A 57,671-nucleotide genomic window follows, 5' to 3' on the forward strand; every position below is an offset into this window, starting at 1 on the left:
GAGATCGGCACCGGTTGCAGCATCACGGTTGTGGCTTTGGGAGAGATGCCCAACCAGCTTACGCCCTGAAAGGCACCGCCTGGTTGCCAAGGCACCGCGCGTTGCACCGGAACCTGACCAAAAGCCGAACCGGGACCTTCCGGCGGCAGGTATGAACCCGGAAGAAGCTGCTGACGGCCGAGCCGGAGCGGCCACGAACGCTCAAACATGACAAACGTTCCACCCCGTCCAACCCATTCTGCCAGCGCCCGGAGTTGCCTGGTTCTGGGCTTGGTACGGGGTTCGACAAAGATGACGACCCGCACATCCTGCCGGTCGGCCAGGGCCCGGTAGTCCTGTTCCCAGCGGCTGACCCGCACACCCGATTCCTGCAAGAACAGGTAAGCGCCCAGTGTGCCGTAGGGCCGGCTGGAATGGGTCGAGCGGTCGGCATATTCATCTGTTTCCGCATCGGGTTCCGGTTTGACGTAAAACAGCAGATTGATACCCAGCAGCAGAACGACCACGAGAACAACGAGCAGGCTGTTGGTCAGGGTTTGGCGGTTCATGCGGCAGGAGTTTCAGGTCGGGCCGGAATGAGGGGGACATCCCACCAGCAATGGCTGGGCAAAACAGGTCAGGCAAAACTAGGCGGCTGGCAGGGCAGCGCGCACTTCCTGGTAACGTGACAGGCAACGTTCGTAATCTTCCCGGCTGCCCTGGTGCTGTCCATACCAGAGCCGGTCGAAGCGGTCAGTCAACTCATGCACTGCCGGGTAAAGACGCACCTGGGCGCGGACGGCGGAGAGATACTCGCGGTTGGTCCAGGCCGGGTTCAGCGAGAGAACTTCCCGCCGGTCAAGTTCGTGGAGCAGGGCAATATAGACCTTGCGTACGGCCTGTCTCCAGTCGCCGGCTTCAGCCGCAGCCTGCGCCTGTGCCAACAGATCGTCGGCATCCAGATCAAGCGCGACGGGTTCGCCCAGAATGATGCGGACTCCGTCTTCCGCATCGGTTGGCGGTCGGCGCAGGCGGCGTACGAGCCAGACGGCCCCACCGGCAAGCAGGAGCGTCAGGCTGACCCACAGGCCCCTTTGCACCCACTGGTTTGACCAAAGCCCACCACTTTCGGCATCAGATTGTTTGCCCTGGGGCAGTTTGCCAAAAATCTTTTCCAGCCACGCCACCAGCCACTCCCGCAGGTACTCAAGGGGGGGCTTGGTCTTCCTGATGGGTTGGAAGTCCTCGCGGGCAAGAATTTCCTGGACGTTAGCCATGGACCCATCTGGTACATCGTTGGTGTGGTGCTCCAGGATGGCGAGATGGGCTTTCAGGGAGTGTAGCCGTTCGTGGATGTCCGTCGCATCCGTAGCCTGACAGAGTTCGTCAAGGGCCGCGCGAAGGCTTCGGTTGTCCACGGTCAGCCGGCCGGTCGGGGTCGTAATGCTTGGGCGCTCCGGCAAAAGCCGATACAGTGCTTCCCGGTCATGTGGGGGAAGGCAGCGGTCTAGGGGCGCTACAGCGCCTTCAGCTTCATCGTCCAACGTGGGTGCTTGGGTGACGTGGACTTGGAGAGCGTTTTCAATGATTTCCCGTGCCTGTGCCAGACGCGCGCGATACGCTTCCAGCGACATTTCCTCCGGCACGGCGGCCCGGACGGGAAGTGTGCCGAGCAGCAGGCACAGCCACCACCCTGTCAGGCAGAGCAGACGCCATTGGGTATCGCCCCTGGTGCCATTCATGGTCAGTATTCGTAAAAGCCGCGTCCTGTCTTCCGTCCAAGCCAGCCGGCGGCGACATACTGCCGCAGCAGCGGGCACGCCCGGTACTTCGGATCGCCAAAGCCTTCGTAGAGCACGTCCAGAATGGCCAGGCACACGTCGAGTCCGATGAAATCGGCCAGTGTCAACGGCCCCATCGGGTGGTTCATGCCGAGCTTCATGATGCCATCAATGGCCTCGCGGGTGGCGACGCCTTCATAGAGGGCAAACATGGCTTCGTTGAGCATAGGCATGAGAATCCGGTTGGAGACAAAGCCGGGGAAGTCGTTGGCCATCAGGCAGGTCTTGCCCAACTTGGCACCCAGTTCGAGGACGTAGTTGGCAGTGGACTCGCTTGTCGCGCAGCCACGGATGACCTCGACGAGCGGCATGACCGGCACGGGATTCATGAAGTGCATGCCGATGACCTGCGCCGGGCGTTTGGTCGTCGCGGCGATCCTGGTAATCGAAATCGAGGAAGTGTTGGTGGCCAGAACCGTTTCCGGGGGCGTCAGGGCGTCGAGTTCACGGAACAGGGCCGCTTTGGCCTCGAAGTTCTCGATGATGGCCTCGACGACGATTTCTGCACCAGCCACCTCCGCCAGTTCCGTTGTCGGGCGGATACGGGCCAGAATTTCCTCCAGTTGGGCAACGGTCAGGCGTTCCTTTTTGACATCGCGTTCAAGGCTTGAACGGATGGTTGCCAGTCCACGGTCAAGGTATTCCGGGGCAACATCCCGGAGCACGACCTGGAATCCGGCGCGCGCGGCCACCTGGGCAATTCCACTGCCCATCGTGCCCGCGCCAATCACGGCAAATGTACCCATACAGACTGCTATCAAGAATGTGCGCAAAAGTGCGCACGGTTCTCTTCCTGCCCCGACGTGTCCTGTTGACCACCGTCGTATCTGACAGGCGTGACTTTCCCGACTACGGCGGGGACGGTCCCCGCCGCAGCGCCGCCATTGCTGGACGGACTCGCCACGGGTAGGGCAGTTTCGGTTGCCAGCCGTTTCAGGTTCAGCGCCGCATTGAGGTCACGGTCATGGTGCGCACCACATTGAGCACACACCCATTTTCGGTCTCTCAATGTCAGCGCCTCATTCTTCCAGCCACAGATGGAGCACAGTCGGCTGCCTGGATACCAGCGATCAGCGATGGTAAGCTGAGTACCGTAGCGCCGGGCCTTGTATTCCAACTGCGAGCGCAACATCCCAAAACCCACGTCAGAGATGGCGCGGGCGGGTTTCTCGTTCTCCAGCATCCCCTTGACGTTTAAATCCTCGATCACTAACGCTTGGTTTTCGCGGCAGAGTCGAGTCGTGAGCTTGTGGGTGAAATCCGCTCGGATATTGGCAATGCGGGCATAGAGCCTTGCCAATATCGCAGCGGACTTCTGCCGGTTGTTCGATACCGGCAGGCGCGTTCCTTCAGGCAGGTGGGCATGGCGTTCAAATCCTGCTGCCTTCCTGGCGGCTTCCAGCTTGCGGCTGAGACGTCGGCTACGGATTTCCAGACGGCGCAGCGCTGCTTTGAGCGGCTTTGGCGCCTCGATGACTTCACCGCTGGAGACCGTTGCGGCAGCCTTGATGCCCAGGTCGCTGCCGTTGACCTCGTGCGACGTGCGACGCCGATAAAATTGCGCATCAGGCACCTCGACCTGTATGGCCACAAACCAACGATCCGCGGTGCGGGAAACCGTTGCGCCCAAAATCCTGCCCGCGAAGCGCAGTTCCTCGGTCATGGCGACTTCACCGATCCTGGGCAGACGGATCGTCTTGCCTTCCAGGGTGAACTTGTCGTTGGCAACATAAAAGCTGTCGCGGCAACGGCCCTTTTTCTTGAGCCGTGGCTCGTGCGCTTCTTTGCCCTCCTTGAGGTCGGCGAAGAACCGTTCCCATGCTTTGGCGGGATTCCTGAACGGCTGGGCGTGGGCATCCCGGTGAATGTCTTGCAACCAAGGCCGACCGTTCTCATCGAGCCACTGCGGGTCGGTGTACTTGATGGCGTTGAACTGTTTTTTGAGCGCCATGGCGTTTGGCCTGCCGCCTGCTGCGTATTGCCTGTTCCACTCATTGAGCGCCCAGTTCCAAACACGCCGCGCCGTGCCGCAGGCGCGCTTGAAGTAGTCCACTTGCTCAGGAGTCGGACAAAGAGCGATCTTGTGGGTTAGTTGCATTGTTGGGCCTTTTTGACGTCATTCGCATCCTGTTTCAGCGCTTCATCCAACTTCTTTCGATAGTTCCTCAAACCGTACAGCCGGGACGAAAAACAGCGCACGATGGTCATTAAGTCTTGCACCATTTCCTGTTCGGGAGACAGCCGTTCCTGGTTGAGGACCAGCACTTCGCAGCCATGGGTTTGGGCGTAATGTTCGAACCACTCAAAGCCGAAACGGGTGAGGCGGTCCCGGTGAGCGAGGATCAGCATCTTGACTTCCCGTCGCCCAATCTCGTCCATAAGGGCCAGAAACCGCTTGCGCCTGAAGTTCAGCCCGCCGCCCACTTCCTCGATAAACCCGACCCCCGCCAATCCCTTCGCCACCACGAACGCTTCCAGCACTTTGCACTGATTCGCCAGGTCCGGCTTCTGCGCCGCACTCGATACCCGACAGTAGGCAACAAGCTTTGTTGGCGCGTGGTTGGCCTGCCGCAAACCGATGAACTCACGGATCTGCGTCTCAGTGTAGAGGCGGCGGTTGCTGTCCGTTCGGGCCACCGGAATCAGCCTTCCTTCGCGTTCCCAACGCTGCAACGTCTTGACCGAGACACCAGGGAGTTTTGCCGCCTTGCCTGTGCTTATAGTGCTTTCCACAAGCATTATTATACACTATCGCGTACTATACGGCAAGCTAGAGTCCGGCTCCTTCCGGTGTCAGACCGAATGCGACACCCCCAGGTCTGGTCTAAAGACCCGCCCCGTGTGGACAGCCATCAGTAGTACCGGTCACGGTCATCATCGTCATCGTCGTCGTAATCGTCATCGTAGTCCTCGTCCTCGTCGTCGTAGTCCGATTCGAGGTCGAGTTCAATCGGGTCGAGTCCGACCAGGCGGAGTATGGCCCCACATTCATCGCACTCGATGGTGTCGCCTTTGTCCGCATCCTCATCTACGTGAATCGCTGCTTTGCACTCAGGACAAGTTCCCTGTGGCATGACCATCCATCTCCTTGGTTGTGCATGGCGGGTTGCGTGGCACGAACGTAATCCAGTCAGTAACCGGCTGCAAGTCAGTCCCTGCCCCGAAACGGAAAGCGCGCAACCCGCACGCGCCGGGCCAGGTGAAACGTGGATGTCTCTTGTCGGTCTGCGCGCTGACGGTTAGAGTCAACGCCTTCGTTCCCAAACCCATCGTTTTTTGGTTGTCCACGGATGTCATCAACGGAAAAAGCGGCACAGATCAAGCTTCTGGAATCCCAGTTGGCGCAGCTTTCCGCCGCGCCCCACACTCCGGCACAGGATGCTGAAATTCTGAGACTCCAGGCGCGTGTCCGTGAACTACAGGCGGAAATTCTAGGCGAGGCGAATGAAAGGCATGAGATGACGCCCATGGATCGGGTTCGGCTGGCCCGGCACCCCGACCGTCCGTATTCGCTGGATTTCATCCACCTGCTGTTTACCGACTTTCACGAACTGCATGGCGACCGTCGCTTTGCCGATGATCCAGCCATTGTCTGCGGCTTTGCCCGGTTTGAAGGAGAGCCGGTGTTCATCGTCGGGCAGCAGAAAGCCAACTACAAGCAGCGCAAGATGGAAGACCGCAAATACCGCAACTTCGGCATGCCCAAACCGGAAGGCTACCGCAAGGCCATCCGGTTGATGCAGATGGCCGCCAAGTTCCGGCGTCCGGTCATTTCCTTCATTGACACACCGGGGGCCTATCCTGGCATCGAAGCCGAAGAGCGCGGGCAAGGGGAAGCCATTGCCCGGAACATCATTGAAATGATGCGGCTGCCGACGCCCACGATAGGCGTCATCATCGGCGAGGGGGGATCAGGTGGCGCGTTGGCCATCGGTGCCTGTGACCGCATTGACATGCTGGAAAACACAATTTATTCCGTCATCTCGCCCGAAGGCTGCGCTTCCATTCTCTGGAGGGATGCCAACAAGGCGGACTTGGCTGCCGCCGCCATGAAAATCACGCCAGAACCGCTCAAGGCAGCCGGGATCGTGGATGAGATCATTCCAGAACCGGGCGAAGGTGCCCATACCGACCATGCCGCCGCGGCCGAAAATCTGCGGCCGGTGCTGATCAGGCAACTCAAAGAACTGAGCGCGTTGTCGCCGGAAAAACTCATCGAGCAGCGGTATGCGCGCTACTGTCGGCTGGGCGCTTTCGTTATCGAGAACTGAAAACCAGTGCAACAGCCTGATTCAGTAGCTCGCCACCTGCGCCTGGTAGCCGGCCACGTTGCGCTGCATTTCCACCAGCGAGTCGCCGCCGAATTTCTCGCACCAGACCTGCGCCAGCACCAGGGCCGTCATCGCTTCGGCAATGACGCCGGCGGCCGGTACGGCCGTCGTGTCTGATCGCTCGAAAGCTGCCGCCTGGGTTTCTTTCGTCAGGACATCCACACTTTGCAGCGCCCGGCGGAGCGTCGAAATGGGTTTGAGGTGTCCCCGGAGACGCAGCGGCTGGCCGTTGGTCATGCCCCCTTCCAGTCCGCCGGCATGGTTGGTGGGGCGGGTGAAACCCGTTCCGTCGTAGGCAATTTCGTCGTGCAGTTGTGCACCGGAACGTTGCGACACCGCGACGCCAGCGCCAATCTCAACCGCCTTGACGGCCTGAATGGACATCAGTGCCTGGGCCAGGCGTCCGTCAAGCCGCAGGTCCCATTGGGTGTGTGTTCCAAGCCCGACCGGTAGCCCCCGGACGACGACTTCAAACGCGCCGCCCAGCGTGTCACCACGTTCGCGGGCCGCATCCACGGCGGCCACCATCTCGGCTTCAATGGCCGGGTCAATGCACCGGAGCACCGGGCTGTCCTGAACAGCGGCAATACGTTCCCACGGCGCATCGGCCAGAACGTCGTCAGCCGGAACGCCCCCGACGCGGATGACGTGACTGGCAATTTCAACGCCAAACACGGCCAGCAACTGCCGGGCGAGCGCCCCGGCGGCCACCCGCGCCGCGGTCTCACGCGCGCTGGCACGTTCCAGGATGTCCCGCAGGTCGTGGGTGGCGTACTTGAGTCCGCCGGCCAGGTCGGCATGGCCCGGTCGCGGGCGCGTCACGCGACGTGACTTCTTGGGGTCATCGGCAATGGCGTCCCATTCCGGCGTCGGCTGGCTGGCCATAACAGCCTGCCAGTTCTCGAAGTCGGCGTTGCGGATGAGCAGCGCCACCGGCGAGCCAAGTGTCCGCCCGTGGCGCAGCCCGGAAAGGACCTCAACCCGGTCACGTTCAATCTTCATGCGGCCGCCGCGGCCATAGCCAAGCTGCCGCCGATGAAGCTGGGCATCAATGGCGGCAACGTCAATCGGTAGCCCGGCCGGCAAACCTTCGACAATCGTGACCAGCGCCGGCCCGTGGGATTCGCCGGCCGTGATGAAACGCAGCATAACACCCGATCCTTTCAACCTTTCTTTTTTTGCCAACGGCCCCGGTTTCGTCCGGCTAGCGCGCTGCCGGCGGGGAAGGCGGCGCGCCCGGCCGGGAAGCCACGTCGAGCGCGGCCAGGTTGGCCCCCAGCAGAAGCAGCAGGGAAGACACAAACGCCCACATCACGAGCGAGACCGTCACGTAAAACGGGCCGTAGGTTTTGCGGAAGTCAATGAGCGGCAGGCAGGCCACAAAAACATAGTGCGCCGCCTCCCACAGCAGTCCTACCCAGACGGCCATCGGCAACACCCGCCGCGCCGCCGGACGTTCACTCGGCAGGATCATGTACAGCCCGAAAAGCATGCCGATGGTGATGGGCAGGGACAGCACCTTGGCCCCGACAAGCGTCATGAAGGATGCCAGGCGCGGCACTCCGGCGTTGCCGAGCAGTTGTGTGGCCAACCATTGCATACCGGCCGTGAGGGCGACGATCAGCAGGAAACAGACGCCACACACCGGTACGAGTCCCATGGCGAGCAACTGGCTTTTCCAGCCGCTCCGGGGCTGTTTGACGCGCCAGGCCCGGTTCAGCGCCAGTTCCAGCGGAGTGAAAATACCGGCGCTCGTAAAAATCAGCGCCACAATCGAGAACACCGCCACACCCCGGTTGGTGTGCTCTTCCAGCACAACCCGCAGGTTGCGCACAATGAAATCCTCGGCAACCGGCAGGTAAGTCGTCTTGAGCAGAAACAGCGTGGTTTCGACCCCCGTGTTCCAGTGCAGGACTTCGCGGCACGTCAACAGCACGAGCAGCAGAAAGGGATAGAGCGCCAGCAGGGCGTTGAAGGCAATGGCCGAGGCCAGCACATAGACTTCGTTGCTGGCCAGGTCGGCAATTGCCGGAAAAATGCGGCGGGCCGTGAGTCCAATGCGGTAGAAAAAGCCCAGTTGCCCTGGAGTTGCCAGTGGCGGAGCAACGTTGGGGGCGTGGTTGGCAGGGAGTGTGGTAGCAGGCATGTCCGAATTCCAAAAAAGCTTTTCGTGCATAGGTTGCCGAAGGCGAGGCGGCGATTTCAAGGCACAGAGACCATCCGCCTGCCAAAAGGTATCGTCAGCCGGCCGCCGCCAAACTACAATGCGTCCCGGTTGTTTCGGGAACCATCGGGCGACGGTCCCCTTGACCCGGTAACGCCACGGTTCTGACAAGCCGCGTTCTGCGGCACAACTTCCAGCAATGACTTCTTCACGAGGTACTTAGACGATGAAACGTGCATTCAAACGTGCGTCGGTGCTTTGTATGCTGGCCGCCGCGCTGTTTGTGGCGGCCTGTACGGCCGCCAATACGGCAACGGCGACGCCGCCGGCCGGAACGCCGGCCCCACCCTTCACGGCTGTGGACAGCAATGGCAAAAAGCACTCACTCAGCGATTTCAAGGGCAAATTCGTCGTGCTTGAATGGGTCAACTTCGATTGTCCCTTCGTGGTGCGGCACTACAAAAGCGGCAACATGCAGGCACTCCAGCGCAAGTACACTGCCAAGGGCGTGGTCTGGCTTTCCATCAACTCATCCGCCGTCGGCAAGCAGGGATATTTCAGCCCCGCCGAAATCAACGCCAAAATCAAGGAGCGGAATGCCGCGCCAACAGCCTATCTGATTGACACCGATGGCACTATTGGCAAGGCTTACGGGGCCAAAACGACGCCCCACATGTACGTCATTGATCCCGAAGGCAATCTGATTTACCAGGGAGCCATTGACGATTCGGTGTCCACGGACCCCAATGAAAAAGCAAAGGTCAACTACGTTGAAGCCGCTCTCGAAGCGGCGATGGCCGGTAAACCAGTTGCCGTCCCGACGACAAAACCCTATGGGTGCAGCGTCAAGTACAAGTGACTTGGCAGACCTGATGTGAAGGCCGGACGGACGGAAAGTGGATTGGCACCGGCCGGTGACACCCAGGCCCAGTGAACCTGGCGATGCAAAAGGGGCAGATACTCCCGGTGTGCGCCGCCAGGTTTTCCCATGGCGGGTTGACATGGAAGCAACCCCGACCAGACACCCTGGCGCTACTGTCTAGCGTCACTACCGGAGAGAGAAATCCCCCATGAGCGAAGAAGCGCCTGTATCATTCAAAGTCAGCGATCGGCGGCTGTTCAATCCTGATGGGACACTCCGCACAGATGTGGAACGCGAAGTGTCATCTGCCGAACCCGAACCTGTGCGGCCAACCAGTGAACCGGCAACCTCCCCCCAGAATGCCGGTACGCCTTCTGACCAGCCGACGCCGCCCAAGGAAGACCCCCTGTTCAGTGATTTTGTGTTGGAGTTGGCCACCAACGCCATGGTGATGCTCGGTCTCATTGAGCATCCCCAGTACGGGCGATTGCCGCCGGATATCGAGGGCGCGCGGCACTATATTGACATTTTGGGGATGCTGCTGGAGAAAACCAAGGGTAATCTGGCACCTGCCGAAGAGCGTCAGCTCCAGGATACGGTTTCCTCCCTGCGTATGCAGTTCGTCGCTATCACGAAGCGGGTGGCGGCGCAGGTGCGCAAGGACACCTGACCCAATCACCACTTTGTGCCATCCGTTGGGAACCGTTTTTCACCACAAACGGTTCCCAACAAATACGGCTGAAGCCTTCCAGGCCGGGGCTGGCTTCTTCAGGCCAGCGCCTGCCGGACGCGCGACACGAGATTGGCAAAACTGGTTTCGTCTGTGACCGCCAGATTGGCCAGGATTTTGCGGTCAAGCGTGATACCGGCCTTCCTGAGACCGTACATAAACTGGCTGTAGCTCATACCACTGCGCCGTGCGGCTGCGTTGATGCGTACAATCCACAGCGAACGGTAGTCGCGTTTCTTGATGCGGCGACCAATGTAGGCAAACTTCAGCGCCCGCTCGACCGATTCCTTGGCGGAGCGATACAGCTTGCTCTTGGTCATCTTGTAGCCTTTGGCCAGTTTGAGAATCTTCTTCCGGCGCTGTAATCGTTTGTTCCCACGTTTTACACGAGGCATGGTATTTTTGACTCCTCAATACGCACAAACTTCAGAAAAGCCTGTTCCTTGCAGCTATCCTTCCGCCCGGCCGATACTTCCGGCTGGATTGCACGCTGCCGCCCAATGGGCCGCAGCGGCTGTCTCCTGACACCTCTTACCGATTGCCGTAGGGCAGCATCCGGCGCACGGTTGGCTCATCGGCTGGTGAAACGTAGGTGTCCAGGTCAAGATGACGCCGGCGTTTCGGAGATTTCTTGGTCAGAAGGTGACGGCAGTGTGAGTGCCCACGCTTGAACTTTCCGTTGGCCGTTGAGCGAAAACGCTTGACGGCACCCTTGTGTGTTTTCAGCTTCGGCATTTGCTTTCTCCTTGTGTTTCTCTTCGGGAACGATGCCCTGCGTCCGTCATCTCGTGCAGGAAGTGCTGGGCCGTCACTTCTTGGGCGCAAAGATGACAAACATCGTCATCCCTTCCATCTTGGGGCGAACTTCAACCGTGGCCACATGCGCCAAGTCTTTCTCAAGTCGCGCCAGAACCCGCTCACCGAGTTCCCGGTGCGTAATCTCACGCCCGATGAAGCGAACTGACGCCTTCACTTTATCTCCATCCTCCAGCGCCCGCAGGGCGTTGTTTTTCTTGAACTCATAATCATGCTCGCCGATGCTGGGCCGAAGCTTGATTTCCTTGACCGAGATAACCGTCTGCTTCTTTTTGGCTTCGTGCTGCTTCTTCTTCTGCTCGTACTGCCATTTGCCGTAGTCAATGATGCGGCACACCGGGGGGTTGGCCTGGGAGGCCACTTCGACCAAGTCCAGCCCCCGTTCTTGGGCAATGGCCAGCGCCTGCTGGGTCGGCATAATACCGAGCTGGTTTCCGTCCTCATCAATGACCCGCACTTCACGATGGCGGATGCGCTCATTCGTGGGCACCTGCGGGCCACGGTCGCGGGTGCTTCGATTGGGTGAGATGGCGATACGATCACTCCTTTGCTGGGGCAACGTCCATACCGGACCATGCCAGTTGTCCTTTGACCGCGCACCGGGCGCGGCCGTTGCTAGGGCGTGATGACACGCTGCTGAACTTCCCGGGTGACACGGGCGATGAAGTCGTCCATGGAAAATGTCCCAATGTCGCCTTCACTGCGCGTCCGAACCGCCAGCGTTCCGGTTTCGGCCTCACGGTCACCCAGGATGACCATGTAGGGCACTTTGCGCAACTGCGCCTGACGAATCTTGGCGCCAATTTTTTCGCTGCGCGCGTCAACCTCAACCCGCAGCCCCACCTGCCGCAGGGTCTGGGCGATCCCGGCGGCGCGGTCGTTCCATCGGTCAGCGATGGGCAGCACGGCCACCTGAACCGGCGCCAGCCACACGGGAAACCGGCCGCCAAAATGCTCGATGAGAAGACCAAAAAACCGTTCGAGCGAACCCAAAATCGCCCGGTGAACCATAATGGGCGGATGTGGGCGGTTGTCCGCGCCGATATATTCCAGCCCAAAACGCTGAGGCAGGTTGAAATCCACCTGAATGGTGGCCAGTTGCCAAGTGCGTCGAATGGCGTCAATCACCTTGATGTCAATCTTCGGGCCGTAAAACGCAGCTTCGCCTTCGACACGGGTGTAGGCCAGCCCCAACCGGTCGAGCGCCTGCGTCAGCGCCGCTTCCGCCAGTGCCCAGACTTCGGGGCCGCCCAGGTACTTCGCGTGATTTTCAGGGTCACGTACCGAGAGTTCAATCCGGTACTCGAACCCGAACGTGGCATAGACCTTTTGGGCAAACTCCAGGCAGCCGATGATTTCTGCTTCCAGGGTTTCCGGCGTGCAAAACAGGTGGGCATCATCCTGTGTAAAGCCGCGCACCCGCAGCAGGCCGTGCTGCACGCCCGACCGCTCGTAGCGATATACCGTGCCCATTTCGGCGTAGCGCAGCGGCAACTCCCGGTAACTGCGTGGCTGGGACTTGTAAATCTGGATGTGAAACGGGCAGTTCATCGGCTTGAGCTGATATTCGAGCGGCTCATCCTCGAACTGCATCGGGGGGTACATGTCACCCCGGTACTTGGCCGTATGCCCGGAAGTTTCCCACAACCGGCTCGATGCCACGTGTGGCGTGCGAACGAGTTGGTAATCGCGGGCAAACAGCTCTTCGTAGAGAAATTCCTGCAACAGGTGCAGGATGAGTGCGCCCTTGGGATGAAACAGAGCCAGCCCACTGCCGACTTCATCCGTAAAGCTAAAGAGGTCAAGCTCTTTGCCCAGCCGACGGTGGTCGCGGCGGGCGGCTTCTTCGCGCTGCTGAAGCCAGGCGTCGAGTTCTTCCTGGGTGAAAAAGGACGTGCCGTAGATGCGCTGCATCTGCGGATTGCGCTCGTCGCCCAGCCAGTAAGCGCCCGCGACGGACAGCAGCTTGAACGCCTTGATCCGTCCGGCACTTGGCACATGTGGCCCCCGGCAGAAATCAATGAACTGGTCGCCCAAGGTGTAGAAGCTGGGGTTTTCGCCGCCCTTTTCGCTGATGAAATAACATTTGAGTTCGTCGGCGCTGAATTTTTGCAGCGCTTCTTCGCGTGTCATCTCGACCCGGCGAAAGGGCACGTTCTGCTTGACCATCTCACGCATCCGCTTCTCGATGCGCGCCAGATCATCCGGGGTGAACGGCTTTTCCTGAAGAAAGTCGTAGTAAAACCCGCCCTTGGGATCATCCTTGAGAGCAGGGCCGGCGCCGAGTTTTGTTCCCGGAAACAGGTCGAGAACGGCGGCCGCCAGCAGGTGCGCTGTCGAGTGCCGGTAAATCTCCAGCGCCTCCGGGTCTTCGGGGAGAACCGGCTCGACGGTATCTGTCTCGGAAACTTCACAGCTTGTATCCCGCAGTTCGCCGTTGACGCGCACGGCGAGCGCCCGTTTGGCCACACCCGGATCGCGGGCCTGGAGCACCTGAAAGGCCGTGAGGCGGGAATGAGCGGATGCCGAAGCCGGTGACACTTCCATAACCAGACAACAACGAAGCGGGCGTGCCTGGTACGCGCGGCGTCGCCCGCCCTGAGTTTGCCACACCCCAACCGGCGTCTCCAGCGCCGTGCCCAAGTGTGACGCAACCAACCGATGCACCGTAAAGCCCGGTGGACTGGGGTGAAGGAAGTGGTAGTCGCGCACGGATTTGAACCGTGGACCCCTACCGTGTCAAGGTAGTGCTCTACCCCTGAGCTACGCGACTGCAAGCACCCAGACACCGGTTGGCGGTGCAACAGCAAGTTTTGAAGGATACTGGTTCAGCCAAGGGCTGTCAAAAGAAATCTGCGTTACGTTGCAGCCCCCTCCAGCTCGATCCAGCACCGAAGTTCTGGTCAGCGCCGGGGAGGTTTGACTGCCCAAAAAGTACGGCGGGGACAGAACGTGTGACCGCAAGTTTACTCCGGGCGTTGTATTCTGGCTACAGGGAAGTGAAGCCAACGCACCAGGGAGCGGCAGACCATGGCGATTCAGAAACGAACGGTAGGCGTGATTGGCACTGGCAATGTCGGCGTTGCCGCCGCTTATGCCCTGTTTATGCAGCAGACGGCGAGCGACCTCATTCTGCTCGACAAAGACCAGCGCCGCGCGGAAGGCGAAGCGCTCGACCTGATGCACGGACAAACCTTTGCCGGCCCCACACGGGTGCGGGTTGGCGACTATGCCGACCTGGCCGAAGCGCAGGTCATCGTCATAGCCGCCGGTGTCGGCCAGCGTCCCGGCGAAACCCGGCTCGACCTGATGGAACGCAATGTTGCCGTCTTTCGCGCCATCCTGACCGAACTTGACCGCCACGCGCCGACGGCCCTGCTGGTCATCGCCACCAATCCGGTGGACGTGCTCACGTATGTTGCCCAGGAGCTTTCCACGCGCCCGCCGCAGCGCATCCTCGGAACCGGAACGATGCTGGACACGGCACGTTTCCGAAGCCTGCTCGGCGAACACTACGGCGTGGACCCGCGCTCGGTGCATGCTTACATCCTGGGCGAGCACGGCGACACGGAATTTCCGGTCTGGAGCGATGCCCGCATCGGCGGACTGCGCCTCGTGGGCAACACCATTAACGGCCGGCCCTACGACCGTCCGGCGCTGGATGCCATCTTTGAGCGGACGCGCCGCAGCGCCTACGACATCATCGAGCGGAAAGGTTACACCAACCTCGCCATCGGATTGGTCATTGCGCGCCTGGTACAGACAATTCTCGATGGACAGCACAGTGTGTTGCCAGTAAGTGTCAGACTCCAGGGCGAGTACGGTATCTCTGGCGTTTGTCTGAGCCTGCCGGGGATCGTCAGCGAAAACGGACTCGAGACGAGCATCCTGCCGGAACTGGATGACACCGAACTGGCGGCGATGCACCATTCGGCCAACGTCCTGCGTGAACGCATTGCCGAAGCCCTGCCCGGTCAGGTGGGACAGGAACTGAAAACACAAGAAGCTGGCTGACAAGCCTGGTCAACCAACGATGCCGAATCCCTACCTCAACCGGGTTGCGATTCGTGACCCCGCCCAGTTTTACGGACGGCGGCGGGAAGTGGCCCGCATTTTTTCCCGCCTTGGCGCTGACCGTCCGCAGTCGATCGCCGTCGTAGGCGAACGGCGCATCGGCAAGTCGTCGCTGTTGAACTACTTATGTGTCCCGGAAGTGCAGCGTCAGTACCTTGCCCGTCCCGACGAATATGTGTTCGTCTTCATGGACCTTCAGCAGCGCCGGCGGGTGGCACTCGATGATTTCCTTCAGACCTGGCTGGTGGAAATTCAGCGCAGGGCTGCCCTTCCCGTGACCGAAAAGCCGGGCTTCGACGGTATCTATGCCGCCCTCAACCAGTTGCGGGCCGAGCGGCGCAAGCTCATCGCCATTTTCGATGAGTTTGACGTGCTGACCTCCAACCGGTCATTTTCGGCCGACTTCTTTGCCTTTCTGCGTTCCCTGGCCAACAACTACGAAGTCGCTTACGTGACTTCTTCCGGGCGTGAACTCCAGGAACTGTGTCACGCCGACCAGATTGCTGACTCGCCCTTTTTCAACATCTTCACGAACATTTATCTGCGGGCTTTTCCCGACGCGGATGCTTATGAACTCATCACCCGTCCATCCGAACAGAGCGGCCTTCCACTGGCCCCTTATGCGGAGGACATCCGGCGTCTGAGTGGCAACTTCCCGTTTTACCTGCAAATCGCCTGCTCGATTTATTTCGAGCAGCTCCAGGATACGGGCCGCCTCGACATCCCGGCCATCGAGGAAGCCTTCGACGATGAAGTGCGGGGGCACTTTCGCTACCTCTGGGAGCATTTTTCCGCCGATGAACGCGCCGTCTGCCAAGCAGTGGCCAACGGTCAGCCGGTGCTGCGCGAGCACACCTACGTGTTTGAGGATTTCAAGCGCGCCGGCTACATCCTCACTGAGTCAGATGGCCGTCCCCGCTGGTTCTCCCGGCGTTTTCTGCCCGTGGTGTTGCATCCCGGGCGTGGTAGCAGCGGTGAGTATGTGGCCGTCCCGCCGACCCTTGAAATGCCGGCGGCCGCGCGGCGCGCCACAGCACAGGACACACCGCGTCGTCTTGGCGTGGAGGGGCCATCGCCTGTGCCTTCCCACCTGGGACGTTTCGAGATCATCGAGCGGCTTGGCGGCGGCGGTATGGGAGAGGTGTTTCTGGCCCGCGATGCCGAACTGGGGCGCAAGGTCGCCATCAAGGTGCTCAAAGCCTGCTATGCCGATCAGTCGGAAACCCGCCAGCGTTTTCTGCGGGAAGCGCGGATGGTATCGAGCCTCAACCATCCCCACATCGCCACCCTGTACGAAATCGGGGAAGCCAACGGGCTGCCCTATCTCGTGATGGAATATGTGCGGGGCAAAACCATCGCCCAGTGCCTCCGGGAACAGGGGCCGTTTCCCTGCGCTGAAGTGTGTCGGATTGGCGCCCAGGCCGCCGAAGGGCTGGCTGCCGCCCATGCCATTGGCGTCATTCACCGCGACATCAAACCTTCCAACCTGCAACTCGATGCCCAGGGCAACGTGCGCATCATTGACTTTGGCTTGGCCAAGCTCGATGCCACGGTGGGACGAACACACTTCTCCAGTTCGGACGACCACCTGCGCGCCGTGTCGGACATCACCGAAACGGGGGTTCTGGTTGGAACCGTCACCTACATGTCACCCGAACAGGCGGCCAATGACGCCCAAGTGTCGCTGGCTGGAGATGTGTTTTCGTTGGGCATCGTGCTATACGAAATGACGACCGGGCGGCTGCCGTTCGATGGGAAGTCCTACTACGACGTGATGGATGCCATTTTGCATGCCACCCCCGCGCCCATTCGGGACTGGCGGCCCGACGCGCCAGCGGCGCTGGTGCGCGCGATTGATGCCGCCCTTGCCAAAAAACCAGAGGAGCGTCCCACGGCGGCCGCCCTGGCCAGGATGCTGCGGCAGGCAGCTCAATCTCCGGCTCTTGCTTCGCTCACCTGAGTCAGCCGCAGCGTCCGCCCCTGGGTGATGTCGGCTTCAGTGGCCACGGCGGCAAAGACACCTTCCGGGGTCACGATGCGGTAGGGGGCCAGGGCAGACAGCGTGGTGAGCGGCGACTTCTGCTGGGCATACGGAACCCGCCGGGCAAAGCGCCCTTCAGCATCGGCCACGACTTCATCCAGGTAGTCGAACTCGCGTTGGAAGTACGTCCGAATGCGTGTGCTGATCTGCACCCGCGCGCCGGGGGTGGTCTGTCCGGTGATGAGCGCGCCTGGCACACGCTCGAAGACCTTGGCGGCCGCATGCGGCTGCTTGAACAGAGGATAGTCCGTTTCAAAGTCGCTTTCATACACCAGACGGAGTTGGGTCAGCGCTGCGTCACCCCGGGGAATACCTTCATCGGCCACCAGCCGGGCATAGAGCGAAGCTTTCATCTGTTCGTTCCAGTCTTCCCAAGGCGGTGACGTTCCCGTAACCGGGTCCCAGAGGGCATTGTACACGGTCGCTTTGGGCAGGAGTGGTGTGATGAGAACGTAGCGCACCCGGCGCGCTTCCATAAGCTGAAATGATGCTTCTGGCGGGAACGCCAGCATAGCCGCGCCGTCGCGGATGCCGAGGCGCAGCGGTTGGGTGTGGCCGAGTGGGGACGCCACGGTTGGCCGGCCGGCAATCCCGATGACCCAGTGGCCAGGCGTCCAGTCGCACAAAACGGCGTAATCGTGGGCCTGGTCGCCCTGTGGACTCGTCGCCGGCGTATGCGTTGCCAGCCAGCGCAGAGTGGGTTCGGCATCCACGAAGGCTCCGGTCGGTGAGACGACATAGGTTGGTGCGCGAATGGTGAAACTAAGCGTCGGGGCCAGCATTCCGGCAAACAGCACGGCCGGCAGGATGACCCAGAGGCGCGTTTGATGTTGTGACCAGCGGGCCAGCCAGTCCGGCAGCCGAACCAGTGCCAAGGCGATGACCACTGCAAAGGGGACAGCAAACAGGCCGCTGAACTTGAGCTGAAGCAGCGCCAATCCCGTCGTGAGCATGGAGATGAACCAGAGCATCCAGTGTGGAACGGCGTCCGGCCGGGACTTCTGCCACGCCTCCCATGCTACGGCTACCCACGCCAGCGGCAGCAGCCAGAGAAAGCCGGTGTAGTTGTTTGTGATGTCGGTAAAGGATAACCGGAACAATGGCTGACTCTCGAAGATCGTCGCCAGCCACGGATCGGCGGCACCGATGTGCTGCACCCCGTACTGCACGAAATACCAGACCTCACCCAGTTCCGCGCGGGGCAGGACACCGATGCCTAACCCGACCCAGGCCAGAAACCACCCGCTCTGCCAGTGCCGGCTTTGGCTCCTGCCCTTCCCTCCCGTCGTCCAGCCCAAGGCCGCCAGTGTTGCCCCAGCCGCCAGCCAACCGGTCAGCCAGGCCGTCGTGAGCGCCGGGTTGACACCGTGGGGTTCAGCTATCCGGGTCGCGGCAAAGGGGGCCAGACCGACGAGAAGGGTCAGCCACGCCCAAAGGCTGACGCGAAGATGCGCCTGCCGGGCCGCCGGCTTGGAGCGGTACAGAAGCCATCCCCCCAGCGTGACCAGGGCGTGCAGCCCGACGAGCAGGGGCAGGATGGTGGCACAGAGCAGCCCGATGGCGAGGGCGCTGCCAGCCACGACTCCGTGCCGGTTCGCCGGATGCTCCCGCACCATAGCCCACAGGTAGAGTCCCGTGCAGAGGGGTTCAAAGACGTGGTGATCCACATAACCAATGGCGCACACCACCCAGAGCGATGGCAGCCAGGCGAGGATAAGTCCGGCAGTCACTCCGGCCCAGACACCGCCCAGGCGGGTGGCGATGACATAGCCCAGGCAGGGCGTGAACGCTCCGAGGAGCGGCGTCAGCCAACAGGCGACGGCCGTTGTCCAACCCTCATCCGGCCGGCCAGCCCCATGGAAAAGGGTATAGGTCGTCTGCGCCACAAAGGCATAGAGCCAGTCGAACCCAAAGGGCCAGTTGACGCGCGCGCCGTGGGGAAAGTTGACATAGTAATCCACGTCGGGCACCTGCAAGCCGTGCGCGACAGCCAGATGAATGCGGCGCAGGTGGTAAAACGAGTCCGTCGAAATCGGAAAGATACCGAAATCTGTAAAAACGCCGTCAAAATTCGACAGCCGAACAGCAAAGCTCAGGAAATAGAGGAGCGCCATCATCACAGCCGACCGGTACAGCAGGCGGTGCATACCGGTCGGCAGCGAAGCCGGCGTTGTTGTCATGTCAAGCTGCCTCCGCCCTAAAGGATGAAACGACGCCACCCTTGCCGCCTGAAAACCGGGGCCACTGTTCCGGCTTCAAGCTCTGAAATCATCGGTGATACGCCGCCACTCTTCTACGACCGCAGCAATGTCGCTGCGCTCGCGGGAGAGTCGTTTCTGATCGTGTGGGTTGGCTTCTTCGAGCAGGCTTTCCAAAGCCCGCAGGGTGAGGTTGGCGGCGGCCAGCGCCTCTGTCCGATCACCCCGCGCCCAGCGGCAGCGCGCGATGACCCACTGGGCACGCCATTCGACATCCCGGTCTCCCAGTTCCCGCGCCGTTGCGGCGGCCGACACACTGCGGTCGAGCGCCAGGGTCAGTTCCTTGCGGATGAGATGGACTTCGCCAAGGGTCTGAAGCATCTCGGCGCGTACCTGAGCGTCATCCGTGGTGCGGTTCAGTACTTGGGCTTCTTCGAGCAGTTGCATGGCTTCCCGGAGGTTGCCGGTACGGGTGTACATCTGCGCGGCATTGACAAGCGCCATTTCCAGCACCCGCTGGTTTTTGTTTTCACGCGCACTCCGAATCGCCAGGCGGTAGTAGGCCAGGGCATCGGCGTAGCGTCCTTCCTGCCGGAAGGTATCGCCAATGTTGTTGAGCATCGCCCCCTCACTGGCGCGGTCGTTGATTTCGCGCATGATCTGAACGGCCCGCTGGTAGCAGTCACGGGCGCGGGCGACCTGTCCCTGGCTGTGGAACGCCGAAGCCATCAGCATCAGGCCCTTGCGCTCAATGTCGCGGTCGCCGGTGGCCCGTGCCGTCTGGAGCATCTCGCGCCACGTGGATTCCAGAGACACCACACTCTGCAACACGCTCTGTAGCGCGTGAGGCTGGCCGGGATGGGCTTCACGGTGTGGTGCAGCCGACGCTTGACTTTGATCTTCAGCAACGGCCCCCGCCAGGCGACCACTGTTGAAAAGCTCGCCCATGCCAAGATTTTCAGCAAAGGCGGCCACGTCGTTGAGCAGTTCTTCGAGTGAAAACTCGCTCGCTTCGCTCCCACGTCCCGTACTGCGTGCCATCGTCAGGCTGTGCAGGGCATCCAGATCGCTGGGCATTTCAGCCCCACCCGGCTCTGCGACGGCCGGCGGCCTGGCGGCCGGTGGCGGTACGGGCGGGGGTGGTGGGGTGGAAGCCAGCCATTTGGTAGGTTCCGGCTCCGGTATCGGGGGGGCGGTTTTCACTTCCCCGGCCTTGGCGCTTTCGGCCTTGGCGCTGACTGGCACTGCCGCAATGGACCCGGTTTCATCCAGCAGTGAGGTGGCTTTGCCGGCGGGTGCCTGGTCAGCTTTCAGGGCCACAGTGGCCTTCGGCTCCAGCGGGCGCGTGGCAAGGGCGCGGTCAAGCCGCACCTTGAGGTCGAACACCGGTCGTTTGTCCTCCAGGAAGGCGGACGCTACGGTGTCGTCGGGAAGATCGGACTGAAGCGTGGTAATCACCGAGAGCGCTTCTTCGATGGCGGACTGGGCGTTGGCAAAGTCCTGGCGCTGCATGAAGCATTCCGCGAGACCGTAGGCCGCAATCCACCGGACATGAGGTGACTCGACTTCCCGCGCCAGTTCGCGCGCGCGGGCATAGCAACTCTCTGCCGCCGCAAAGTCTCCCTCTGCCCGTTGGGTGTCGCCCATCTCGACCAGAATTTCGGCTTCAATGGGGGTGACTTCTGCGGTTTCAGCCAGAAGCAGGGCCGCTTGCAGCGTACTCAGGGCAGACTTGGCATCGCTGCGCCGCCGCCGAATCCGTCCGACATTGAGCAGGTAGCGCGCTTCAGCCGCACCGTTGCCGATGTCACGGGCAATATCCACCGCCTGCTGGACGTATTCCATCGCTTCCGTGTCGTTGCCGCGCCGCATGAAGACTTCGCCCAGTCCGTTGAGCGCCACCGACTCACCATAGCGGTGGCCGAGGGCGTAGGCAATGCGCAGGGAGCCGGCATAGCATTCCTGCGCTTCGTCCAGATGGGCCAGTTGCAGGTGGATAGACCCCAGCAGTGCCAGCGCCCGGCGTTCCTCAAAGATGTTGCCGAGATGGCGCACCATGGTCAGTGCCTGCCGGGCGTCGGACAGGGCTTCGGCATACTTGCCCCGCTGGACATTGACAGCCGCATTGACCAGACGGGCCGCCGCCTGGCCGCTGCGATCCCCGGCCCGTTCGGCAACATAAAGCGCTTCGTCAACAGCCTGGAGTGCCGCCGTCAGGCGGCCGCGTTCGACATGGGCCGTGGCCGTGACAAGCAGGGCCAGGCACAAACCGGCAGCATCGTCACGGGCGCGAAGCATAGGCAACGCAGCAGCGGTGAGTTGCAGGGCACCTTCGGCATCGCCCGTCAGATTGGACAGGCGTGCCAGGCTGACCTGCGTGCGCCCCAGCCAGGTCAGCTCATGGGCCTGACACAGTTCAAGCGCACGTTCCAGCGCCTGCCGTGCATCGTCGGGCTGGGCGCACTCGATGAGCAGGTTGCCGTACGTCAGACGATAGCGCGCCTCTTCATCAGGGCTGAGCGGTGGCTTCGCACCTTCACTCTGAAGATGCTGGAGCGCTTGGGCAACCCACCCGAAAAACTTCCCCGCGTCGGCGAAAGCGTAGAGATTCCAGCGGGCATAACCGGCCTCAAGGGCGTATTCAATGGCTTTGCGCCATTCTTCGGCCCGGAAGTAGTGGTAGGCCAGATCGCTGGCCGTGAAATCCTGGCGTCCGAGCGCCGCCGCCGAAGCCCGTGGTGAGGCGGCCTGCTGCTCCAGGCGCTCGGCAATCCGGGCATGCAGGCGCTTCCGCCGCCGCCGGGTGATGCGCCGGTAGAGCACGCGGTGCACCATGGTGTTGACAAAACTGTACCGGTCTTCCCGCCAGCCGGCCATTTCCCGAATCAGCCCCAGTTTGAGGGCATTTTCGATATGCCGCAGCAGGTCTTCTTCCGTGGACTCCGTCAGAAACTGCAGGAGGTCAAAGGTGAATTCCTCACCAATCACCGCCGCGTGGGCCAGCACGTCAGCCAGGTCGTCATCGAGCCGCACGAGCAGCGGTTTGACCAGCGCGACAATGGATTCCGGCAAATCGAACTCATCCACATCCTGGCAGACCCAGCCCGTTTCCTCGCCATGCGAAATCTGTCCGCTGGCAATCATGGCGTTGACGACTTCACAGACGTAGTACGGGTTGCCCTTCGTTTCCTCGGCCAGCATCAGCGCGACACTGACCGGCAGGCGCACCTGAGCGCCGAGCAGTCCCTCGACCATCAGGCGGATTTCACTGCTGGAGAGCGGCGGCAGCTTGATCTGGTCATAGCCGCCCACATCGTCCAGCGATTGCAACCAGTTCCGTAAGGCGGGTGTGCCGTCGGGCAGGCTCGTGAACGGACGACAGGCAATGATGGCCAACAGCCGGTCCTGCCGCGTCTGGCGCAGCAAATGTTCGATGAAGTCCAACAGAAGCGGGTCGGCGTGGTGTGCATCATCGAGAAAGAACACTGCTCCCCGTTCGCGGGCCAGCAGACGGCACAGATAGGTCAGGTCGGCAAAAAAACTGTTCCGGTCGGCCGCCAGACGTGCCGCCAGCTTGGAAGCGTAAGATTCGTCGCACAGGTTGGCAAAGAACGTCCCGTCCAAAAACTGCTCATCAGCCGGTGACAATGACCGTACGGCGCGCAGTTCCGGGTTGAAGTAGGCCATCGCGGCCATGCGGATGTCGGACAGGGGAAGCTGTCCGGCGGCGGCGCGGGTGGGGTCGCAGCGCATGCGCAGCAGGATCGGCTGACCTTCGCCCACGTCCTCCAGCCGAATCAGGAACTGTTCGATAAGGCGGGTTTTACCAATGCCGGCTTCACCAAAAATGACCACCGGCCGTCCCCGGCGGGTCGTCACCGACTGCCAGGCCGCAATGAGGACACCAAGTTCCGGCGTGCGACCGACAAACTCCCCGCCGCTCATGCCGGTTGGGAGATGAACTGAACTGGGCGGAAGTGTGCTGGATTTCGGCAGGGCCGGGGCCTCGGCCGGCACCACCCGGGTGAAGGGGCCTGGAGCTGCCGTGGAGGACTCCAGTGGCAGCGCTGGAATGCCCTGGGGAGTCACCATAGAGACACTGCCCGGTGCAAGCTGACGTTGCACGCTGCGAAAGGCCTCGGCGAATTCCTCGGCCGTCTGGTAGCGGTTGGCCGGTGATTTTTCCAGCGCCCGCATCACAATCGCTTCGAGCGCCGGGGGGATTTCAGGCCGCAACTCGCGCAGTGGTTTGGGTTTTTGTTTGACCTGGGCAATGACCGTGGCCAGTGGGGTCGGCTCGTCGAAGGGAAGCTTGCCGGTGAGCATCTCGTAGGCAATGATGCCAATGCTATAGACATCCGACCGTCCATCAATCCGATGGGCCTGGCATTGTTCGGGCGACATGTACTGCGGTGTCCCGATGATCCCCGTGCCGGTGAGGTTCATCAGGTTGGGGTTGTTCATCGCCAACTTGGCAATCCCGAAGTCGAGCACCTTGACGGTTTCACCCGTGCGCAGTTTTTCCAGCATGATGTTAGCTGGCTTGAGGTCGCGGTGGATGATGCCTTCAGCATGCGCAGCATGTACGGCGTCACACACCGGCGCCAGCACCGACACCACCCGCAGGGGGGAAAGCGTCTTGGCCTGCTGAAGCTCGTGGGCCAGGCTATGCCCTTCGATGAACTCCATGACGATGTAGGCTTCGCCAATGGCGCTCATCCCGTAGTCGTAAATGGTGATGGCATTGGGATGCTTGAGGCGGCCCGACAGCAGAGCTTCCCGGCGGAAACGTTCCAGCGCTGCCGGATTGGAGACCAGGTCCGCATTGAGAATCTTGAGGGCGACCCGCCGCTGCATCGTGGTGTGGATGGCTTCATAGACAGCACCCATCCCGCCACGTCCGACCATGCGCACAATCTGGTACTTCCCATCCACCACACGCGCCACGATGGAGGGTTTGTCCGAAGCCAGTGGCGCTCCGTCCTGCGGACAGATGTTGTATTCATCAGGATAAGTCGCACCACACTTCGGACAGGACTTCATGGCAGAAAATTATGGGCATGAGAAACCGGAACCCATCGTTCATGCACCGTGCTCAGGGTCAACCGGAGGGGTCGCCGGACAACATACAGCGCCACCCGGCTGTCCGCCGGATGCCACCAGGCTGATAAAAGCGCAGAAAACGTCAGAGTATCGGGAGACATTCCGGCTGGCAAGAAACACACGTGGTCGTTGTAGAAACATCGCCGGTGCTACCCCTATCCGAGTGCCGCGCCGTTTGTTGCAATGACCTGAGCATACCACGCAAAGGAATCCTTCGGGGTGCGAACCTGCGTGTCATAGTCCACATACACCAGCCCGAAACGCTGCTTGTAGCCCTCGGCCCATTCAAAGTTGTCCAGGATGGACCAGTGAAAGTACCCCTGCACCGGCACTCCTTCCCCGACGGCACGGCGTAGTTCGCGCAGGTAGCGCGTTGTGAAATCAATGCGCTGCGGGTCGTGAACTTTTCCATCAAGCGCCACCCAGTCGCGCAGCGCCAGTCCGTTTTCCGTGATGTATATCGGTCTTTTGTAACGTTCGTGGAAAAATTTCGGGCCCCACCGGAGGGCTTCCGGCGTCACGGGCCAGTCAAAGGCCGTCAGTGGGGTGGCCGGCGTCGGAATGACGACCCGCGGGCCACCACGTCCGTCGGACTGAATCTTAAACCCGAAGTAGATGTTGACGCCACAGAAGTCCACCGGCGTCGAAATGATGGCCATATCCCCGTCCGCCACCTGCGGCGCGTCGGCCTTGTACAGCGCCAGCCCTTCGGCCGGATACTCACCGAGAAAGACCGGGTCCATCCACCAGGCGTTGTTGAACGGGTTTTTGAGCGGAAGCCCGACCGAGGCGTTGAACAGAAAACCGTAGCCCTGAATCCCGAAGTTGAACGCGCGCGCAGCGGCGATGTCTTCGGGTTGCTCGGTGGCAGGGTAGGCAATGGGCGTTGCCGGCGCAAAGCCAATCCGGGCCTGTTTGACGTGGGCGCGCAACGCCTGAACACCTTTCCCATGCGCCAGCAGCGCGTGATGGCCTGCCTGAAGCACGTCCTTGAGGGGCAGCACCAACCCCGGAGCATGCCGCCCCACCTGGTAGCCCAGCGTGATGAACACCTGCGGCTCGTTGAGGGTCATCCAGTAGGTGATGCGGTCGCCCAGCCGCCGGGCGGCGACGGTCGTGTATTCGGCAAACCAGTTGGCGCTGTCGCGGTTGGTCCAGCCCCCGCGCTGGTGCAGTGCCAGCGGCAGGTCCCAGTGATACAGCGTGCAGAAGGGCGTTATCCCGGCCGCCAGCAGTTCGTCCACCAGGCGGTCGTAGAAATCCAGTCCCCTGACGTTGACCGTCCCGGTGCCTTCCGGGAGGATGCGCGCCCAGGCGAGGCTGAAGCGGTACGCCCTGAGGCCCAGCTTTTTCATCAGGGACACGTCTTCCTTGTACCGCCGGTAGTGGTCACAGGCGACATCGCCTGTATGGCCGCGCCAGATGGCATTCGGTTTGCGCACGAACATGTCCCAGATGGACTGCCCCTTGCCGTCGGCATCCATGGCGCCTTCGATCTGGTAGGCCGCCGTGGCCGCACCCCACTGAAAGCCAGCGGGGAAGGTTGTTCCGGCTGGCTTCTGGCTGGTGCGTGGCTTGCGCGAGGGGGTCTGCGGTGTTGCAGCGGACGTCACACTGCCGGCTGCCAGGGCGGCCGTGGTCGTCAGGGTTGAGGCCAGAAAGCGCCGCCGGGAAGCCCGGCGGCGGGATGGGACGTCAGTCTCTTTTGTGACCGGTGTTTCAACGGGGAGCTTGTCCATGGACATTTGGCACTTCGGTTTCCTGGTCGGATGAAGGGTGGATGGTGGTTCGATAATGATAGCTTCCATCCCGGAGTTCGAGAATGACCGCCGGTTTGACAGCATTCCGATTGGCGTCGAGCGAAATTGTGCCGGTGACGCCAGGAAAATCACGGGTGGCCGCCAGGGCGTCGCGGATTTTTTCGCCGTCGGTGCTGTTGGCCCGTTCAATGGCGGCGTAGAGCACCTGCGCGCCGTCGTAAGCCAGCGCGGCCAGGGCATCGGGGGTGTCGCCGTACCGCTGGCGGTAGGCGGCAATGAACGCCTGCACCCGTGGGTCCGGGTTGTCCACAGAGTAGTGGTTCGTGATGAAACAGCCGTCGAGGGCTTCCTTCCCGCCGCGCCACAGGTCGGGGGAATCCCAGCCGTCGCCGCCGATGAAGGGCACCCGGATGCCGAGTTCCCGCGCCTGTTTGATGATCTGTCCCACGTCGCCGTAGTAGCCCGGCGCATAAATGAAGTCCACGCCGGCTTCCCGGATGCCCGTCAGTTGCGCGTTGAAGCTGGCATCGCCGGCCTGGTAGTTCTTTTCGATGACAACCGTGCCGCCGAGCCGCGTGAAACTTTCCCGAAACGATTTGGTGAGACCTACGCTGTAATCGTTCTTGACATCCGTGATGATGGCCGCGCGCCGCAGCTTGAGGTCCTGGACGGCGAACTTCGCGGCGGCTTCACCCTGGAAGGGGTCAATGAAGCAGACCCGAAAGATGAAATCGCCCTTGCGTGTGACCTTCTCGTTGGTCGAGGAAGGCGTCAGCATGGGAACTCGCTTCTGCTGGCACACAGATGCCGCCACGATGCTGCGCGCCGAGCCAACCTCGCCCAGAACGGCGATGACCTTTTCGCGCGTCACAAGGCGCGTGACGACGGTTTTGGCTTCTTCCGGCTGGCCGCGGTCGTCTTCGAGGATGAGTTCGATGCGCGAGCCGCGAATCCCGCCGGCTGCATTGCGTTGTTCGGTGGCGAGGCGGATGCCTCCCATAGACGACGTGCCGAAGGTCGCCGTGTCGCCGGTCATCGGCATATAGACGCCAATTTTCAGCACCGGAGGAAGTCCATCGCCAACGGCGGCCCGGCCTTTGCGTTCACAGCCAGCAACGCTCACCAGGACCACCAACACCAGCCAGCACCATATCAGGCGCCACAGGCCAAACGACGGTGGGAGTACAGAAAGGCGCAAAGCAGAACCCGTGTGGGGCAGTCGCCTGCCACAACGCAGGTTATTCCAGCAACCCCAGCAGTTGGCGCTGGAGGGTGATGAGTTCACGGATGCCCTGCATGGCCAGATCGAGGAGCGCATTCATGTTCTCCCGCGAGAAGGGACGCTGTTCGGCCGTCCCCTGCACCTCGACGAGGCGGCCATCACCTGTCCCGACGACATTCATATCCACTTCAGCCTTGGAATCTTCATTGTAATCGAGGTCCAGCAGGGGCGTGCCATTGACCGTTCCGACACTGACGGCAGCCAGGTAGTCCTTCACCGGCATATCCGTCACGACGCCGGCGGCCTGCAGTTTGCGGGCTGCCAGGACGAGTGCCACAAACGCGCCGGTGATGGCTGCCGTGCGCGTGCCGCCGTCAGCCTGAATGACGTCACAATCGAGGTAAATCGTCCGTTCGCCCAGCTTGGCAAAGTCCACGACGGCGCGCAGGCTGCGCCCAATCAGGCGTTGAATCTCGTGCGTCCGCCCGGAGGGATTTCCACGGGTGACTTCCCGTGGAGTGCGCTGATCGGTCGCGCGCGGCAGCATGGCGTATTCGGCCGTCACCCAGCCGGTGCCCTTGCCCTTGAGAAACGGCGGCACTTTTTCTTCGACACTGGCCAGGCAGATGACCCGCGTATCACCAAATTCGACCTGTACCGACCCTTCCGCGTACTTGTTGACATGTGGCGTCAACTGTACTGTTCGCAGGGCATTGGGGGCGCGCCCACCACTTCGCATGGCTGATGTCTTCCGGTTGTTCTGGATGTTGTCCGCGTTGTTTCACAACTCCGGCAACGTGACAAGCCCCTTGTATCAGGAGAGGGCACGTTCGGGAGCAGGCAAAGCCACTTCAGCCGGCAACAGCGCGTTCCACGGCCGCAACGACGCGCTCCCATGTGGCGTCGGTCATTTCCGGCCAGATCGGCAGACTCAGGACTTCAGCCGCAGCCGTCTCACTCACGGGTTGGGGCGGAAAGCATCCGGCATAGACCGGAAGCCGGTGGATAGGCGTCGGGTAGTACACCATGGTTCCGATGCCCTGCACCTGGAGCGCCTGCCGGATGGCGTCCCGCCGCTCCCGTGGAAGGCGTACGGTGTACTGGTGGAAAACGTGCCCCGGAGTGACGGCCGGCGGCGTCACCCCAGGCAGTGAGGCGAGCCGGGCCGTATATCGCTCGGCCAGGCGTCGCCGGGCGGCGTTCCAGCCGGTCACATGGGGCAGTTTCACCCGCAGGATGGCCGCCTGAAGGCCATCGAGCCGCGAGTTGTAGCCGAGCATTTCGTTCTGGTAAGGCACAAGAGAGCCATGCGAGCGCAGCTTGCGGGCGCGTTCGGCAAGGCGGGCGTCGTTGGTGACAATGAGACCGCCATCGCCATACGCACCCAGATTTTTCGACGGGTAGAACGAAAACGCGCCCATCGTGCCCAGCGTCCCGACATAGCGCCCGTGCAGCCGCGTCTGGGTCGTCGGATGACAGCCCTGCCCGTTACAGCCGACACATGGCGGCAGGTACTGTGCTCCAAACGCCTGGGCAGCATCCTCAATCACGGCCAGTCCATAACGTTCGGCCAGCTCCAGCAACGCGCCCATAGCGGCCGGACGCCCAAAAAGATGCACGGGCAGCAGAGCCCGGGTGCGGCTGGTGATCCGGGATGCCACGGCGTGCGGATCAAGGTTGAAGCTTTCGGCTTCGATGTCGGCAAAAACCGGCGTGGCCCCGACCAGACTGATGGCCTCGGCCGTGGCAAAGAAGGAAAACGGCGTGGTGATGACCTCGTCGCCCGGACCGATGTCGAGCGCTCGCAGGGCGATGACAAGCGCATCTGTGCCGGAGTTGACGCCCACGGCATGCGCCACACCCAGATGGTTGGCCACTTCATCCTCGAAGGCGGCCACTTCCTCACCCAGAACGAACTGGCGCGACCGGCACACCCGCTCAAAGGCCGCCTGAAGTGCCGGACGCAGCGCCTGGTACTGGGGTTCAAGGTCGAGAATCGGCACGAAGCCGTCGGGCATGGGCGTTGTTTCAGAGCAGGTCTTCGGCAAGCGGTTTGGCCAGCTCGGCCCGGGCGGCGACTTCGTTGAACTCCAGTCCAAAAGCAGCGCAGGCCGACTGTACCTCGTGAAGGGTGATGTCCGGCCGACCATACCACTCCCGCGCCCGTCCGACGACATGTGCTGCCTTGCGTGCCACTTCCTGTTCCGGCGTGAGCGTGCCGCTGCGTTTGAGGCGTGACTTGATCGGGGCTGATACCAGATGCAGTTCCGGCGCACTGTGCTCGGCCACGACCGGTTCGGGCGGACTGTGGCGGCTCTCGGCCGGGTCGCTGGAGTGATCGTTGCGGTCGGCGGATTTGAGAATTTCAGCCAGTCGCCGCGACAGCCGCGAGGTGTCCAGTTGCGTGCCGGGGGCGTGTCCGGGCGTACGGTCAGGGGCGTCCGAAGTGGCTTTGCCGTTCCCGGCTGTGAGTGGTTCCGGTCCGGGCAGTGGCGCTTCACCGTGGCGGGCACCCGGTGGATTGGAAGTCGGGGTTTCCCGCGCCCGGGCCGCCGCTTCGACCTGCTCGAACAGTTTTGCCAGCCGGGACTTTTCGGAAACCTGGGAAGGCGTCTCACGGTAGGCCACCGGGACAGCAGCCTGACCGTTCAGTGGTGCATTCGGGGTAAAGCGGTTCAATGGCTCGGCTGCCGGTGGCGACAGCGCCGCTTCCGACGGGCCGGATGGCCTGGCGTGGAGACCCTCATAAACCGGCAACAGGGCTGCTGCCAGCAGTTCATAGCGATCATCGAGGTTGCGCGTGTCGAGAATGTCACGAATGGCGTCCAGCGCCTGACGAAAAACCGTCTGGGTTTCGGACGACATCGTGGCCGCCAGCGCCGTGCCTTCAAGCTGGAGGCGGCCGTACCAGGACAGAAGCGCCTCATGGTCAGACACCGGCGGCAGGCGGAGACAGCGCAGCAGCGCCACGGCCCGGGTGTCGAGGGGCGCTGTCGGTTCAGAGGCAGTGTCACTGCTGATGGAGCGTGTAAATGACGTGGATTTGCCCGCAGGAAGCTCCGGGGGAAGCGCCCGGTGACGATCCGCGCCGGTGCGTGCGCCAAGACGGAAAGCCAGCAGCGCACCACCCACGGCCACGACCTGTCCTGCCAGCCCCAGCACTACGAAAAACAGCAGTTGCACTTCGTGGTTCATTGTGCTGCTCACCTGGAAAATAGGGTCGGACGCAACGTGGAGACCAGCTTGTATGTATGGCCGTGCTGTTGCACGCTTTCTCTTTCACCGTACATTGCCGGATGCGGCAAGCCAAGTTTCGTTTTGTTAGGTCTCATACGTTTCATCATGGCGGCGTCCCACGTGGCAGACGGGCCGGATGCCTGCCCGTGCATACCTTGTCGTCCCGGTCATCGTCATCTACCGTCGCGGGGACACGCCTTTCCCGGCGCATTCACTTCATGTTCCCAAGGAGACCTCCTGAACTGTGGCGGCTCAAATTCTGGATGGGGCTTTGGTGGCCTCAAAACTCAATGCTGAAACGGCGGCGCGGTGTGCTGACCTGACGGCGCGGGGCATCCGGCCGGGGCTGGCGGCCGTGCTGGTGGGCAACAACCCGGCGTCGCGTACCTATGTGAACAGCAAGGTCAAAACCTGTACGCGGCTTGGGCTGTATTCGGAAGTCGTGACGTTGCCGGCGGAGACGACGACGGCCGAACTGCTGGCGCTGGTTGCCACGCTCAACGCCCGGACGGACATTCACGGCATCCTTGTCCAGATGCCGTTGCCGGCGCAGGTTGATGCGCCGGCCGTCATCCGGGCGATTGACCCGGAAAAAGACGTGGACGGTTTTCATCCGGTCAACGTCGGGCGTCTGGCACTCAAACAGGAAGGCTTCGTGCCCTGTACGCCGGCCGGCGTCGTGGCCCTGCTGGACCATTACGACCTGCCACTGCGCGGGCAGCGCGCCGTGGTGCTGGGGCGAAGCACGATTGTCGGACTGCCGCTTTCGCTGCTGCTGCTCCACCGGGACGCCACCGTGACGATATGCCACTCACGGACAACCGACCTGGCGGCCGTGGCCCGGTCGGCAGACATTCTCATCGCGGCCATCGGGCGGACGGCCTTCGTCACGGAAACCTGCATCCGTCCCGGCGCGGTGGTCATTGACGTGGGCATCAACCAGGTGACGACCCAGGCGGATGTCCAGGCGTACTTTGGCGATGATCCAGCGCGTCTGGCCGACCTGGAAAAGAAAGGCTACACGTTGATTGGAGATGTACATCCGCGCCAGGCGGCCGCGGTGGCCGGTTACGTGACGCCGGTGCCGGGCGGCGTCGGCCCGCTGACCATTGCCATGCTGATGCGCAACACCGTCCTGGCTGCCGAACGCGCTTGCCGCCGGTAGGGAATGGTTCATAATCGCCCGTAGTTCTTCCCCCACAAAGTATCAGAGCCATGTTTTCGCTTGCCTGTGGCGCATTGTCATGAAGGAGCCTTTGGACGCGCGTTTCTACATTGCGCCAATGCTGGAAAGCGACTTGCCGGCCGTCGTTGAACTGGAGCGCCTGGCAGGGCTGAGCCGGTGGGGATATGACGGCTACCGCACCGAGTTACTTCACAACCCGTTGGCCGTCATGCTGGTCGTACGGGGACAGTCGCCGTTTCTGCGCCGTTCCATCTACGGATTTCTGGCCGGACGGGTGCAGCTTTCGGCCCGGCACGACGGCCGCGAGCTGCACATTGCCAACATCGCCGTCTATCCCGAAGTCCAGCGCCGGGGTTTGGGGCGGCGGCTTCTGAAAGAAGCGCTCTACACGGGCCGCCTGTACGGTGCGACGACGGCTTTTCTCGAAGTGCGCCAGTCAAACCATGGCGCCCAGGCCCTGTATGCGTCGCTGGGGTTTGTCACCACGGCGCGCAAGCGCAACTTCTATACAGACCCGCCCGAAGATGGACTGCTGATGGAGTTGACCCTATGAGGTGTCCAGCCAGGGCCGGCAGGAGTGACGCTGCACTGGCAACAGACTCAGCCCATCCGCTTGTCCGGCGCTGACTTGGCCGGGCGGCAGGGAAGCTTTTACGATGGGCGCACAATTGCCGCGCCCTGAAACAGCCTGACACCTCCCGGAAAGCGAGTCGCCATGAACTATCGTGAAATACCGGAAGCCCTGACCTTCGATGACGTTCTGCTCGTGCCGGCCAAAAGCGACGTTCTTCCGGCCGAGACCGACACCACCACCCGTTTTTCCCGGCGCATTCGGATCAACATCCCCATCGTCAGCGCAGCGATGGATACGGTCACGGAAGCGGCCATGGCGATTGCCTTGGCCCAGCAGGGCGGGCTGGGGGTGATTCACAAAAATATGTCCATTGAGGCGCAGCGCAGCGAGGTGGACAAGGTCAAACGCTCCGAAAGCGGCATGATTGTCGATCCGGTCACGATGACGCCTGACCGCCCCATTTCAGAGGCTTTGGCCATCATGGCGAAGTTTCACATTTCGGGCGTTCCGGTGGTACGGCCGGAAGATGGGCGGCTCGTCGGCATTCTCACCAACCGCGACCTGCGTTTCGAGACACGTCTGGAGTTGCCCATCGGCGAAGTGATGACCAAGGAGAACCTCATTACCGTGCCGGTCGGGACAACGCTTCAGGAAGCGCGTGGCATTTTGCAGAAACACCGGGTCGAAAAGCTGCTCGTTGTGGATGAGGAATTTCGTCTCAGGGGGTTGATTACGGTCAAGGACATCCAGAAGGCGATTCGCTATCCGAACGCGACGAAAGATGACCTGGGGCGGCTGCGGACGGCAGCGGCCATTGGCGCGACAGGCGACTATCTGGAGCGGGCGGCCGAACTTGTGGCGGCGCGGGTAGATGCCTTGGTCATTGACACGGCGCATGGCCATTCGACCCGCGTGCTGGAAGCCGTCCGCCAGATCAAGCGGCGGTTTCCCGAGGTTGACCTTGTGGCCGGAAACGTGGCCACCGGGGAAGCCACCCGCGAACTCATCGCGGCCGGAGTGGATGGCGTCAAGGTGGGGATTGGCCCCGGCTCAATTTGTACCACACGCATCGTCGCCGGGATCGGCGTTCCACAGGTGACGGCCATTCTGGACTGTGCCGCCGCCGCCCGCGAAGCTGACCTGCCGGTGATTGGCGATGGCGGCATCAAGTTTTCCGGCGACATCACCAAGGCGCTAGCTGCTGGTGCGGATGCCGTCATGATCGGCTCGCTCTTTGCCGGAACGGATGAAAGCCCCGGCGAGCTGATTCTCTACCAGGGGCGCAGTTTCAAGGCGTACCGGGGCATGGGGTCGCTGGCAGCGATGAAAGAAGGCAGCCGCGACCGCTATGCCCAGGACATGGAGACCGTCGAATCAAAACTCGTCCCGGAAGGCATCGAAGGCAAAGTGCCTTACAAGGGGTCACTGGCAGCGCTGGTGACACAGTTGGTGGGTGGCGTGCGCGCCGGCATGGGATATGTTGGCTGCCGAACCATTGCCGAACTCCAAACCAATGCCCGGTTCGTCAAGATTACGGCGGCGGGCCTGCGCGAAAGTCACGTTCACGATGTCATCATCACCAAGGAAGCACCCAACTACCGGCTTGAAAGCCTGCCGTAGGACAGCCCTGACCATAGCGGCCAGGCTGTCCGCTCTACAGCAGTTCGCTGGTGGCAAAGAAAAAGGCCACTTCGGTTGTGGCGTTTTCGGGTGAATCCGACCCGTGGACGGCATTTTCGCCGACATCCGTTCCGAAGTCGCCCCGGATGGTGCCCTTGGGAGCATCTTTTGAGTTGGTTGGTCCCATAAGGTCGCGCCAGGCGCGAACGGCGTCTTCTTTTTCCAGGGCCATGACGACCACGGGCCCCGAACACATGAAATCAACCAGTTCCCCAAAAAACGGCCGCTCGCGGTGAACGGCGTAAAAACCTTCGGCCTGTGGCCGGGTCAGGTGCATCAGGCGCATGCCGCGCAGACGAAAACCGGCATCGGTGATGCGCTGGATGATGTGACCGGTGTTGCCGGCACGCACGGCGTCGGGTTTGATGATGGCAAGCGTCGTTTCAAGCGACATGGCGGTGGTGTCTCCATCCGACATCATGAAATGTGCCGCAGGTTAGCGATGTCCGGCGGCGGATGGCAACCGGAGTGAGCTGAAGCTGCCCCAGGTCTAAGCCGTATGGCCGATGACAGCAGCAACTTTGGCGCCGATGTCCGCTGGGCTTTCGACCACGTGCATGCCGGCGGCACGCATGGCTTCCATTTTTTCGGCGGCCGTGCCCTTGCCGCCGGCAATGATGGCACCAGCGTGTCCCATGCGGCGGCCGGGCGGAGCCGTGCGGCCGGCAACGAATCCAATGACCGGCTTGGTCATTTCCTGCCGGACGAAAGCCGCTGCGGTTTCCTCATCCGTACCGCCGATTTCGCCAATCATGACAACGGCATCGGTGTCCGGGTCGGCCTGGAACAGACGCAGGACATCCACGAAGCGCAGGCCAATGATGGGGTCGCCACCGATGCCGACACAGGTGGACTGTCCCAGTCCAAGCTGGGTGAGCTGGTGAACGGCCTCGTAGGTCAGCGTCCCACTGCGGGAGACAACGCCAATCCGGCCGGGGCGGTGGATGTGCGCCGGCATGATGCCCACCTTGCACTCACCCGGCGTTATGACGCCCGGACAGTTGGGGCCAATCAGCCGTGTGCCGCGCTTTTTGACGAAGTCGAACGCCCGCATCATGTCCACCGTCGGGATGCCTTCGGTAATGCAGACGATGAGGGCAATGCCGGCTTCGGCGGCTTCCATGATGGCATCCGCGCCAAAGGCCGGCGGCACATAAATCACACTGACGTTGGCTCCGGTGGCGGCCACGGCCTGGGCCACAGTGTCGAATACCGGCGTGCCTTCGTGAACCGTGCCACCCTTGTTGGGCGTCACCCCGGCAACGACGTTCGTGCCGTAATCCTTCATCTGGCGGGTATGAAAGGTGCCTTCACGCCCGGTAATGCCCTGTACCACAAGACGGGTCTCTTTGTTGACCAGAATACTCATAAGCAATATGACGGGCCGCTGCTGCGTGAATGTGCCATTCACGCGCAGGGCGGAAAAGGGACTCAGAACCTGAGTCGGATGTATTTGAACGGCGACTGGCGCACGTCATAAAGGGTTTTGGTGAGTTCAGCCGTGAATTCGGCAAGTTCGCGCCGCAGGCGCCCGTCGTGGAGAAACTTGCCGGCGCTGCCTTCCTGCTGTTCGAGCTGTTTTTGAATACAGGTGAAGTGGGTGCGCGTCGTCTGGAGCCGCTGACGGAAGGCATCTTCTCTGGCGAAGCGTCCCAGTGCACCCCGTTCGGCCGTCTGCTGCAGGGTGGTCAGGCGGGCCGCCAGACGGTCGTACCGGCTCTGAAGGGCCGTAACCCGTTCGCGCCAGGTCGGATCGGCAAAGAACTGACCGGCTGTGCCACGGCCGCGCTCGATGTCGGCCTGCAGCCGGTTGGCCGCGGTCTGAAGTGCCGTCACCCGTGGTTGCAATCGCCGGCGCGCGACGGAACCAAACCCGCTGCCGGTCTGAAGCGCCTGCTGAAGTCCGGCCAACTCGGCCTGAAACTGGGCCATCTGGTTGGCGAGTTCGCGTCGTTTGAAGACAGCCCCCAAAGTGCCTGCCCCACGTTCAAGTCGTTGCTGAACGGCGAGGAGCCGTTCACGCATCACCTCGAAATTGGCGTTGACCTGAGCGCCACGCAACGCAATGGTGCGCGAATCGCCTTCAATCCGTCCGGCAATGAAGTCCCCTTCAGCTACGAGTGGCGCAGCAGCGCTGCCGGGGATGATGTCCACAATCCGGTCGGCCAGGGTGCCGTCGCGTTTGAGAACGGCAACCGCGTCCCGGTGAATGAGTTGCGCCGCACTCAGCCCCGTCAGACGCCGGTCAATCCCGAGCGTAACCTGCACCTGTGGCGTGTCCCACTGCACAGCTTGTTGCACACCGGTGAACTCGATGCGCTGTACGGCCCCGACCTTGACCCCGGACAGCCGGACTTCAGCTCCCGGCCGCAGTCCGTCCACCTCGTGGAACGTCACGCAGAGCAAAAAGCGATGGCGCTCCTGGTACGTCTGCCAGGCCGCCGCCGCCGCCACGATGGAAAGTGCCACCACCACCAGCCAGAACGTGCGCCGCTTGGCTGGTTCATAGCGTTCAGCGCTGCGGGTCGGAGCAATCTCTTCGGTTGGCGAGGGAGAAGCCATAACGGCAGGCACCAGATGAGGTCAACCAAAAGCGCCCAGAGCATAGTGCGCCGAACGATGTAGAGGCAATCCCCGCCCAAATAACAAAACTTTTCTGGAACATCTTTCGCCGGAAACGGTATAGCTTGCCTGCCAATACCCTGAAGCTGTCCTGCCCGGGACGCCCCCCCTTGCGCGGCTACGCCAACACCCTGCCAGTTCTCACCCGACACACATCATGCAACGTCGCTTTTCCTGCTTTCGCCTGTGTTCGTTCCTGGCGTTGACCTTCACCTGGACTACTTTTGGTGCCGCCCAGGAAACGTCACCTCCTCTGCTGGCGCGCACGCCAACCGCCAACCGGACACACATTGTGTTTTCCTTTGCCGGTGATCTGTGGCGCGTGCCACGCACCGGCGGCGAGGCTGTCCGCCTGACGAATCACCCCGGCATCGAGTCAGACCCGATTTTTTCGCCTGATGGCAGTCTCATTGCCTTCACGGGGCAGTATGACGGCAACACGGATGTCTATGTCATGCCGGCAACCGGTGGCATTCCGCAGCGCCTGACCTATCACCCAGACACCGACCGGGCCGTGGGGTGGACGCCCGACGGCCAGCGGGTGCTCTTTGCCAGCCCGCGCCTGAGTGAATCCGGGCGGACCCAACGCCTGTTTACCGTGGACAAAAACGGCGGCCCGGCTGAACCGCTCCCCCTGCCGATGGCCACCCACGGCAGCTTTTCACCGGACGGTTCCCGGCTGGTGTATGAACCCGTACCCCGCGCCTTTGCCGCCTGGAAACGCTATCGCGGCGGACGGGCGTCGTATCTCTGGGTAGCCAATCTGGCCGATTCGAGCGTTACGAAAATCCCGCGTACCGACACCAATGACTTCAACCCGATGTGGATTGGAAAGACAATTTACTTTCTTTCCGACCGCAACGGCCCGGTGACACTCTTTGCTTATGACCCGGCTTCCGGCAAGGTGACGCCGGTGCTCAAAAACGACGGACTCGACATCAAATCCGCCTCAGTGGCGGTGGGTGGTGAAGAAGCCATTGTCTATGAACAGTTTGGCGGACTGCACCTCCTGGATGTGAAAAGCGGACGCCACACGCCGGTCAACGTCACGCTCGCAGGCGACATCAGCACGGTACGTCCGCGCTTCGAGAAAGTCGGCTCACAGATTACGAACGCGGCTGTCTCGCCGAATGGTCTGCGCGTAGCCTTTGAAGCCCGGGGCGACATTCTGACCGTCCCGGCCGAAAAGGGTTCGATCCGCAACCTCACGGCGACGCCCGGCGTCGCCGAGCGCGACCCGGCCTGGTCGCCCGATGGCAAGTGGGTGGCGTACTTTTCCGACGCCTCCGGTGAGTATGAGCTGCACCTGCGCGAACAAACCGGCCTTGGCGAACTCAAGGTCATCAGGCTGGAGCCGTCGTTTTACTACGCGCCCACCTGGTCGCCGGATAGCAGGAAGATCGCCTTCACCGACAAGCGGCTCAACTTCTGGCTTGTGGATATTGAAAACGGCGTCCCGGTGAAGTTTGACACCGCGCGCCGCACCGGCGGGGCCGGGTTCCGTCTGCGGGGCGGTCTGTCCTGGTCGCCCGACAGCCGCTGGATTGCCTACACCAAGCCAATGCCCTCGGCCTACAGCGCAGCTTTCGTCTATGGACTTGAAAGCAAGCAGGTGACGCAACTTACAGACGCCGCCAGCGATGTCACCCACGCCGTCTTTGACCGCAACGGCAAGTCTCTCTACCTGCTGTCGAGCACCAACATCGGCCCGGCCATCAACGGTTTCGACATGTCGAGCTACGCCCACCGGAACGACACCGTGCGGTCGGTGCACGCCGTCGTACTGCGCAAAACCGATCCTTCTCCCGTGGCCCCGGAAAGTGACGACGAAAAAACCGCCGAAGACCGCAAGCCCGGTGACGGCAACCCGTCCGAAGCCACATCCGCACCGGCTGGTGGCTCACCCGGCATGGGGGCAACGGGACGCCCAGGGGAAAAAGCGAAAGAGCCGCCCAGGGTCACGATTGATTTCGAGGGACTCAGCCAGCGCATCGTGGCGCTGCCCATCCCGGCCCGCGCCTTCGTCGGTTTTGATGCCGGCAAACCCAACATCCTGTACCTGTATGAGTCCGCCATGGGCATGCCGGAGATGACGGGCCTCATTGTCCACAAGTTCGATGTCGAAAAGCGCAAGCTGGAAAAGCTGCTGGAAGGCGTCACCAGTTTTCAGCCGACAGCCAACGGCGAGAAGTGCCTGTACCGGCAGAGTCAGCGGCCGGGTCAGGGGCAGGCGCCAAACCAGGCACAAAGCTGGTTCATTGCCTCGCTGACGGCGCCCATCAAACCCGGCGAGGGCCGGCTGCGCACTGACGATATGGAAGTACGGGTCGAGCCGCGCCAGGAGTGGGAGCAGATGTACCGCGAGGTGTGGCGGCTGGAACGCGATTTCTTCTACGACCCAAACCACCACGGACTGAACCTGCCGGCCACGGCGCGGAAATACGAGCCGTATCTCAAAGGCGTGATGCACCGCGCCGATCTGAACTACCTGTTTGACGAAATGCTCGGCGAGCTGAGCGTCGGACACCTCTACGTCCGGGGTGGCGACATCCCGGAAGTCAGGCGCGTGCCCGGCGGTCTGCTGGGTGCTGACTATGTGGTTGAAAACGGCCGCTACCGCATTGCCCGGATTTACGAAGGCGAAAACTGGAATCCGCAGCTTCGCGCGCCGTTGACCCAACCCGGCGTCAACGTCAACGTCGGGGACTACCTGCTGGCGGTCAACGGCGTTGACGTTGTGGCCACGGAAGACATCTACCGCTACTTCGAGGGCACCGCCGACAAACAGGTGGTGCTCAAGGTCGGCCCCAACCCGGACGGAAGCCAGTCCCGCACGGTGACGGTCGTCCCGGTGGCCAGCGAAGCGAGCCTGCGCAATCTCGCTTGGATTGAAGCCAACCGGCGGCGTGTTGCCGAACTGAGCAACGGCCGGCTGGCATACCTCTGGCTGCCGGACACCGCCGCTGGCGGCTACACGAACTTCAACCGCTACTTTTTTTCGCAACTCGACAAACAGGGCGCCGTCGTGGACGAACGCTTCAACGGCGGCGGACAGGCTGCCGACTACATCATTGACTACCTGCGCAAACCGCTGCTGAGCTACTGGGCCGTCCGGGATGGCGAAGACTTCCGTACGCCGTTCGGAACGCTGCCCGGCCCGAAGGTCATGATCATCAACGAGTATGCCGGTTCCGGGGGCGACCTGATGCCGTGGATGTTCCGGCAACTGGGCATTGGCCCGCTGGTTGGCAAGCGCACTTGGGGCGGCCTCGTCGGGATTGGCGGCTACCCGGCGCTGATGGACGGCGGCACCGTGACCGCACCGCACTTTGCCTTTTATTCGCCGGAAGGGAAGTGGGAAATCGAAAACCGGGGGGTTGCGCCTGACATCGAAGTGGAGCTTGACCCGCAGGCGTGGCGTGCCGGACGCGATACGCAACTCGAACGGGCCGTAGCCGTCGCGCTGGAGGCGCTGACCAAAAATCCGCCGCCAGCCAGGCCAAAGCGGCCGGACTATCCGAACTATCACCGCAAAAAGTAACTCACCCAAGCCGTTGGTAACGGGTGCAAAGGCGGACAGCACCTTTGGCGGCGAAGCCACCTCCGCCGCCAAAGTGTTTTCCGGCTGGATGTGAGACCGGCTAGCTGGCCGGCGGCGTGGCCCCCGGCTGCCGGAGACGCACGAGCCGCCAGCCGCCATACACGAGTAGAAGGACACCAACGCCAGCGCGAAACGTCAGACCGGTCGGGGACGCCAGCCCCCATTCGAGCAGATACCACGTTCCGACAAGCACGAAAAAGACCGGCACCAGCCACTCCAGCGGGGAACGACGTGGTTTCTTTTCAGGCATCAACGGCGTAGTCTCTTTCCACAGACGGGTTTGGGGCTAAAACCATGCCATGGTCTGACCAGCCGGCCAAAAGCCGGCACCGTTAGACGCAGATTTTTTGAGGAAGTGCCGTGGAACTGGCCGGAAGGATTGCCCTGGTGACAGGTGGGGCGCGCCGTTTGGGGGCGGCCATGGTGCGCGCCCTTGTGGCGCAGGGCGTTCACGTGGCACTCCACTGCCACAGCTCACATCCGACGGCGGAGACGCTTGCGGCCGAACTCCGCGCTGGCGGAGGCACGGTCGAAGTCTTTCCTGCCGATCTGCGTCAGCGGAAGGACGTGGATGCCCTCTTTGAAGGCATCCTGCGCCGTTTCGGGACGCTGCACATTCTGGTCAACAATGCGGCGGTTTTTGAGCGCCGTCCCTGGCCCGAACTCACCGATGCTGACTGGGAACAGACACTGGCCGTCAACCTGACAGCGCCTTTCTGGTGTGCGCGCCGGGCGGCGCGGCTGATGCTGGCGCAGGGACGGGGGAAAATCATCAACCTCGCCTGTGTCGGGGGTGTCCGCCCGTGGGCGGCGTATCTTCATTACAACGTCTCCAAAGCCGGCCTCATCATGCTGACCGAAGGGCTGGCCAAGGTGCTGGCGCCGGTTGTGCAGGTCAATGCCATTGCACCCGGCATCGTCAACCTGACCGGAACGCCGGAAGGGGTGACGCCGGAGGACATCACACAGGCGCTGCTATACCTGCTCAGCGCCGATGCCGTGACCGGTGAGACCTTGTTCGTGGATGCCGGCTATCGGTTGGGACTCAAACCGCCAGCGAATCTTCGGCAGGCGTAGCCCTACCAAGGTGAACATGCTATGGTTGCACAACTTCGCGTAAAAGTTTCGATATTTGCATGTAAGAGAGAGAAAACGATGAAGTTAGTCGCTTTGGGGACACTTCTCGCCGTGTTTTTCGCCGGTTGTTTTGCCACGGGCCAGGTTGTTTCTGCGGCGCTGGAAACGCCAGCGCCGGTGCTGACGCCAGCGCTGCTTGAGCAAACCGAGTGGAAAGTCACCGGCCCCTTTGGCGGTACGGTGCGCGCCCTGGCGCAGGACCCGACCAATCCCAAGCGGATGTTCATCGGAACGGCCGATGGACAAATCTACACAACGGTGGACGGCGCGCAGACCTGGCGCTGGCTGCCGACCTTCAACCGCCCGCAGTACATCATCGAAAGTATCGTGATTGACCCGACGGCAACCGACACACTGTATGCGGCCGTGTGGGTGCTTGAAAATGACCGCGATGGCGGGGTGTACAAGTCCACAGACGGGGGGCAGACCTGGCGGGCGGTGTTGAACGGAGAGTCCGTCCGCGCCTTTGCCATGGCTCCGGGCAACGCCAGTGTGCTGGTGGCCGGAACCCTGAATGGCGCATTTCGTTCGACGGATGGTGGGGAGACATGGGCGCGGCTGTCACCGGCCGGACACCCTGGCATTCGGAACATCGAATCCGTCGCCATTGACCCGCGCAGCGCCGATACGGTCTATGTCGGCACCTGGTATCTGCCGTGGAAGACGACCGACGGCGGCAAGAACTGGACCTTTATCCACGGCGAGACCTCAAAGCTCATCGAAGACTCTGACATTTTCAGCATCGCCATTGACACCTTTGATCCCGACCGCGTGTATTGCAGCGCCTGTAGCGGCATCTACCGCAGTCTTGACGGAGGGCGCAACTGGACGAAGTTCAAGGGAATCCCCTCCAGCGCCCGCCGGACGCACGTCATTTTTCCGCATCCCACCCGCGAAAAAGAAATCTTCGCCGGCACGACCGAGGGCCTGTGGCACACCTTGGATGGTGGCGAGACGTGGCGGCAGATTCTGCCCACGACGACGACCATCAACGAAATCCGCATTCATCCGTCTGCGCCCCAGCGGGTCATCGTCGGCACGGAGAACCGGGGCGTCCTCATCAGTGAAGACGGGGGAAACACCTTTCAGGCATACAATCAAGGATTTGTGACGCGCCGCGTGTCGGGGCTGCTGGCCGACAGCATGCAGCGTGGGCGGTTGTTTGCCTCCGTGATGTTCAACGGTGCGGAAGGCGGCGTCTATGTCTCCAATGATTTCGGTCAGACCTGGTATTCCTCCTCGCAGGGGCTTGGCGCACGGGATGTCTATGGCCTGCACGCGCCGGTGGGGGATTCGCGCCGTCTGTATGCCGCGACGAGCGATGGGGTGTTTGTGACGGAAAATGGCGGAAAGCTCTGGCAGCCGGCCAACCCGCCGGCTACCTGGCGCCCGACGCCGGTTGCACCGGGCGGCAGACAACCAGCGACCGCGCCAGCCGCGCCGAGCGCCCGGCCGTCTGCCAAGGGCCCTGCCAAAGGCCGCCGCACAGCCGCTCGCCCGCCAGCGCGCCGAACCATTCTGCGGCAACGGTTGAAGGGTCACGTCGTCGAACTGGTGTCAACCACTGACGGCTGGCTCTACGCCGCGGCCTGGGAAGGACTGTTCCGAACGGACAACCCGGCCAGGGGCTGGGAAAAAGTCAGCCTGGGCGCGTACCGTGGACGTGTCTTTTCGGTGGCCGTGTCGCCGCAGTCGTCAGAGGTCATTCTGGCCGGCATCTCGGGTGGGATGCTCATGAGCCAGGATGGGGGCGCGACGTGGCAGCGGGCCGACCTGCCAATGAAAGCCTTCAAGGATGCCACCTGCGTGCAGGAAATAGCCTTTCACCCACGCCGACCGGAAACCATATTCGTCGGGACACGGCGGACGGCCTATGTCAGCTTTGATGGCGGCAAATCCTGGGAGCGGCTGGCGCGCGGCATTGGCTTTGGTGACATTGCCGTGATCCGGTTCAACCCGCGCCAGGCGGATGAGGTCCTGATTGGCGATGCCCAGGGCGGGGGGCTGTATCTTTCGGTCAATGGCGGGCAGCTTTTCCACCGCCTCGACCAGCGGGCCGTGTTGCCGGAACATCGGATGTGGGCGGCGGCTTTCGATGTGTTCGCGCCGGGGCGCATCTATGCCGGCTCGGTCACTTCGGGGGTGATGGTTGTGACCCTTCCCGGACTCTCTCCGACCACCTCAGTGCGTTAGCCCCGCTGGACCGGTATGCCGGAGCTTCCTGAAGTCGAAGGCGTCGCGCGTGAGTTGCAGCGACGCCTTCAACAGCGGCGGGTCATTGGCGTCCGCATCCACCGTCCGCGCCTCGTTGCGCCACAGTCTGTCGCCACGGTCGTCGCAGGGATGCAGGGGGCCGTGTTTACCGAAGTCGGGCGGCGCGGCAAGCACCTGCTGCTACACTTGGACAATGCCCATACCCTGCTCGTTCACCTGCGGATGGCCGGCCGGTTTCTGTATCTGGCACCTGACGCCCCACTGCCAAAGTTCACCCACGCCGTCTTCGACCTCGACAACGACCGTCGCCTGGTGTTTCAGGACCAGCGGCACTTCGCCATCATGCGGCTGGCACCCACGGCCGCATTGTTCCAGCTTGAGGAACTGCGCCATCTCGCGCCCGAACCGCTGGGGCCGGATTTCACCCCGGACTACCTGCAGCGCACGCTGGCCGGCACGCGGCGTCCCATCAAGGAAGTCCTGCTCGACCAGACGCGCGTAGCCGGGTTGGGAAATATCTACGCAGCGGAAGTCCTCTTTGCCGTCGGTCTCCATCCCCTCACCCCGGCCAATCTGGTATCCAAATCCAAGGTCAAAGACCTGTGGAAGACCATCCGCGTCCTGCTGGAGGCCGCCATCGAAGCCGGCACGACCCTTGACGTGGACCCGGAAAACATCACCGGGCAGTATTTTGGCGCGGCTTTTGCCGAGGCTCTGCTCGTGTATGACCGGGAAGGCGAACCCTGCATCCGCTGTGAAACTCCCATTGCCCGGATTCGCCAGGGGCAACGCTCGACCTACTTCTGCCCCAGGTGTCAGCGCCCACGTGCCGGAACGGGACGACAAACTGCAAAATGATGTGCTAGGGTCACAGTTGTTTTTCAGCCCCCTTGGTTGGTTTTTGGTGCGCCGGCCGAAGCGCGTGTGCTCGGCAGGCCAGGTTTTGAGGAAAGGTAGCCTTGTGGCTGAACCGCTTTCGGGAAGGGATGACTTCTTATGGAGCAGCACGTCGGTAAGGCTTGGGGAACGCTGAAGTACCGGGACGCAGCAGGAAAAGAAGCGACGGCCATGCTGAACAAACCGGTTTTCCGCATTGGTCGTCTTGCAGACAACGACTTGCAGATTGATGACCCTTACGTATCCCGCCTGCATGTCGAGCTGCGCTTCGATGGTGTGCATGCGACGTTGGTGGACCGGAGCAGCACCGGCGCAACGTACGTCAACGACCAGCGCGTTTCGGAAGCGCAACTGCACAGCGGCGACCGGCTCGCACTGGGGCGCAAGCTCGCCGGGACGGAAATCGTCTTCGAGTATGCCAACCAGGGGGCAAAGCCGTCTGAAGCAGCCGAGCCACACCAGGTGATGTCGGTCATTGACCACTCCCAGACGCGCTACCTCAATACGTCTCTCATCCGGGCAACCCAACTGACCAATGCCGCGACCGTCAATCGCCTGAAGGCACTCTACGAGATTACGAGCGCAATTCTGGCCGTGACGACCCGTGAGGAACTGGCTGAAAAGCTTCTGACCCTGCTGTTTGACGTATTGCCAGCCGAACGGGGCGTCATTCTGCTGGCCGACCCGAAAGACAATACCCTGCGCCAGCAGGCGGCACGGCTGCGCAACGGCGATGCCGCCCAGGTTTCTCCAAGCCAGACAATTGTGCGCCGGGTCTATGAGGGTAACGTCGCGGAACTGTGCCTCGATGCCCGCAACGATGCCCGCTTTGCCAGCCAGCAAAGCATCATTTTCCAGTCCATCCGCTCGGTGATGTGCGCCCCGATCAGTTCGGCAAGCCGTACCTGGGGCGTGTGCTATCTCGACAACCTGACGACCAGGAAAACCTTTGAAGATGAGGAACTGGAGTTTCTGATGGCGGTTTCCCGGCAGGCCGGGCTGGCGCTGGAAAACATCTACCTGCTGGAGGAACAGAAAATCACCTTCCAGAGCTTCGTGACGACGTTGGCGGCATCCATTGACGCCCGTGATGACCTGACGGCCGGACACTCGGCGCGGGTGGCGCGGTACTCGCGCTCGATTGCGAAGTATATGAACCTGCCGGAAGCCGAGCGCCGCCGGATTTACTACGCTGGCTTGCTGCACGACTACGGCAAGATCGGGACGCGCGAGGCCATTCTCTGTAAGCCGGGCAAGCTGACGCCGGAAGAGTACGCCCACATGCGCGACCACGCCAAAAACACCTACGATATTCTGTCGAAGATTCACTTCACACGGGATATGCAGGACCTGCCACTGATAGCCGCCGGCCATCATGAAAACCTCGACGGCAGCGGTTATCCCTTCGGCCTCAAAGGCGACCAAATTCCGCTGGGCGCACGCATCATTGCCGTGGCAGACTTCTTTGATGCCCTGACCCACAAGCGCCACTACCGGGAACCGATGCCGATTGAGGAAGTGCTGGAGCTGATTGACGAAAGTACCGGCACGAAGTTTGACCCGCAGGTGGTGGCGGCGCTCAAGGAATTCGTCCGGCAGGAGTTCATCCCCAACCAGCGCAAGCGCGCTGAAGCCGAAGCCCGCCGGGCACAAATCTCTCAAACGCCGGAGTCCGGGCATGTTACCGGCGACACGACGCTGCCGGTCATGCCACCGGAAACGGTGATGTCACCGGAAACGGTTTCCATGGACCCGGTGCCGCTGTAAACCGCGCTACGGGCAGCGTTCTTCCAGATCGCGGGCAACGCTTGAGTTGCTGTTCAATCCGACGCAGCCCCGCACCGGGTCGTAGCGGTAGGGGACGCCGCTGGGGTCAAGTGGCGCCCGGTCATAACGCCGGAAGCGTTTTTCAAAATCTTCGTGAAACAGCGCCAGCGGCCGCCCCAGCGTGTCGTAGGCTTCGTCCCGGTGCGCCACCAGGAGCGGATACAGTTCGGCAAAACTGGCCGGGTTGCGCCGGTAGGTTTCGCGGAAACGCGCAATCATCCGTTCCATGAAATCGCGTTCATCGAGTGAGGTGAGTTGTTGCAGCCGCCATTCGGCACTCAGGCGTGCGCCTTCGTGTTCAGCTTCGTCGCGCAGCTTCTGAAACAGCAGGTAGGATGTCCGGCGGTCGCCCCCACGGGTTTTGGCCGCGCCGACCATGACGGCTGTCCAGCCCCGGTCGCTGGGGCTGATGGCCAGTGCCGAAGCCCGCTCATAGGCTTCGGCGCATTCCTCGTAGCGTTTGGCCCGCCAGCAAATAGCCCCATAGTCTGACCACATCCGAAACAGGTTTTTCCGGTCCGTATGTGCGGCAATGCCCTTGCGCAGAAGCGCCAGCGCCGCATCGTAGTCAAACTCGGCAAGGAAAATCGCCCCTGTCCGGTAGGCTGCCGTGAAATGCGGGTCAACCGTCGTGGTGATGTCGAGCAGCGGTTCCAGCAAAGGCATGTCCTCGCGGGAAAGTTTTGAAAAGTCCACGGCTCCTTCGCCGGTCAATCCGCCGCCGAGCTTGCGCCCGAAATACTGGACAGTACGAATCCAGTAGAGGTCAGAAACCACGCCCTCGAAGCCGAATGACAGCCGGCGTACCATCTCGCCCGACTGCACATAGAGCGTTTCCTCGATGGCGCGGTTTCGGCTGAAGGTGGCGTCGAGCCGCACCTGCAGGGGATAGAGGCTGGCCAGACCAATGAAGACAACGCCCCAGTAGAGATAGGCCCGCCACCGTTCAGGGGCGGTCCGGGATGCGCCTGTCGTTTCCATGGCTTCCTTGCCGAAGGGGCTTCCTTGCCGAAGGGCTTTTGCCCGGAAGAAGGTTATTTGAAGTTGCGGCGCTCAAAAATGTAGAGCGTCAGAGAGAGCAAAATGCTGAGGTACACAACACCATACAGGCAACTGAGGGCCATCTGGCTGCCCGTAATGGGAATTCCGTGGGCCGTGCGCGCGATGAAGTTGAAGTTGTGCAGGTTGGGTAGCAGGTAGTACAGCGCCCACAGCACCATCTGCATGATCCGCAGTGAGGGGTAAACCTCGACGTTCAGCACATCGGCAAAGAGCTTAAGGTCCGGGGTGAAGTTGCAAGTCAGGTAGCTGACGATGCTGAACAGGGTGGCCAGCGCCGGTGTTGTGAACGACGAAAAGAGCAGCGCCAGGGCCGTTGCCAGCAGGAGTTCGATGTAAAGCAGAAAAGCCGCCGGAATGATGCTGAACGGAGAAGGATCGGTCGGGCGGCGGACATAAAACAGCGCCACGATCAGGGCGATGAGCATGACGGTGCAGTTGACGAGCAGCGTCAGTGACAGGCCGAAAAACTTGCCCAGAATGAACTCGTAGCGGTGCAGCGGTTTGGACAGAACCGTGTAAATCGTGCGCCGCTCGATTTCCTTGTACACCAGCCCGGTGCCAATAAAGACAGCAATCATGTAGCCGAACAGCAGCAATGTGCTCAGTCCCAGGTCCACGATGGCCTTGTGTTCCTGATTGATGGACAACTCTCCTATGAACAACGACGCCGCAATGAGAATCAGGACGGCCACAACCAGGTTGTAGAGCACTTTGTCACGTACGGACTCCCGAAAGGTGTTGAGCGCCACCGTGGAAATCTGCTTCATTGCCTCAAACCCCTGGGACAAAAACAGGACTGTTCTCCCCGAATGTTGTGGATGCCGGAATTATCCCTTCACCGGCGAGGGCAAGGCAAGCCGATGACATCTCCTGATACGGCAACTGGTCTGGCGGTCGTGGCGCGGCAGCCTTACACTTGGCAGCTTCGCCGGGGCGGCCTGACGCTGGGTGCCACAACCCGCCTGATGGGCATCATCAACGTCACGCCGGATTCGTTTTCCGACGGTGGACGCTACACCACGGTCGAAGCTGCCCTGGCCCAGGCGCAACGGCTTGTCGCCGAAGGGGCTGACATCCTTGACATCGGCGGGGAATCCACCCGCCCCGGCGCGCAAACGGTGGACGAGGCTGAGGAAATGGCGCGGGTCATTCCCGTGATCGAGGCTGTGGCCCAGGCTGTGGACGTGCCGCTTTCAATCGACACCTACAAGGCTTCCGTTGCCGAAGCCGCGCTGGCGGCCGGCGCCGTGATTGTCAACGACATTTCGGGCTTTCGTTTCGATGACCGCATGCCAGAAGTCATTGCGCGGCACGGCGCTGGCGTCGTGGTGATGCACAGTCGCGGCACGCCCGGCGCTCTGCACGGTTTGCCTCCGGTGGCGGACATTCTGGCGGATGTCACGGCTGGCTTTGAGCACAGCCTGGAGGTTGCCCGCACAGCCGGCATCGGGTTGGACAGCATCGTGTTCGACCCCGGACTGGGTTTTGGCAAGACCCTCGAAGACAACCTGTTGCTGCTTGGTACGCTACCGCGTCTGGCGGCGCTGGGGCGGCCGCTGCTCGTCGGGCCTTCACGCAAGTCCTTCATCGGCAGGGTGACAGGCAAAGCTGACCCCTCCGACCGGCTTCTGGGAACTGCCGCCAGTGTGGCTTTGGCGATTGCCGGTGGCGCGCATATCGTCCGCGTCCACGACGTAGCCGCCATGCGCGAATGTGCGGCGTTGGTGGATGCCGTCCGCAACACTGTTTTTCCAAACAGCGAACCGGTGTGATGGTGCCTAACTGGCAGTATCACATCACCGGCAGCGATTCACCTTCCTGAAGAACCAGTTTCCCGGCGTCGCTCCACAGGCGCTCGAGGCCGTAAAAGTCGCGCTGCTCCGGCGTGAAGACGTGGACGATGAAATCACCGTAGTCCATCAGCACCCACTGCCCATCGGCATAGCCTTCGATGTGGCGGGGATAGGTTTTGAGCAGCCCCAGTTGGCGTTCCACCTCATCGGCCAGCGCCTGCACGTGGCGCGAAGAGGTGCCCGTGGCAATGATGAAGTAATCGGCAATTGAGGTCAGCCGACCAATGTCCAGAATCACCGGTGCGACGACCTTCTTTTCCTGCAAGGCATGAATCACCTGCCACACCCGCCGGTCTTCGACCTTGGGCGGTGTGGTTTCGGCGGGGACGGCCAGTTTACGTACGGGGAGACGTGGAGCAGTGTCGTTCGTCATCAAGCGTGGTGTCCGTTTGAGTAAAGTCCATAGACATGAATATACCGCTCCACGAGCGGCGGTACGAAGCGCGCAATGGAGCGTCCTTCACTGACGGCCTGCCGGATGTCCGTCGCTGAGACATCCAGGGCAAACAAGTCAGTCAGAAAAACGTGCATGCCGGTTTCGCCCAGGTTGCTCGTGACGGCCCGCTGGCTGGCCCGTCCGCCCCGCAGGTCAATGACCCGCCCGGCACCGTACTGCCCGGCCAGCGTGGCGAGGTCGCCGACTTCATACTTCGGGCGCGTCATGACGATGAGATGGCAACTGTCGAGCAGGGTTTGGTAACGCTCCCACTTGGGCAGATTGGCAAAGGAATCCGCGCCCATCATGAAGAACAGGTGCGTCTCGTCGCCATAGGTCCGGCGCAGGGTCGCAACCGTGTCGGCGGTGTAGGGGCGCTCCGGCGCAAAGATTTCCACCATCGAAACGCGGGCAATGTCCATCTGGAGCGTGGCCAGTACGGTCATCGCATAGCGGTGGTAGGCCGAGGTTACACGGTCGAAGTCCTTGTGGGGCGGGCTGTAGGTCGGAATGAAGAGCAGTTCGTCGAAGTTGAAGATGGCCGCCAGACTCTCTGCCAGCCGCAGGTGGCCGTAGTGGATGGGGTCGAAGGTGCCGCCCAGCAGTCCTACGCGCCGCCAGCGGTTGCCGGTGGGAAGCTGTGGCTGAGCCGCCGGTACGGTGCTTTCCGGTACGGTGCTTTCCGGTACGGTGCCGGCCGGTGCAGCGCCGGGACGACTAGGCTTTCGGGTGCGTCCGGTCATAGACCTCCATCAGGCGGTCAGTCGAAACGTGCAGGTACTGTTGCGTGGTCGTCAGCCGCGCGTGCCCCAGCAGTTCCTGAATGGCGCGCAGGTCAGCCCCGGCATCGAGCAGATGTGTGGCAAATGAATGCCGCAGGCTGTGGGGGCTGATGTGGTGCAGGTCGCTGCACTGCCGGATGTATTTGTCAATCAGACGCCCGACGGAACGGGTTGTCAGCCGCGTGCCCTGGTAGTTGAAAAACACGCAGTTGGGTTCGCGCTTGTCCTCCGGGGCATGGGCAAGCAATTGTCCCCGTACGCCCAGGTACAGCTCCAGTGCCTTGCGGGCATGCTCGCCAAACGGGACGATGCGTTCCTTGCGCCCCTTGCCGCGCACCCGGACGCACTGGTTCCTGAAGTCAATGTCTTCGAGATTCATGCCGACCAACTCCGACACGCGCACCCCGGTGGCATAGAGCATTTCCAGAATGGCCCGGTCGCGTTTGCCCAGTACGGTTTCGAGGTCAGGCATTTCCACGAACCGCATGGCTTCTTCGACGGTCAGGTGGTTGGGCAGCTTGCGCTCCAGACGGGGTGATGCGACAAGTTGCGCCGGGTTGAGTTCCAGAACCCCTTCCCGGCAGAGATGGCGGAAAAAGGCGCGCAGCGTGGCCAGTTTGCGGGCAATGGAGGTTTTTTTCTTCTTCTTTTCGTACAGCGTGGCGAGGTATTCCCGGATGGTGATGTTGTCAATGTCGTGGATGCTGACCTGACGCCGGACGCCCTGGGCATTTGGCGGACAGAGAAAGTCGTAAAACTGCTCCAAATCTCCCATGTAGCACCGCAGGGTGTGCGCAGAAGCATTGCGTTCATACATCAGAAACTTTTTGAAATCCTCGATGTAATCAGCCAGCGTCGGCGCTTCCGTCATGCCTGTTTCGACACCTCACCATCCGGTTTGGAACACAGCTTTGCTATTGTGCGTCACGCGCGATCCCATCGCAACGGGCGCTGCCCTGCCCGGCTGAAAACACTCTGGGCCAACGATTTTGGACAAAACCACGATGACTTTGAGCTGTCTCCAGACTGAACTCACGGCCGAGCTGGATGCCATCCGGGCCGCCGGCCGGTGGCGCGAACTGCGCCCGGCGCAGGCCCCGCCAGCCGTGACCTTCGTCTGCGGCGGGCAGGAGTGGGTCAACTTTTCCAGCAACGATTATCTGGGGTTGTCCACGCATCCACGCCTGATTGCAGCCGCCCAGGCAGCCACAGCCAAGTGGGGCACCGGGGCGACGGCGAGCCGCCTGATTTGCGGTACGCTTGACCTGCACTGCGCCTTGGAAGAGGCGCTCGTTGCCTTCAAGGTCGGCGGACATCCCGGCTACCGCGCCCTGCTGTTCAACAGCGGCTACCACGCCAACCTGTCCCTGCTGACGGCGCTGACCGATGTTCAGGATGTGATCTTCTCCGATGCCCTCAACCATGCCAGCCTGATTGACGGCTGCCGTCTGAGCCGGGCGACGACCGTCGTGTATCGGCACAACGACCTGGACGACCTGCGCGCCAAACTGACCCGGTACGGACAGGCGCGGCGCAGGCTCATCGTCACGGAAGCGGTGTTTTCAATGGATGGCGATGTCACGCCACTGGCCGATGTGCTGGCTCTGGCGGAAACCTTTGGGGCGTGGGTCGTACTCGATGAAGCCCATGCCACGGGCGTGCTAGGCCCACAGGGAAGAGGTCTGGCGGCGCAGCTTGACCACACCGGCCGCCCACTCATCCTGATGGGCACGCTTGGCAAAGCTCTGGGCAGCTTTGGGGCGTTTGTTGTCGCGCCGGCCGTGGTCATCGAACTGCTCATCAACCGGGCGCGGCCGTTCATCTTCACCACGGCCCTGCCGCCAGCGCCGGTTGCGGCGGCGCTGGAAGCCGTGCGCCTGCTCGTGGAAAGCGATGCCCTGGTGGAAGGGCTGCATCGCAACATCAAGCACATGGCAACGGCGCTGGGGTTTTCACCGGACTGGCCCGCGCCGATTTTTCCGGTGGTGCTGGGCGCGGAAGCGGCGACCATGCGTGCCATGCAGGACTTGCAGGCGGCCGGGTTCTATGTGGTGGGGATTCGCCCGCCCACCGTCCCGCCTGGCGCGTGCCGGCTGCGCCTGACGGTGACGGCGGCCCACACGCCGGCCCAGATTGCAGATGTGGCGACTGCCATCCGGTCAGTGATGCCGGCTTCCAGCTTGGCTCAGGCCACTCATTCGTAGCGCAGGGCCTCGACCGGGTCGAGGTAGGCCGCCTTGATGGCCGGAATGAGTCCGGCAACGAGACCGATGCTGACCGAAACCGCAAACCCAATGCCAACCCACAGCAGGGAGACACTGGAGGGCAAGTCCGGGATGGTCAGGTTGATGATTTGACTGAGACCCAACCCGGCGAGAATCCCGATGCACCCGCCAAGGCCGGTCAGCGACATGGCTTCAATCAGGAACTGCATGATGATGTCCCGCCGCCGCGCCCCGAGCGCGCGCCGGGTGCCGATTTCCTTGGTGCGCTCGGTGACGGACACCAGCATGATGTTCAGGACACCAATCCCGCCGATGAGCAGCGCCATACCGGAAATCGGGACGACAATCGCCGCCAGGACCAGCGTGATTTTCCCAAAGCCTTCTTTCTCGGCCGTCGGGGTCGAAAGATGAAAGTCGTCCGGTTTGTAAAACGGGACGTTGCGCCGCTTGCGCAGCAGCCGCGTAATGTCGTCCACCATGCGGTCGAGTTGCCCGTCCCTGGCTTTGGCGACAATCATGTAGTTTTTGTCCCGTGGGTAGAGCCGGCGGTACGTGGCGTGGGGGATGATGGCGCAGTTGTCCTCCCAGTTGGCGCCGGGAAACATGCCGCGTGCCGCGCTCTTTTCCAGCACGCCGACAACCCGGAAGATTTGCCCGTTGATGGTGAACTCGTTGCCGACGGCTTCCGTCGTGCCGAAAAGGGTTTCGGCGGTGTCGTAGCCGATGACGGCCACGGCCACTCCGTGCCGGCTCTCGACTTCGGTATAGTAGCGCCCGGTCAACATCTGCATGTTGCGCGCTTCGAGAAAGGCCGGATCGCCGCCGCGCAAGACCGGATTGTTGGCCTGGCGGTCACGGTATTTCAGGATGGGCGCATCGGGACTACCCGGCCAGCGGCCCAGACAGGCCGTGGCAGCCGCCACGCTCGGCAGCTCGGCAATGGCCAGACCGTCTTCGTAGGTCAGGTCCTTGCGTTGCCGCTCTTCAAACGTCGGTTCGCGTGGGCTGCCGAAGTTGAACTTCGAGACAAAGACGGTGTTTGTGCCGAAGCGTTCGACCATGGCGGCAAAGCTCTTTTCCAGACCCGTAATGACCGAAGACACAAGGATGACGGAGGTCGTCCCGATGATGACCCCCAAAACCGTCAGCAGGGACCGGAACTTGTGCGCGCCAATGGTGGCAACGGCCTGCCCGAAGCTTTCCCGAACACTGTACAGCAGCAAGAACGTTCACCTGCCCTTTCTGGATGGATTACTCGGCACGCAGGGCCACGATGGGGTCGAGATTGGCGGCGCGGTGAGCCGGGTAGATGCCGAAGATCAGCCCAACGCCTATTGAAACCACCAGCGCAAGGATGACGGCCCAGACCGGCATCGAGAACGGCAACCCAAACTGCGCCGCGATGATAAGTCCCGCCCACGCAGCTACCAGGCCCAGAACGCCACCGATGCCGGAAAGCAGGGAAGACTCCACCAGAAACTGCCACAGGATGTCGCGTCGGCGTGCACCCAGGCTTTTGCGGATGCCGATTTCACGGGTGCGTTCGGTGACAGCCACCATCATCGTATTCATGATGACAATGCCGCCTACAACCAGTGAAATGGAAACGACACCGAGTGCCACGGCAGCAATGAGTCCGGTCAGGCTGCGCCACAGGTCCTTGATGGCATCAGCGCCAAGGAAGGCAAAGTCGTCTTTCTGGTCGGGGCGCAGGTGGTGACGCGCCCGCATGATGCCGCGAACCTGGTCTTCCAGGGCTTCGAGCGTAACGCCGGGCCGGGGCTGGAGCACGATGGCCAGGGATTGCCGGGGCCCGAACATCCGCAGATGCACGGACGGCGGGATGACCACAAAGTTGTCGCGTTCATTGCCCAGAAACGAGCCAAGCTCTTTGGAAACGCCGATGATTCGGAAAGGCTCGCCCTGGATGCGCAGTTCGCGTCCCACGGGGTTGGCTCCGCCAAAGAGCTTCTCGCGCACCTTGTAGCCCACGAACACCACGTTGGCGCGGTTTTCGTCGTCGCTTTCGGTGATAAACCGCCCCTCCTCGACGTTGATGTTCCCGGCACCCATCGCCGGGATGCTGGGCGAATAACCAATGACCGAAACGTTTGTCAGTTCGCTGCCGCCCTGCCGCAGGTAGGGAAGGGAGGCGTCGAGCCGGATGCCCATTTCCCGGGCCAGGCTGGCGCGGGCGCGCAGGTCACGGTAATCCTCCAGAGTGATGATTTTGTTTTTCTGCACCTGGAGCCATTCGTCAAGGCTTGTGACAATGCCGTAGCGGTCGAGAATGATGGTGTTGGCCCCGAACTCCTCCTCCATCGTCTTTCCGACATAGACGTTCAGTCCCTCGATGACCGCCGCCACGGCAACCACGGTCATCACGCCGAAGATAACCCCCAGCAGGGTCAGAAAAGTGCGCAGTTTGTGGGCGCGCAGTGCGTCAACGGCCAGCCGAATGGCCTCGCGAAAGGGCATAGCGCCGGTGGACATAGGAAACCTCAGCAGGAAAGTTGCCGCCGGTGGAATCGCCCATACGAAACGTCAGGAAACCGCCACGGGTTTCAAGAATACCTGGCCGTCCTCAACGCCGGCAGCGCCTCCGCAGCAGTAAGCATTGCGCTGTGGCACAATTCGGCGTACAACGGTTGACCTGTGAACCCAACGTTTTCATTTCACCTGCCCATGATCAAACGGGTGACTCTGGCCGGTCGGCGGCTGGCATGGTGGTTGTTGGCAGTGGGACTGACCGGCATCCTGGCCGGGCCTCCCGCCGGCTGCCGTACGCTTCAATCCCCACCGACGCCGGAGTTTTTCGATCTCATCGAGCGTTTCCTGCCGCAGTTTGACGGCTCGCGGGAGCGGGCCGGCCAGCCTTCCCTGACCCGGCAGGATGCCGAGCGGTTGCTGGCCGGAGCGCACATTGAGCGGCGCTGGCAGGGACAGGGTGGGCAGGAAGTCTTCACGGTCATCCAGCCGGTACGCCTGGGCAAAGGCACAGCCCAGTGCCGGGTGACAGTCATGGCACTGCCGGGGCAGGCGACCATTCACGGGGTTATCTTTCAGTTGTCCGGGCTGACCGATCCGGCGCTGGCCGATGATGAAAACCGTATCATTGACGCCTTCGTGCAGCGGTATGGCGATCCGGCAGATGTGGATGCCCCGGATATTGATCTCGTCTGGCCCCTGCCCCAGGGCGGACTGGTGTTGCTGGCCGCCGAAGCGGATGACCCGACAACCACTTTTGCCCTGCGTCCGCTCTCCGAAGTGCCTGCCGACGAGGTGCTGGGGCACGGCGGCGAACTGCGTGACCACGACTGAAGCTTGGCTAAAAAGGCCAAACGGGCAGCCTGAATGACCGCCCGTTTGGGAAATGAGCCGTGCAGGACTCGAACCTGCGACCCACTGGTTAAAAGCCAGTTGCTCTACCGACTGAGCTAACGGCCCCCGTGTCAAAGGCACAAGACGCCAAGGATAGGGGAATCCGCGCCGGGATGTCAACGTGTGTTTGCCTGCCCGGATTGCTCCACTCTTGACCGTTCCGCATAATGGGCAACACGCAAACATTCCTGCCAACCGAATTCCCAGACCGACACGATGACCTTTGACCTCAAGAAAACCGTCAACCTGCCTTCCAAAGACCTGCCCATGAAGGGCAACCTGGCACAAGCTGAGCCACAGCGCCTCCAACGCTGGCTGGCTGCCGATATTTATGGTGCGCTGCGCAAAGCGCGTGCCTGCCGTCCGAAGTTTCGCCTGCACGACGGCCCGCCCTATGCCAACGGACGGATTCACATGGGAACGGCCTTCAACAAGATTCTCAAGGACTTCATCGTGAAGTCACGCAGCATGCTGGGTTTTGATGTGGCGTATATTCCCGGCTACGACTGCCACGGGCTGCCGATTGAAACCAAGGTCGTCAAGGAACTCGAAGGCAAGCTGGCCGCCAGGCAGGTGCCCCTGACGCCTCTCATCATCCGTCGGGAGGCGCGGGCCTTTGCGGAACGCCATATCGTGCAGATGAACCGCGACTTTCAGCGTCTGGGGGTACTCGGTGACTGGGAGCACGCCTACCGCACGATGAGCTACGACTACGAAGCGGACATTTTGCGGACGCTGGCGGCCTTTGTGCGGCAGGGCAGCGTCTATCGCGGGTTGCGTCCGGTGCACTGGTCTATCGGCGCGCAGTCGGCGCTGGCCGAAGCCGAACTGGAATACCGGGAAGTGGTTGATCCCTCGGTGTATGTTGCCTTTCCGCTGGTGACGGACCCGGCGACCCTGTCGCCGGCGCTGGCCGGCCGGCAGGTGGCTATCATCATCTGGACGACCACGCCCTGGACACTGCCGGCCAATCTGGGCATCAGCTTCGGGCCCGACTTCGACTACGTTGCCGTCGCGGCTTCGCCGGCCAATGGACACGGGGCGGTCGGCCCGGTGTACATCGTCGCAGAAAAGCTCCTGCCCGAACTGGCGCAGAAGTTCGGGTGGTCAACGTGGCAGACGCTGGCCACCTTCAAGGGAACGGCGCTGGACGGCAAAGTGGCCCGGCATCCGTGGCTCGACCGTGAATCCAGGCTCATGGTTGGCGAACACGTCACGCTCGATGCCGGTACGGGTGCCGTTCACACTGCGCCCGGACACGGGATGGAAGATTTTCTCATTGGCAAGCGGTATGGACTGGAGCCGTACTGTCCGGTGGACCAGCGTGGGGTGTACACCGACGACGTGGTCTACTTTGCCGGCCAGCAGGTCTTTGCCGCCAATCCGTCCATCATCGAGCTGTTGCGGGCGCGCGGCATGCTCGTCTTTGCCGAGGATTATCCCCACAGCTATCCGCACTGCTGGCGCACGAAGACTCCAACCATTTTTCGCGCCACGCCGCAGTGGTTCATCTCCATGGACGCCGCCGACCTGCGCCAACGCGCCATTGCCGAAATCGGGCGCGTCAGGTGGTTGCCGGCCTGGGGCGAGGAGCGCATGCGCAATATGTTCATCAACCGGGGCGACTGGTGCATTTCCCGCCAACGCGCCTGGGGCGTGCCTATTGCGGCCGTGCGCTGTACGGCCTGCGGAACGGTTCACGCCAGCGCTGACTTCATGGAACAGGTCGCAGAAGTCTTTGACCGCGAAGGGGCAGATGCCTGGTACGTCCGTCCGGTGAGCGATTTCCTCCCGCCTGACTTTGCCTGTGAAAGCTGTGGTGCAAAGGATTTCGAG

The 57,671-nt window shown here is 62.0% G+C and carries 47 protein-coding genes and 2 tRNA genes (2 of these 49 running past the window's edge); 17 read left to right on the forward strand and 32 right to left on the reverse strand.

The window, feature by feature from the left end; genetic code table 11:
• From J8C01_RS01410 to J8C01_RS01435, 6 genes are all read right to left on the reverse strand, one after another.
• A protein-coding gene (locus tag J8C01_RS01410) for a DUF4350 domain-containing protein (RefSeq protein ID WP_211432144.1) crosses the window boundary here: on the reverse strand, positions 1 to 548 show its 5' end (the start). The gene continues 721 nt to the left of window position 1, outside the view; the window shows 548 of its 1,269 coding nt (coding positions 1-548); its start codon is at positions 546 to 548; the stop codon falls past the left edge of the window.
• A 78-nt stretch (positions 549 to 626) separates the two neighbouring features.
• Positions 627 to 1,721, reverse strand: a complete 1,095-nt coding sequence (locus tag J8C01_RS01415) for a DUF4129 domain-containing protein (RefSeq protein ID WP_211432145.1) — start codon at positions 1,719 to 1,721, stop codon at positions 627 to 629.
• Between the two features lie 2 nt (positions 1,722 to 1,723).
• A complete protein-coding gene (locus J8C01_RS01420) occupies positions 1,724 to 2,566 on the reverse strand; it encodes a 3-hydroxybutyryl-CoA dehydrogenase (RefSeq protein ID WP_211432146.1) in 843 nt (280 codons plus the stop codon).
• Between the two features lie 11 nt (positions 2,567 to 2,577).
• Entirely contained in the window at positions 2,578 to 3,918 is a 1,341-nt protein-coding gene (locus J8C01_RS01425; RefSeq protein ID WP_211432147.1) for an RNA-guided endonuclease InsQ/TnpB family protein, read from the reverse strand.
• Positions 3,909 to 4,559: an IS607 family transposase gene (locus tag J8C01_RS01430; RefSeq protein ID WP_211432148.1), complete on the reverse strand. Its 651-nt coding sequence runs from the start codon at positions 4,557 to 4,559 to the stop codon at positions 3,909 to 3,911. Before J8C01_RS01430 ends, J8C01_RS01425 begins: the two co-directional genes overlap by 10 nt.
• 113 nt (positions 4,560 to 4,672) lie before the next feature.
• Entirely contained in the window at positions 4,673 to 4,894 is a 222-nt protein-coding gene (locus J8C01_RS01435; protein ID WP_211432149.1) for a hypothetical protein, read from the reverse strand.
• 216 nt (positions 4,895 to 5,110) lie between these two features.
• On the opposite strand from J8C01_RS01435, the gene J8C01_RS01440 reads away from it, so the two are divergent.
• On the forward strand, positions 5,111 to 6,091 hold the full coding sequence (locus tag J8C01_RS01440; RefSeq protein WP_211432150.1) for an acetyl-CoA carboxylase carboxyltransferase subunit alpha: 981 nt from the start codon (positions 5,111 to 5,113) through the stop codon (positions 6,089 to 6,091).
• A 21-nt stretch (positions 6,092 to 6,112) separates the two neighbouring features.
• Here the strand turns inward: J8C01_RS01440 and aroC are convergent, their stop codons facing one another.
• The gene (aroC, locus tag J8C01_RS01445; protein ID WP_014098796.1) at positions 6,113 to 7,300 is read right to left on the reverse strand and encodes a chorismate synthase; all 1,188 of its coding nucleotides are present in this window, start codon (positions 7,298 to 7,300) and stop codon (positions 6,113 to 6,115) included.
• Between the two features lie 55 nt (positions 7,301 to 7,355).
• Positions 7,356 to 8,297, reverse strand: a complete 942-nt coding sequence (locus J8C01_RS01450) for a YihY/virulence factor BrkB family protein (RefSeq protein ID WP_187288396.1) — start codon at positions 8,295 to 8,297, stop codon at positions 7,356 to 7,358.
• A 244-nt stretch (positions 8,298 to 8,541) separates the two neighbouring features.
• Here J8C01_RS01450 and J8C01_RS01455 point away from each other — a divergent pair, with 244 nt between their 5' ends.
• Complete coding sequence (locus J8C01_RS01455) at positions 8,542 to 9,174, forward strand: thioredoxin family protein (protein WP_249355466.1); 633 nt, start codon at positions 8,542 to 8,544, stop codon at positions 9,172 to 9,174.
• Between the two features lie 211 nt (positions 9,175 to 9,385).
• Positions 9,386 to 9,847 carry a DUF1844 domain-containing protein gene (locus tag J8C01_RS01460; protein WP_211432151.1) on the forward strand — a complete coding sequence of 154 codons (462 nt, stop codon included), beginning with the start codon at positions 9,386 to 9,388 and terminating at the stop codon, positions 9,845 to 9,847.
• 98 nt (positions 9,848 to 9,945) lie between these two features.
• Here the strand turns inward: J8C01_RS01460 and rplT are convergent, their stop codons facing one another.
• The 5 genes from rplT to J8C01_RS01485 all read right to left on the reverse strand — a co-directional run bounded on the left by rplT (position 9,946) and on the right by J8C01_RS01485 (position 13,496).
• Positions 9,946 to 10,302, reverse strand: coding sequence for a 50S ribosomal protein L20 (gene rplT, locus J8C01_RS01465; RefSeq protein WP_014098800.1), 357 nt, complete (start codon positions 10,300 to 10,302; stop codon positions 9,946 to 9,948).
• Between the two features lie 136 nt (positions 10,303 to 10,438).
• Positions 10,439 to 10,642: a 50S ribosomal protein L35 gene (gene rpmI, locus J8C01_RS01470; RefSeq protein WP_014098801.1), complete on the reverse strand. Its 204-nt coding sequence runs from the start codon at positions 10,640 to 10,642 to the stop codon at positions 10,439 to 10,441.
• Positions 10,643 to 10,715: 73 nt separating this feature from the next.
• Positions 10,716 to 11,282 (reverse strand): translation initiation factor IF-3, encoded by a 567-nt coding sequence (gene infC, locus J8C01_RS01475; protein WP_335334120.1) that lies wholly within the window; start codon positions 11,280 to 11,282, stop codon positions 10,716 to 10,718.
• Between the two features lie 56 nt (positions 11,283 to 11,338).
• A complete protein-coding gene (gene thrS / locus J8C01_RS01480) occupies positions 11,339 to 13,270 on the reverse strand; it encodes a threonine--tRNA ligase (RefSeq protein WP_014098803.1) in 1,932 nt (643 codons plus the stop codon).
• A 151-nt stretch (positions 13,271 to 13,421) separates the two neighbouring features.
• Positions 13,422 to 13,496, reverse strand: a tRNA-Val gene (locus J8C01_RS01485).
• A 257-nt stretch (positions 13,497 to 13,753) separates the two neighbouring features.
• On the opposite strand from J8C01_RS01485, the gene J8C01_RS01490 reads away from it, so the two are divergent.
• Positions 13,754 to 14,737 carry an L-lactate dehydrogenase gene (locus J8C01_RS01490; protein ID WP_014098808.1) on the forward strand — a complete coding sequence of 328 codons (984 nt, stop codon included), beginning with the start codon at positions 13,754 to 13,756 and terminating at the stop codon, positions 14,735 to 14,737.
• 19 nt (positions 14,738 to 14,756) lie between these two features.
• Complete coding sequence (locus tag J8C01_RS01495) at positions 14,757 to 16,757, forward strand: protein kinase domain-containing protein (RefSeq protein WP_211432152.1); 2,001 nt, start codon at positions 14,757 to 14,759, stop codon at positions 16,755 to 16,757.
• Here the strand turns inward: J8C01_RS01495 and J8C01_RS01500 are convergent.
• The 7 genes from J8C01_RS01500 to J8C01_RS01530 form a co-directional block, all read right to left on the reverse strand.
• Positions 16,727 to 19,018 carry an STT3 domain-containing protein gene (locus tag J8C01_RS01500; RefSeq protein WP_211432153.1) on the reverse strand — a complete coding sequence of 764 codons (2,292 nt, stop codon included), beginning with the start codon at positions 19,016 to 19,018 and terminating at the stop codon, positions 16,727 to 16,729. The genes J8C01_RS01495 and J8C01_RS01500 overlap by 31 nt on opposite strands.
• Positions 19,019 to 19,093: 75 nt before the next feature.
• The gene (locus tag J8C01_RS01505; RefSeq protein ID WP_211432154.1) at positions 19,094 to 24,079 is read right to left on the reverse strand and encodes a protein kinase domain-containing protein; all 4,986 of its coding nucleotides are present in this window, start codon (positions 24,077 to 24,079) and stop codon (positions 19,094 to 19,096) included.
• 215 nt (positions 24,080 to 24,294) lie between these two features.
• Positions 24,295 to 25,878, reverse strand: coding sequence for a glycoside hydrolase family 1 protein (locus J8C01_RS01510; protein WP_014098813.1), 1,584 nt, complete (start codon positions 25,876 to 25,878; stop codon positions 24,295 to 24,297).
• Positions 25,859 to 27,022: an ABC transporter substrate-binding protein gene (locus J8C01_RS01515; RefSeq protein ID WP_228374059.1), complete on the reverse strand. Its 1,164-nt coding sequence runs from the start codon at positions 27,020 to 27,022 to the stop codon at positions 25,859 to 25,861. Before J8C01_RS01515 ends, J8C01_RS01510 begins: the two co-directional genes overlap by 20 nt.
• 115 nt (positions 27,023 to 27,137) lie before the next feature.
• Complete coding sequence (gene rph / locus J8C01_RS01520; RefSeq protein WP_211432155.1) at positions 27,138 to 27,860, reverse strand: ribonuclease PH; 723 nt, start codon at positions 27,858 to 27,860, stop codon at positions 27,138 to 27,140.
• A gap of 112 nt (positions 27,861 to 27,972) precedes the next feature.
• Complete coding sequence (locus J8C01_RS01525) at positions 27,973 to 29,139, reverse strand: DegT/DnrJ/EryC1/StrS family aminotransferase (protein WP_211432156.1); 1,167 nt, start codon at positions 29,137 to 29,139, stop codon at positions 27,973 to 27,975.
• Between the two features lie 10 nt (positions 29,140 to 29,149).
• Positions 29,150 to 30,316, reverse strand: a complete 1,167-nt coding sequence (locus tag J8C01_RS01530) for a hypothetical protein (RefSeq protein WP_211432157.1) — start codon at positions 30,314 to 30,316, stop codon at positions 29,150 to 29,152.
• Positions 30,317 to 30,602: 286 nt separating this feature from the next.
• On the opposite strand from J8C01_RS01530, the gene J8C01_RS01535 reads away from it, so the two are divergent.
• From J8C01_RS01535 to guaB, 3 genes are all read left to right on the forward strand, one after another.
• On the forward strand, positions 30,603 to 31,523 hold the full coding sequence (locus tag J8C01_RS01535; RefSeq protein WP_211432158.1) for a bifunctional 5,10-methylenetetrahydrofolate dehydrogenase/5,10-methenyltetrahydrofolate cyclohydrolase: 921 nt from the start codon (positions 30,603 to 30,605) through the stop codon (positions 31,521 to 31,523).
• Positions 31,524 to 31,602: 79 nt separating this feature from the next.
• Positions 31,603 to 32,097, forward strand: coding sequence for a GNAT family N-acetyltransferase (locus J8C01_RS01540; protein ID WP_014098819.1), 495 nt, complete (start codon positions 31,603 to 31,605; stop codon positions 32,095 to 32,097).
• Between the two features lie 162 nt (positions 32,098 to 32,259).
• Positions 32,260 to 33,738 carry an IMP dehydrogenase gene (guaB, locus tag J8C01_RS01545; RefSeq protein WP_014098820.1) on the forward strand — a complete coding sequence of 493 codons (1,479 nt, stop codon included), beginning with the start codon at positions 32,260 to 32,262 and terminating at the stop codon, positions 33,736 to 33,738.
• A gap of 34 nt (positions 33,739 to 33,772) precedes the next feature.
• On the opposite strand, the gene ndk is transcribed toward guaB, so the two are convergent.
• From ndk to J8C01_RS01560, 3 genes are all read right to left on the reverse strand, one after another.
• Positions 33,773 to 34,192: a nucleoside-diphosphate kinase gene (ndk, locus tag J8C01_RS01550; protein WP_041569031.1), complete on the reverse strand. Its 420-nt coding sequence runs from the start codon at positions 34,190 to 34,192 to the stop codon at positions 33,773 to 33,775.
• A gap of 96 nt (positions 34,193 to 34,288) precedes the next feature.
• Positions 34,289 to 35,167 (reverse strand): succinate--CoA ligase subunit alpha, encoded by an 879-nt coding sequence (gene sucD / locus J8C01_RS01555; protein ID WP_211432159.1) that lies wholly within the window; start codon positions 35,165 to 35,167, stop codon positions 34,289 to 34,291.
• Positions 35,168 to 35,229: 62 nt separating this feature from the next.
• Positions 35,230 to 36,360, reverse strand: a complete 1,131-nt coding sequence (locus tag J8C01_RS01560; RefSeq protein ID WP_211432160.1) for an MlaD family protein — start codon at positions 36,358 to 36,360, stop codon at positions 35,230 to 35,232.
• A gap of 217 nt (positions 36,361 to 36,577) precedes the next feature.
• On the opposite strand from J8C01_RS01560, the gene J8C01_RS01565 reads away from it, so the two are divergent.
• Complete coding sequence (locus J8C01_RS01565; protein WP_211432161.1) at positions 36,578 to 39,961, forward strand: S41 family peptidase; 3,384 nt, start codon at positions 36,578 to 36,580, stop codon at positions 39,959 to 39,961.
• A gap of 100 nt (positions 39,962 to 40,061) precedes the next feature.
• Here J8C01_RS01565 and J8C01_RS01570 read toward each other — a convergent pair whose 3' ends face one another.
• A complete protein-coding gene (locus J8C01_RS01570; RefSeq protein WP_014098825.1) occupies positions 40,062 to 40,271 on the reverse strand; it encodes a hypothetical protein in 210 nt (69 codons plus the stop codon).
• 110 nt (positions 40,272 to 40,381) lie between these two features.
• Between J8C01_RS01570 and J8C01_RS01575 the strand changes: the two genes are divergently transcribed.
• The 4 genes from J8C01_RS01575 (at position 40,382) to J8C01_RS01590 (ending at position 46,036) form a co-directional block, all read left to right on the forward strand.
• The gene (locus J8C01_RS01575) at positions 40,382 to 41,098 is read left to right on the forward strand and encodes an SDR family NAD(P)-dependent oxidoreductase (RefSeq protein ID WP_014098826.1); all 717 of its coding nucleotides are present in this window, start codon (positions 40,382 to 40,384) and stop codon (positions 41,096 to 41,098) included.
• Between the two features lie 78 nt (positions 41,099 to 41,176).
• Complete coding sequence (locus J8C01_RS01580; RefSeq protein ID WP_211432162.1) at positions 41,177 to 43,351, forward strand: WD40/YVTN/BNR-like repeat-containing protein; 2,175 nt, start codon at positions 41,177 to 41,179, stop codon at positions 43,349 to 43,351.
• A gap of 15 nt (positions 43,352 to 43,366) precedes the next feature.
• On the forward strand, positions 43,367 to 44,230 hold the full coding sequence (mutM, locus tag J8C01_RS01585; RefSeq protein ID WP_211432163.1) for a bifunctional DNA-formamidopyrimidine glycosylase/DNA-(apurinic or apyrimidinic site) lyase: 864 nt from the start codon (positions 43,367 to 43,369) through the stop codon (positions 44,228 to 44,230).
• Positions 44,231 to 44,368: 138 nt separating this feature from the next.
• Positions 44,369 to 46,036: an HD domain-containing phosphohydrolase gene (locus J8C01_RS01590; RefSeq protein ID WP_211432164.1), complete on the forward strand. Its 1,668-nt coding sequence runs from the start codon at positions 44,369 to 44,371 to the stop codon at positions 46,034 to 46,036.
• Between the two features lie 6 nt (positions 46,037 to 46,042).
• Here J8C01_RS01590 and J8C01_RS01595 read toward each other — a convergent pair whose 3' ends face one another.
• A complete protein-coding gene (locus tag J8C01_RS01595; protein WP_211432165.1) occupies positions 46,043 to 47,077 on the reverse strand; it encodes a tetratricopeptide repeat protein in 1,035 nt (344 codons plus the stop codon).
• Positions 47,078 to 47,130: 53 nt separating this feature from the next.
• Positions 47,131 to 47,925, reverse strand: coding sequence for an ABC transporter permease (locus tag J8C01_RS01600; RefSeq protein WP_014098831.1), 795 nt, complete (start codon positions 47,923 to 47,925; stop codon positions 47,131 to 47,133).
• Positions 47,926 to 48,018: 93 nt separating this feature from the next.
• Here J8C01_RS01600 and folP point away from each other — a divergent pair, with 93 nt between their 5' ends.
• On the forward strand, positions 48,019 to 48,930 hold the full coding sequence (gene folP, locus J8C01_RS01605) for a dihydropteroate synthase (protein WP_014098832.1): 912 nt from the start codon (positions 48,019 to 48,021) through the stop codon (positions 48,928 to 48,930).
• A gap of 19 nt (positions 48,931 to 48,949) precedes the next feature.
• Here the strand turns inward: folP and rsfS are convergent, their stop codons facing one another.
• From rsfS to xerC, 3 genes are read right to left on the reverse strand one after another with little or no spacing between them, the layout of a single operon-like run.
• A complete protein-coding gene (gene rsfS, locus J8C01_RS01610; protein ID WP_014098833.1) occupies positions 48,950 to 49,384 on the reverse strand; it encodes a ribosome silencing factor in 435 nt (144 codons plus the stop codon).
• Complete coding sequence (gene nadD / locus J8C01_RS01615) at positions 49,384 to 50,190, reverse strand: nicotinate-nucleotide adenylyltransferase (protein WP_014098834.1); 807 nt, start codon at positions 50,188 to 50,190, stop codon at positions 49,384 to 49,386. The genes rsfS and nadD overlap by 1 nt, the downstream gene beginning before the upstream one ends.
• Positions 50,165 to 51,100, reverse strand: a complete 936-nt coding sequence (gene xerC / locus J8C01_RS01620) for a tyrosine recombinase XerC (RefSeq protein WP_014098835.1) — start codon at positions 51,098 to 51,100, stop codon at positions 50,165 to 50,167. The genes nadD and xerC overlap by 26 nt, the downstream gene beginning before the upstream one ends.
• Before the next feature lie 133 nt (positions 51,101 to 51,233).
• Between xerC and bioF the strand changes: the two genes are divergently transcribed.
• Entirely contained in the window at positions 51,234 to 52,433 is a 1,200-nt protein-coding gene (gene bioF / locus J8C01_RS01625; protein WP_014098836.1) for an 8-amino-7-oxononanoate synthase, read from the forward strand.
• Here the strand turns inward: bioF and J8C01_RS01630 are convergent.
• Together J8C01_RS01630 and J8C01_RS01635 are read right to left on the reverse strand one after the other, a co-directional pair.
• On the reverse strand, positions 52,424 to 53,677 hold the full coding sequence (locus J8C01_RS01630) for an ABC transporter permease (RefSeq protein WP_014098837.1): 1,254 nt from the start codon (positions 53,675 to 53,677) through the stop codon (positions 52,424 to 52,426). The two genes, bioF and J8C01_RS01630, sit on opposite strands and share 10 nt — an antisense overlap.
• A gap of 28 nt (positions 53,678 to 53,705) precedes the next feature.
• A complete protein-coding gene (locus tag J8C01_RS01635) occupies positions 53,706 to 54,947 on the reverse strand; it encodes an ABC transporter permease (RefSeq protein ID WP_211432166.1) in 1,242 nt (413 codons plus the stop codon).
• A gap of 192 nt (positions 54,948 to 55,139) precedes the next feature.
• Here J8C01_RS01635 and J8C01_RS01640 point away from each other — a divergent pair, with 192 nt between their 5' ends.
• Positions 55,140 to 55,775, forward strand: coding sequence for a hypothetical protein (locus J8C01_RS01640; RefSeq protein ID WP_211432167.1), 636 nt, complete (start codon positions 55,140 to 55,142; stop codon positions 55,773 to 55,775).
• Positions 55,776 to 55,828: 53 nt separating this feature from the next.
• Here the strand turns inward: J8C01_RS01640 and J8C01_RS01645 are convergent.
• A tRNA-Lys gene (locus J8C01_RS01645) sits at positions 55,829 to 55,901 on the reverse strand.
• Between the two features lie 150 nt (positions 55,902 to 56,051).
• Here J8C01_RS01645 and ileS point away from each other — a divergent pair.
• Positions 56,052 to 57,671, forward strand: the 5' portion of a protein-coding gene (ileS, locus tag J8C01_RS01650) for an isoleucine--tRNA ligase (protein WP_014098840.1). It continues 1,203 nt past the right edge of the window; 1,620 of the gene's 2,823 nt are visible here — the first part of the coding sequence; its start codon is at positions 56,052 to 56,054; its stop codon lies off the right edge, out of view.

It is taken from the genome of Chloracidobacterium sp. D, assembly GCF_018304685.1.
In the GTDB taxonomy this organism is placed as follows: Bacteria; Acidobacteriota; Blastocatellia; order Chloracidobacteriales; family Chloracidobacteriaceae; genus Chloracidobacterium; species Chloracidobacterium thermophilum.

Bases quoted from the DNA above. Each gene is read 5' to 3' on its own strand.
- J8C01_RS01415 (WP_211432145.1), bottom strand. From the start codon at position 1,721: ATGAATGGCACCAGGGGCGATACCCAATGGCGTCTGCTCTGCCTGACA.
- J8C01_RS01420 (WP_211432146.1), bottom strand. From the start codon at position 2,566: ATGGGTACATTTGCCGTGATTGGCGCGGGCACGATGGGCAGTGGAATT.
- J8C01_RS01425 (WP_211432147.1), bottom strand. From the start codon at position 3,918: ATGCAACTAACCCACAAGATCGCTCTTTGTCCGACTCCTGAGCAAGTG.
- J8C01_RS01430 (WP_211432148.1), bottom strand. From the start codon at position 4,559: ATGCTTGTGGAAAGCACTATAAGCACAGGCAAGGCGGCAAAACTCCCT.
- J8C01_RS01435 (WP_211432149.1), bottom strand. From the start codon at position 4,894: ATGCCACAGGGAACTTGTCCTGAGTGCAAAGCAGCGATTCACGTAGAT.
- J8C01_RS01440 (WP_211432150.1), top strand. From the start codon at position 5,111: ATGTCATCAACGGAAAAAGCGGCACAGATCAAGCTTCTGGAATCCCAG.
- aroC (WP_014098796.1), bottom strand. From the start codon at position 7,300: ATGCTGCGTTTCATCACGGCCGGCGAATCCCACGGGCCGGCGCTGGTC.
- J8C01_RS01450 (WP_187288396.1), bottom strand. From the start codon at position 8,297: ATGCCTGCTACCACACTCCCTGCCAACCACGCCCCCAACGTTGCTCCG.
- J8C01_RS01455 (WP_249355466.1), top strand. From the start codon at position 8,542: ATGAAACGTGCATTCAAACGTGCGTCGGTGCTTTGTATGCTGGCCGCC.
- J8C01_RS01460 (WP_211432151.1), top strand. From the start codon at position 9,386: ATGAGCGAAGAAGCGCCTGTATCATTCAAAGTCAGCGATCGGCGGCTG.
- rplT (WP_014098800.1), bottom strand. From the start codon at position 10,302: ATGCCTCGTGTAAAACGTGGGAACAAACGATTACAGCGCCGGAAGAAG.
- rpmI (WP_014098801.1), bottom strand. From the start codon at position 10,642: ATGCCGAAGCTGAAAACACACAAGGGTGCCGTCAAGCGTTTTCGCTCA.
- thrS (WP_014098803.1), bottom strand. From the start codon at position 13,270: ATGGAAGTGTCACCGGCTTCGGCATCCGCTCATTCCCGCCTCACGGCC.
- J8C01_RS01490 (WP_014098808.1), top strand. From the start codon at position 13,754: ATGGCGATTCAGAAACGAACGGTAGGCGTGATTGGCACTGGCAATGTC.
- J8C01_RS01495 (WP_211432152.1), top strand. From the start codon at position 14,757: ATGCCGAATCCCTACCTCAACCGGGTTGCGATTCGTGACCCCGCCCAG.
- J8C01_RS01500 (WP_211432153.1), bottom strand. From the start codon at position 19,018: ATGACAACAACGCCGGCTTCGCTGCCGACCGGTATGCACCGCCTGCTG.
- J8C01_RS01505 (WP_211432154.1), bottom strand. From the start codon at position 24,079: ATGAAGTCCTGTCCGAAGTGTGGTGCGACTTATCCTGATGAATACAAC.
- J8C01_RS01510 (WP_014098813.1), bottom strand. From the start codon at position 25,878: ATGGACAAGCTCCCCGTTGAAACACCGGTCACAAAAGAGACTGACGTC.
- rph (WP_211432155.1), bottom strand. From the start codon at position 27,860: ATGCGAAGTGGTGGGCGCGCCCCCAATGCCCTGCGAACAGTACAGTTG.
- J8C01_RS01525 (WP_211432156.1), bottom strand. From the start codon at position 29,139: ATGCCCGACGGCTTCGTGCCGATTCTCGACCTTGAACCCCAGTACCAG.
- J8C01_RS01530 (WP_211432157.1), bottom strand. From the start codon at position 30,316: ATGAACCACGAAGTGCAACTGCTGTTTTTCGTAGTGCTGGGGCTGGCA.
- J8C01_RS01540 (WP_014098819.1), top strand. From the start codon at position 31,603: ATGAAGGAGCCTTTGGACGCGCGTTTCTACATTGCGCCAATGCTGGAA.
- guaB (WP_014098820.1), top strand. From the start codon at position 32,260: ATGAACTATCGTGAAATACCGGAAGCCCTGACCTTCGATGACGTTCTG.
- ndk (WP_041569031.1), bottom strand. From the start codon at position 34,192: ATGTCGCTTGAAACGACGCTTGCCATCATCAAACCCGACGCCGTGCGT.
- sucD (WP_211432159.1), bottom strand. From the start codon at position 35,167: ATGAGTATTCTGGTCAACAAAGAGACCCGTCTTGTGGTACAGGGCATT.
- J8C01_RS01560 (WP_211432160.1), bottom strand. From the start codon at position 36,360: ATGGCTTCTCCCTCGCCAACCGAAGAGATTGCTCCGACCCGCAGCGCT.
- J8C01_RS01565 (WP_211432161.1), top strand. From the start codon at position 36,578: ATGCAACGTCGCTTTTCCTGCTTTCGCCTGTGTTCGTTCCTGGCGTTG.
- J8C01_RS01570 (WP_014098825.1), bottom strand. From the start codon at position 40,271: ATGCCTGAAAAGAAACCACGTCGTTCCCCGCTGGAGTGGCTGGTGCCG.
- J8C01_RS01580 (WP_211432162.1), top strand. From the start codon at position 41,177: ATGAAGTTAGTCGCTTTGGGGACACTTCTCGCCGTGTTTTTCGCCGGT.
- mutM (WP_211432163.1), top strand. From the start codon at position 43,367: ATGCCGGAGCTTCCTGAAGTCGAAGGCGTCGCGCGTGAGTTGCAGCGA.
- J8C01_RS01590 (WP_211432164.1), top strand. From the start codon at position 44,369: ATGGAGCAGCACGTCGGTAAGGCTTGGGGAACGCTGAAGTACCGGGAC.
- J8C01_RS01595 (WP_211432165.1), bottom strand. From the start codon at position 47,077: ATGGAAACGACAGGCGCATCCCGGACCGCCCCTGAACGGTGGCGGGCC.
- J8C01_RS01600 (WP_014098831.1), bottom strand. From the start codon at position 47,925: ATGAAGCAGATTTCCACGGTGGCGCTCAACACCTTTCGGGAGTCCGTA.
- folP (WP_014098832.1), top strand. From the start codon at position 48,019: ATGACATCTCCTGATACGGCAACTGGTCTGGCGGTCGTGGCGCGGCAG.
- rsfS (WP_014098833.1), bottom strand. From the start codon at position 49,384: ATGACGAACGACACTGCTCCACGTCTCCCCGTACGTAAACTGGCCGTC.
- nadD (WP_014098834.1), bottom strand. From the start codon at position 50,190: ATGACCGGACGCACCCGAAAGCCTAGTCGTCCCGGCGCTGCACCGGCC.
- xerC (WP_014098835.1), bottom strand. From the start codon at position 51,100: ATGACGGAAGCGCCGACGCTGGCTGATTACATCGAGGATTTCAAAAAG.
- bioF (WP_014098836.1), top strand. From the start codon at position 51,234: ATGACTTTGAGCTGTCTCCAGACTGAACTCACGGCCGAGCTGGATGCC.
- J8C01_RS01635 (WP_211432166.1), bottom strand. From the start codon at position 54,947: ATGTCCACCGGCGCTATGCCCTTTCGCGAGGCCATTCGGCTGGCCGTT.
- J8C01_RS01640 (WP_211432167.1), top strand. From the start codon at position 55,140: ATGATCAAACGGGTGACTCTGGCCGGTCGGCGGCTGGCATGGTGGTTG.